Origin of the sequence: Streptomyces sp. DvalAA-43, from assembly GCF_900091725.1 — a bacterium.
Taxonomy (GTDB): domain Bacteria; phylum Actinomycetota; class Actinomycetes; order Streptomycetales; family Streptomycetaceae; genus Streptomyces; species Streptomyces pulveraceus.
The window spans coordinates 57,249-112,791 of record NZ_FMBW01000087.1 but is presented as its reverse complement, the minus strand read 5'-3'; the positions used below and the strand labels follow the sequence as shown (position 1 = coordinate 112,791).

At 71.0% G+C, this 55,543-nt stretch carries 53 protein-coding genes, 1 tRNA gene and 1 riboswitch (1 of these 55 running past the window's edge); of the genes, 27 read left to right on the top strand and 27 right to left on the bottom strand.

Annotated features, from left to right (window positions below; translation table 11 throughout):
* Nucleotides 1–173: 173 nt before the first annotated feature.
* Nucleotides 174–2,285 (top strand): tetratricopeptide repeat protein, encoded by a 2,112-nt coding sequence (locus GA0115234_RS35375; protein WP_093549913.1) that lies wholly within the window; start codon nucleotides 174–176, stop codon nucleotides 2,283–2,285.
* A gap of 94 nt (nucleotides 2,286–2,379) precedes the next feature.
* A tRNA-Met gene (locus GA0115234_RS35370) sits at nucleotides 2,380–2,453 on the top strand.
* Between the two features lie 90 nt (nucleotides 2,454–2,543).
* Here GA0115234_RS35370 and GA0115234_RS35365 read toward each other — a convergent pair.
* From GA0115234_RS35365 to GA0115234_RS35350, 4 genes are all read right to left on the bottom strand, one after another.
* Nucleotides 2,544–3,686, bottom strand: coding sequence for an ABC transporter substrate-binding protein (locus tag GA0115234_RS35365; protein ID WP_093549911.1), 1,143 nt, complete (start codon nucleotides 3,684–3,686; stop codon nucleotides 2,544–2,546).
* 32 nt (nucleotides 3,687–3,718) lie between these two features.
* A complete protein-coding gene (locus tag GA0115234_RS35360) occupies nucleotides 3,719–4,588 on the bottom strand; it encodes an ABC transporter permease (RefSeq protein ID WP_093549909.1) in 870 nt (289 codons plus the stop codon).
* A complete protein-coding gene (locus tag GA0115234_RS35355; protein ID WP_256088895.1) occupies nucleotides 4,585–5,394 on the bottom strand; it encodes an ABC transporter ATP-binding protein in 810 nt (269 codons plus the stop codon). The genes GA0115234_RS35360 and GA0115234_RS35355 overlap by 4 nt, the downstream gene beginning before the upstream one ends.
* A gap of 207 nt (nucleotides 5,395–5,601) precedes the next feature.
* Entirely contained in the window at nucleotides 5,602–6,021 is a 420-nt protein-coding gene (locus GA0115234_RS35350) for a Fur family transcriptional regulator (RefSeq protein ID WP_093549905.1), read from the bottom strand.
* Nucleotides 6,022–6,182: 161 nt separating this feature from the next.
* On the opposite strand from GA0115234_RS35350, the gene GA0115234_RS35345 reads away from it, so the two are divergent.
* On the top strand, nucleotides 6,183–7,634 hold the full coding sequence (locus GA0115234_RS35345; protein ID WP_093549903.1) for a catalase: 1,452 nt from the start codon (nucleotides 6,183–6,185) through the stop codon (nucleotides 7,632–7,634).
* A 76-nt stretch (nucleotides 7,635–7,710) separates the two neighbouring features.
* Here GA0115234_RS35345 and GA0115234_RS35340 read toward each other — a convergent pair whose 3' ends face one another.
* Nucleotides 7,711–8,115: a CBS domain-containing protein gene (locus GA0115234_RS35340; RefSeq protein WP_093550425.1), complete on the bottom strand. Its 405-nt coding sequence runs from the start codon at nucleotides 8,113–8,115 to the stop codon at nucleotides 7,711–7,713.
* Nucleotides 8,116–8,296: 181 nt separating this feature from the next.
* The gene (gene hisN / locus GA0115234_RS35335; RefSeq protein WP_093549901.1) at nucleotides 8,297–9,097 is read right to left on the bottom strand and encodes a histidinol-phosphatase; all 801 of its coding nucleotides are present in this window, start codon (nucleotides 9,095–9,097) and stop codon (nucleotides 8,297–8,299) included.
* Nucleotides 9,098–9,218: 121 nt separating this feature from the next.
* Between hisN and GA0115234_RS35330 the strand changes: the two genes are divergently transcribed.
* Nucleotides 9,219–9,941 carry a TetR/AcrR family transcriptional regulator gene (locus GA0115234_RS35330; protein ID WP_093549899.1) on the top strand — a complete coding sequence of 241 codons (723 nt, stop codon included), beginning with the start codon at nucleotides 9,219–9,221 and terminating at the stop codon, nucleotides 9,939–9,941.
* On the opposite strand, the gene GA0115234_RS35325 is transcribed toward GA0115234_RS35330, so the two are convergent.
* The 4 genes from GA0115234_RS35325 to GA0115234_RS35310 form a co-directional block, all read right to left on the bottom strand.
* Nucleotides 9,871–10,194, bottom strand: coding sequence for a DMT family transporter (locus tag GA0115234_RS35325; protein ID WP_093549897.1), 324 nt, complete (start codon nucleotides 10,192–10,194; stop codon nucleotides 9,871–9,873). The genes GA0115234_RS35330 and GA0115234_RS35325 overlap by 71 nt on opposite strands.
* A 90-nt stretch (nucleotides 10,195–10,284) precedes the next feature.
* Complete coding sequence (gene rsgA / locus GA0115234_RS35320; protein WP_093549895.1) at nucleotides 10,285–11,301, bottom strand: ribosome small subunit-dependent GTPase A; 1,017 nt, start codon at nucleotides 11,299–11,301, stop codon at nucleotides 10,285–10,287.
* A 3-nt stretch (nucleotides 11,302–11,304) separates the two neighbouring features.
* The gene (aroA, locus tag GA0115234_RS35315) at nucleotides 11,305–12,621 is read right to left on the bottom strand and encodes a 3-phosphoshikimate 1-carboxyvinyltransferase (RefSeq protein ID WP_093549893.1); all 1,317 of its coding nucleotides are present in this window, start codon (nucleotides 12,619–12,621) and stop codon (nucleotides 11,305–11,307) included.
* Between the two features lie 280 nt (nucleotides 12,622–12,901).
* Nucleotides 12,902–13,615, bottom strand: a complete 714-nt coding sequence (locus GA0115234_RS35310; RefSeq protein ID WP_093549891.1) for a M50 family metallopeptidase — start codon at nucleotides 13,613–13,615, stop codon at nucleotides 12,902–12,904.
* Nucleotides 13,616–13,692: 77 nt separating this feature from the next.
* Between GA0115234_RS35310 and GA0115234_RS35305 the strand changes: the two genes are divergently transcribed.
* From GA0115234_RS35305 to GA0115234_RS35265, 9 genes are all read left to right on the top strand, one after another.
* Nucleotides 13,693–14,508 carry an SOS response-associated peptidase gene (locus GA0115234_RS35305; RefSeq protein WP_093549889.1) on the top strand — a complete coding sequence of 272 codons (816 nt, stop codon included), beginning with the start codon at nucleotides 13,693–13,695 and terminating at the stop codon, nucleotides 14,506–14,508.
* A 16-nt stretch (nucleotides 14,509–14,524) separates the two neighbouring features.
* A complete protein-coding gene (locus GA0115234_RS35300) occupies nucleotides 14,525–15,256 on the top strand; it encodes an alpha/beta hydrolase family protein (RefSeq protein ID WP_093549888.1) in 732 nt (243 codons plus the stop codon).
* A gap of 273 nt (nucleotides 15,257–15,529) precedes the next feature.
* Entirely contained in the window at nucleotides 15,530–16,186 is a 657-nt protein-coding gene (locus GA0115234_RS35295) for a sigma-70 family RNA polymerase sigma factor (RefSeq protein ID WP_189273941.1), read from the top strand.
* A complete protein-coding gene (rsrA, locus tag GA0115234_RS35290) occupies nucleotides 16,183–16,503 on the top strand; it encodes a mycothiol system anti-sigma-R factor (protein ID WP_093549884.1) in 321 nt (106 codons plus the stop codon). The genes GA0115234_RS35295 and rsrA overlap by 4 nt, the downstream gene beginning before the upstream one ends.
* Nucleotides 16,504–16,640: 137 nt before the next feature.
* Entirely contained in the window at nucleotides 16,641–18,080 is a 1,440-nt protein-coding gene (locus GA0115234_RS35285; RefSeq protein ID WP_093549882.1) for an HD-GYP domain-containing protein, read from the top strand.
* Nucleotides 18,077–19,342: an HD-GYP domain-containing protein gene (locus GA0115234_RS35280; RefSeq protein WP_093549880.1), complete on the top strand. Its 1,266-nt coding sequence runs from the start codon at nucleotides 18,077–18,079 to the stop codon at nucleotides 19,340–19,342. Before GA0115234_RS35285 ends, GA0115234_RS35280 begins: the two co-directional genes overlap by 4 nt.
* 91 nt (nucleotides 19,343–19,433) lie before the next feature.
* Nucleotides 19,434–20,426 carry a tetratricopeptide repeat protein gene (locus GA0115234_RS35275; protein WP_093549878.1) on the top strand — a complete coding sequence of 331 codons (993 nt, stop codon included), beginning with the start codon at nucleotides 19,434–19,436 and terminating at the stop codon, nucleotides 20,424–20,426.
* Between the two features lie 141 nt (nucleotides 20,427–20,567).
* Nucleotides 20,568–21,206 (top strand): peptide deformylase, encoded by a 639-nt coding sequence (def, locus tag GA0115234_RS35270; protein WP_093549876.1) that lies wholly within the window; start codon nucleotides 20,568–20,570, stop codon nucleotides 21,204–21,206.
* Between the two features lie 176 nt (nucleotides 21,207–21,382).
* The gene (locus tag GA0115234_RS35265; protein ID WP_093549874.1) at nucleotides 21,383–22,114 is read left to right on the top strand and encodes a D-Ala-D-Ala carboxypeptidase family metallohydrolase; all 732 of its coding nucleotides are present in this window, start codon (nucleotides 21,383–21,385) and stop codon (nucleotides 22,112–22,114) included.
* A 65-nt stretch (nucleotides 22,115–22,179) separates the two neighbouring features.
* Here the strand turns inward: GA0115234_RS35265 and GA0115234_RS35260 are convergent, their stop codons facing one another.
* Nucleotides 22,180–23,154, bottom strand: coding sequence for a helix-turn-helix domain-containing protein (locus GA0115234_RS35260; protein ID WP_093549872.1), 975 nt, complete (start codon nucleotides 23,152–23,154; stop codon nucleotides 22,180–22,182).
* 81 nt (nucleotides 23,155–23,235) lie between these two features.
* Here GA0115234_RS35260 and GA0115234_RS35255 point away from each other — a divergent pair, with 81 nt between their 5' ends.
* Complete coding sequence (locus GA0115234_RS35255) at nucleotides 23,236–23,448, top strand: hypothetical protein (RefSeq protein WP_093549870.1); 213 nt, start codon at nucleotides 23,236–23,238, stop codon at nucleotides 23,446–23,448.
* Between the two features lie 12 nt (nucleotides 23,449–23,460).
* Here the strand turns inward: GA0115234_RS35255 and GA0115234_RS35250 are convergent, their stop codons facing one another.
* From GA0115234_RS35250 to GA0115234_RS35230, 5 genes are all read right to left on the bottom strand, one after another.
* A complete protein-coding gene (locus tag GA0115234_RS35250) occupies nucleotides 23,461–24,477 on the bottom strand; it encodes a ribonucleotide-diphosphate reductase subunit beta (RefSeq protein WP_093549868.1) in 1,017 nt (338 codons plus the stop codon).
* A complete protein-coding gene (locus tag GA0115234_RS35245) occupies nucleotides 24,477–26,888 on the bottom strand; it encodes a ribonucleoside-diphosphate reductase subunit alpha (RefSeq protein ID WP_093549866.1) in 2,412 nt (803 codons plus the stop codon). The genes GA0115234_RS35250 and GA0115234_RS35245 overlap by 1 nt, the downstream gene beginning before the upstream one ends.
* 140 nt (nucleotides 26,889–27,028) lie before the next feature.
* Nucleotides 27,029–27,170: riboswitch (cobalamin riboswitch) on the bottom strand.
* A 165-nt stretch (nucleotides 27,171–27,335) separates the two neighbouring features.
* Nucleotides 27,336–28,970, bottom strand: coding sequence for a monocarboxylate uptake permease MctP (mctP, locus tag GA0115234_RS35240; protein WP_093549864.1), 1,635 nt, complete (start codon nucleotides 28,968–28,970; stop codon nucleotides 27,336–27,338).
* Nucleotides 28,967–29,221: a DUF3311 domain-containing protein gene (locus tag GA0115234_RS35235; RefSeq protein WP_093549862.1), complete on the bottom strand. Its 255-nt coding sequence runs from the start codon at nucleotides 29,219–29,221 to the stop codon at nucleotides 28,967–28,969. Before GA0115234_RS35235 ends, mctP begins: the two co-directional genes overlap by 4 nt.
* A 266-nt stretch (nucleotides 29,222–29,487) precedes the next feature.
* The gene (locus GA0115234_RS35230) at nucleotides 29,488–30,252 is read right to left on the bottom strand and encodes a GntR family transcriptional regulator (RefSeq protein ID WP_093549860.1); all 765 of its coding nucleotides are present in this window, start codon (nucleotides 30,250–30,252) and stop codon (nucleotides 29,488–29,490) included.
* Between the two features lie 279 nt (nucleotides 30,253–30,531).
* On the opposite strand from GA0115234_RS35230, the gene GA0115234_RS35225 reads away from it, so the two are divergent.
* The 4 genes from GA0115234_RS35225 (at nucleotide 30,532) to GA0115234_RS35210 (ending at nucleotide 35,279) form a co-directional block, all read left to right on the top strand.
* Nucleotides 30,532–31,815, top strand: a complete 1,284-nt coding sequence (locus GA0115234_RS35225) for an extracellular solute-binding protein (protein ID WP_093549858.1) — start codon at nucleotides 30,532–30,534, stop codon at nucleotides 31,813–31,815.
* Between the two features lie 99 nt (nucleotides 31,816–31,914).
* The gene (locus tag GA0115234_RS35220; protein ID WP_093550423.1) at nucleotides 31,915–32,907 is read left to right on the top strand and encodes a carbohydrate ABC transporter permease; all 993 of its coding nucleotides are present in this window, start codon (nucleotides 31,915–31,917) and stop codon (nucleotides 32,905–32,907) included.
* Nucleotides 32,904–33,734, top strand: coding sequence for a carbohydrate ABC transporter permease (locus GA0115234_RS35215; RefSeq protein ID WP_093549856.1), 831 nt, complete (start codon nucleotides 32,904–32,906; stop codon nucleotides 33,732–33,734). The genes GA0115234_RS35220 and GA0115234_RS35215 overlap by 4 nt, the downstream gene beginning before the upstream one ends.
* A 3-nt stretch (nucleotides 33,735–33,737) precedes the next feature.
* Nucleotides 33,738–35,279: a glycoside hydrolase family 3 protein gene (locus GA0115234_RS35210; protein ID WP_093549854.1), complete on the top strand. Its 1,542-nt coding sequence runs from the start codon at nucleotides 33,738–33,740 to the stop codon at nucleotides 35,277–35,279.
* 182 nt (nucleotides 35,280–35,461) lie between these two features.
* On the opposite strand, the gene nagB is transcribed toward GA0115234_RS35210, so the two are convergent.
* Nucleotides 35,462–36,247: a glucosamine-6-phosphate deaminase gene (nagB, locus tag GA0115234_RS35205; RefSeq protein WP_093549852.1), complete on the bottom strand. Its 786-nt coding sequence runs from the start codon at nucleotides 36,245–36,247 to the stop codon at nucleotides 35,462–35,464.
* A gap of 197 nt (nucleotides 36,248–36,444) precedes the next feature.
* On the opposite strand from nagB, the gene GA0115234_RS35200 reads away from it, so the two are divergent.
* Complete coding sequence (locus GA0115234_RS35200) at nucleotides 36,445–37,515, top strand: SIS domain-containing protein (protein ID WP_093549850.1); 1,071 nt, start codon at nucleotides 36,445–36,447, stop codon at nucleotides 37,513–37,515.
* Between the two features lie 364 nt (nucleotides 37,516–37,879).
* Nucleotides 37,880–39,346, top strand: coding sequence for a PAS domain-containing sensor histidine kinase (locus GA0115234_RS35195; RefSeq protein ID WP_093549847.1), 1,467 nt, complete (start codon nucleotides 37,880–37,882; stop codon nucleotides 39,344–39,346).
* 195 nt (nucleotides 39,347–39,541) lie between these two features.
* Here the strand turns inward: GA0115234_RS35195 and GA0115234_RS35190 are convergent, their stop codons facing one another.
* Both GA0115234_RS35190 and GA0115234_RS35185 read right to left on the bottom strand, forming a co-directional pair.
* A complete protein-coding gene (locus tag GA0115234_RS35190; RefSeq protein WP_003953983.1) occupies nucleotides 39,542–39,799 on the bottom strand; it encodes a WhiB family transcriptional regulator in 258 nt (85 codons plus the stop codon).
* Between the two features lie 319 nt (nucleotides 39,800–40,118).
* The gene (locus tag GA0115234_RS35185) at nucleotides 40,119–41,087 is read right to left on the bottom strand and encodes a diacylglycerol/lipid kinase family protein (RefSeq protein WP_093549845.1); all 969 of its coding nucleotides are present in this window, start codon (nucleotides 41,085–41,087) and stop codon (nucleotides 40,119–40,121) included.
* A gap of 241 nt (nucleotides 41,088–41,328) precedes the next feature.
* On the opposite strand from GA0115234_RS35185, the gene GA0115234_RS35180 reads away from it, so the two are divergent.
* Nucleotides 41,329–41,706 carry a hypothetical protein gene (locus GA0115234_RS35180; RefSeq protein ID WP_093549844.1) on the top strand — a complete coding sequence of 126 codons (378 nt, stop codon included), beginning with the start codon at nucleotides 41,329–41,331 and terminating at the stop codon, nucleotides 41,704–41,706.
* 90 nt (nucleotides 41,707–41,796) lie between these two features.
* On the opposite strand, the gene GA0115234_RS35175 is transcribed toward GA0115234_RS35180, so the two are convergent.
* The 3 genes from GA0115234_RS35175 to GA0115234_RS35165 form a co-directional block, all read right to left on the bottom strand.
* The gene (locus tag GA0115234_RS35175) at nucleotides 41,797–42,723 is read right to left on the bottom strand and encodes an RNA polymerase sigma factor SigF (protein WP_093549842.1); all 927 of its coding nucleotides are present in this window, start codon (nucleotides 42,721–42,723) and stop codon (nucleotides 41,797–41,799) included.
* A 23-nt stretch (nucleotides 42,724–42,746) separates the two neighbouring features.
* Nucleotides 42,747–43,160, bottom strand: a complete 414-nt coding sequence (locus GA0115234_RS35170; RefSeq protein ID WP_072483809.1) for an anti-sigma regulatory factor — start codon at nucleotides 43,158–43,160, stop codon at nucleotides 42,747–42,749.
* A gap of 229 nt (nucleotides 43,161–43,389) precedes the next feature.
* On the bottom strand, nucleotides 43,390–43,650 hold the full coding sequence (locus GA0115234_RS35165) for a UBP-type zinc finger domain-containing protein (protein WP_093549840.1): 261 nt from the start codon (nucleotides 43,648–43,650) through the stop codon (nucleotides 43,390–43,392).
* 35 nt (nucleotides 43,651–43,685) lie between these two features.
* Here GA0115234_RS35165 and GA0115234_RS35160 point away from each other — a divergent pair, with 35 nt between their 5' ends.
* Entirely contained in the window at nucleotides 43,686–45,290 is a 1,605-nt protein-coding gene (locus tag GA0115234_RS35160) for a Na+/H+ antiporter (protein WP_093549838.1), read from the top strand.
* Here GA0115234_RS35160 and GA0115234_RS35155 read toward each other — a convergent pair.
* The 3 genes from GA0115234_RS35155 to GA0115234_RS35145 form a co-directional block, all read right to left on the bottom strand.
* A complete protein-coding gene (locus tag GA0115234_RS35155; protein WP_093549836.1) occupies nucleotides 45,263–46,180 on the bottom strand; it encodes a 1-aminocyclopropane-1-carboxylate deaminase/D-cysteine desulfhydrase in 918 nt (305 codons plus the stop codon). The genes GA0115234_RS35160 and GA0115234_RS35155 overlap by 28 nt on opposite strands.
* Before the next feature lie 48 nt (nucleotides 46,181–46,228).
* Nucleotides 46,229–47,425 carry a globin domain-containing protein gene (locus tag GA0115234_RS35150; RefSeq protein ID WP_093549834.1) on the bottom strand — a complete coding sequence of 399 codons (1,197 nt, stop codon included), beginning with the start codon at nucleotides 47,423–47,425 and terminating at the stop codon, nucleotides 46,229–46,231.
* Between the two features lie 121 nt (nucleotides 47,426–47,546).
* Nucleotides 47,547–47,996 carry an RrF2 family transcriptional regulator gene (locus GA0115234_RS35145; protein WP_093549832.1) on the bottom strand — a complete coding sequence of 150 codons (450 nt, stop codon included), beginning with the start codon at nucleotides 47,994–47,996 and terminating at the stop codon, nucleotides 47,547–47,549.
* Nucleotides 47,997–48,195: 199 nt separating this feature from the next.
* Here GA0115234_RS35145 and GA0115234_RS35140 point away from each other — a divergent pair, with 199 nt between their 5' ends.
* The 3 genes from GA0115234_RS35140 (at nucleotide 48,196) to GA0115234_RS35130 (ending at nucleotide 51,689) form a co-directional block, all read left to right on the top strand.
* Nucleotides 48,196–49,602, top strand: coding sequence for a family 2B encapsulin nanocompartment shell protein (locus tag GA0115234_RS35140; protein ID WP_093549830.1), 1,407 nt, complete (start codon nucleotides 48,196–48,198; stop codon nucleotides 49,600–49,602).
* A 160-nt stretch (nucleotides 49,603–49,762) separates the two neighbouring features.
* Nucleotides 49,763–50,824, top strand: a complete 1,062-nt coding sequence (locus GA0115234_RS35135; protein WP_256088899.1) for a family 2 encapsulin nanocompartment cargo protein polyprenyl transferase — start codon at nucleotides 49,763–49,765, stop codon at nucleotides 50,822–50,824.
* Between the two features lie 190 nt (nucleotides 50,825–51,014).
* Complete coding sequence (locus GA0115234_RS35130) at nucleotides 51,015–51,689, top strand: DUF6304 family protein (protein ID WP_093549826.1); 675 nt, start codon at nucleotides 51,015–51,017, stop codon at nucleotides 51,687–51,689.
* A 15-nt stretch (nucleotides 51,690–51,704) separates the two neighbouring features.
* Here the strand turns inward: GA0115234_RS35130 and GA0115234_RS35125 are convergent, their stop codons facing one another.
* A complete protein-coding gene (locus GA0115234_RS35125) occupies nucleotides 51,705–52,406 on the bottom strand; it encodes a FadR/GntR family transcriptional regulator (protein WP_093549824.1) in 702 nt (233 codons plus the stop codon).
* A gap of 196 nt (nucleotides 52,407–52,602) precedes the next feature.
* Between GA0115234_RS35125 and GA0115234_RS35120 the strand changes: the two genes are divergently transcribed.
* The gene (locus GA0115234_RS35120) at nucleotides 52,603–53,778 is read left to right on the top strand and encodes an MFS transporter (RefSeq protein WP_161275722.1); all 1,176 of its coding nucleotides are present in this window, start codon (nucleotides 52,603–52,605) and stop codon (nucleotides 53,776–53,778) included.
* Nucleotides 53,779–53,848: 70 nt separating this feature from the next.
* On the opposite strand, the gene snpA is transcribed toward GA0115234_RS35120, so the two are convergent.
* The gene (gene snpA / locus GA0115234_RS35115) at nucleotides 53,849–54,526 is read right to left on the bottom strand and encodes a snapalysin (protein WP_237541995.1); all 678 of its coding nucleotides are present in this window, start codon (nucleotides 54,524–54,526) and stop codon (nucleotides 53,849–53,851) included.
* A 266-nt stretch (nucleotides 54,527–54,792) separates the two neighbouring features.
* Between snpA and GA0115234_RS35110 the strand changes: the two genes are divergently transcribed.
* A protein-coding gene (locus GA0115234_RS35110; protein ID WP_176729365.1) for a LysR family transcriptional regulator crosses the window boundary here: on the top strand, nucleotides 54,793–55,543 show its 5' portion. The gene runs 203 nt beyond the window's last position; the window shows 751 of its 954 coding nt (coding positions 1–751); the start codon lies at nucleotides 54,793–54,795; its stop codon lies off the right edge, out of view.

Here is a 55,543-nt window from a genome sequence, read left to right as displayed (position 1 = left end):
TTCGTCGTGTCCCGGTGACTTTCTTGTGCAAGGTGCGTGAAGTGCGGTTCGCGGGGCACGAGTTGGGTCCGAACGTGTTTGACTTATCTCTCTGTGGGCATGTCGACAAAACGCTGAAGTGACCTCACTGGCCGCGATATACGAGGTGTACGCGGGTTATAGGTGGTGCGACGATGGTATTTATGGGGGACAGGGCAACTCTGTTGGAGACAGGGCGGTTTGTGCAGCATCGCGTTCATCGACCGGGTAGCGCGATGAATGCGGCATTCGGTGGCACCGCCACAGGGAACGACGAGACCACCGACACACCTGAGACACCCGAGACACCTGAGATCATCAAGGCGACCGAGACTGCCGAGACTGCGGGGTGTGCCGCGACCGTCGAGAGCACGGAGTTCACAGAGGACACGGGAAGCGCGAGGACCGGCAGGAGCGTCGGGGCCACGGGGACTTCCGGCAGCGCCGAGAGCCCGGAGAGTGCCGAGAGCGAGGCGCGTCATCGGCGTGCCGCCGACGCCGGGGACACCGCGTCGATGAGCGTCCTCGGCGCCCTGCTGCTGCGCCGCGGCGATCTGGACGCTGCCGAACCCTACCTGCGCGGGGCCACCGCCGAAGGCGACCGGGCCGCGGCCAACAACCTGGGCGTCCTCCTCCACCAGCGCGGATACGTCGACGACGCGGCCGGCTGGTGGCGCATCGCCGCCGTCGCGGGGTCCGCCGCAGCGGCGCACGCGCTGGGCCGCCACTACCGCGAGCGCGGTGACGAGCCCGGCGCCGAGTACTGGCTGCGGCAGTCCGCCGAGCAGGGCCACGCGCTCGGCGCGTACGCCCTGGCCGACCTGCTGGAGCACCGCAGCGACGTCGGTGCGGAGCGCTGGCTCCGCGCCGCCGCCGAGCAGGGGCACCGGGAAGCCGCGTACCGCCTCGCGCGCCTGCTGGACCGCAACGCCGCCGACGACCCGCACGACGCCTTCGGCCGCCCCGGGCTGGGCCCCGGCGCGGGCGAGCTGCCCGGTGCGTCCGGCCGTGCCGCGCGGCGCAAGGACGACGGCCCGGTGGCGGGCCCGGCGACCGGGCGGGTGGGCGAGGCCGAGCAGTGGTACCGGCAGGCCGCCGCGCGCGGCCACCGGCGTGCCGCCCTGCACCTCGGCGCCATCCTCGAACAGCGCGGCGAGCCCAAGGAGGCCGGCCGGTGGTACCTCATCTCCGCGAAGGCGGGCGAGGCCCGCGCCGCCTGCGCGCTCGGCTTCCTGCTGCGTGACGCGGGCGACGAGGAGAGCGCCGCCGTGTGGTGGCTGCGCGCCGCCCAGGACGGCGACGGGAACGCCGCAAACGCCCTGGGCGCCCTGCACGCGGCCCGGGGCGAGCAGCAGACCGCCGAGCGCTGGTACCGCGCCGCCATGGACGCGGGCGATGTCAACGGCGCCTACAACCTGGGCCTGCTCTGCGCGGCCCAGGACCGTACTCCGCAGGCCGAGCAGTGGTACCGCCGCGCCGCGTACGCGGGCCACCGCGAGGCCGCCAACGCGCTGGCGGTGCTCCTGCTCCAGGCGGGCGACGCGACCGGCGCCGAGCCCTGGTTCTCCAAGGCGGCCGAGGCGGGCAGCGTCGACGCTGCGTTCAACCTCGGCATCCTGTACTCCGGGCGCGACGAGGACCGCATGGCGCTGGTCTGGTACGAGCGCGCCGCGGCGGCCGGTCACACCGAGGCGGCCCTCCAGGTCGGCATGGCCCTGCTGCACCACGGTGAGGAGCAGGAGGCGGAACGCCATCTGCGCTGCGCCGCGGGCGGCGGCAGCGCGGAGGCCGCCTTCCGGCTGGCCGGGGTGCTGGACTCGCGGCAGCCGCCGCCCGGCCCTCCCGCGCTCGGGGAGCCGATGCCGGAGAAGACCGAGTGCGAGGAGTGGTACGAGCGCGCCGCCGAGCAGGGGCACCGCCGCGCCCAGGTGCGGGTCGGGATGCTCGCGGCGGCCCGCGGCGACGTGGACAGTGCCGCCCGCTGGTACCGCGAGGCCGCCGAGTCGGGCAGCCGCAACGGCGCCTTCAACCTCGGGCTGCTGCTCGCCCGCGAGGGCAGCGAGCGCGAGGCCGCGCTGTGGTGGAGCCGGGCCGCGAACGACGGGCACGGGCGGGCCGCCCTGCGCCTCGCCCTGCTGGCGGCCCGCCGCGGCGAGCTGACCGAGGGGCAGCGCTGGTGCGCGCGGGCGGTCCAGCTGGGCCCGGCGGAGGTCGCCGAGCGGGCCGCCCGGCTGAGCGAGGCGCTGCACCAGGAGCTGACCGCGTAGCTCCGGTGCGGCCCCGGTACGGCCGTACCGGACGGGGCGGCGGAACTGATTTGCGCTGGTCCGGAGCGGTGACGTACAGTTCTAAACACAACGACGCGGGGTGGAGCAGCTCGGTAGCTCGCTGGGCTCATAACCCAGAGGTCGCAGGTTCAAATCCTGTCCCCGCTACTGAAAGCAGAAGGCCGGATCCTTTAGAGGATCCGGCCTTCTGCGCGTCGTGCAGAGGGTCCGGCCTTTCGTATGTGCGCCGCGTGTGATTCAGAGCTTGTGGCCCACCGCCTCCGAGTACATCGCCCGGTCGACGGCCTTCGCCTCCGGCACCGGGGTGCCCTTCGAGACGCCCGCATCGGCGTACGCCTGCTGCAGCCGGTCCGTCGTGCCCTTCCGTATCTCCCAGTCCATCCGCATCGACGGGGTCGACCGCAGCGTGGCCTCGTCGGTCTTCAGCAGCTTCGCCAGCTCGGCGACGAAGCCGGGATCGGATTTGTAGTCGCCGGCGAAGTAGGTGTTCACCGTCCGGATGTAGGCGCGGAGAAAGGCGACCCCCGCGTCCGGGTCCTCGTTCAGCAGCGTCGGGCCGAAGAGCAGGCCTCCGAGCGGTTCGCCGACGGGCTGGCCTCCCAGGAACGCGTACTTCCGGTCGCCGTCCACCTTGCGCCAGATCGGGTCGAGCAGCCAGGCCGAGTCCACGCCGCCGTTCTGCAGCGCGGTCAGCACATCCGCGGAACCGAGCTGCTGGAAGCTGATCCGGTCGAGGCCGCCGCCGTGCTTCTTCAGGGAGGTGTCCATCGGGTACGCGATGACCGACCCCTTGCCGATCATGGTGCCCAGCTTCCGGCCCGCCATCTCGACATGGTCGGCGCTCTCGCCGTCCTTGAGACGCACCCACAGGCCGCTCTTGGAGGTGGGGTCGGGGGAGAAGTTCCCCGCGACCCACCTGATGTCGAAGCCGCCGTTGACGCCGTTCATCACGGCTGCCTCGGGAGCCGCCCACTGGGCGTCCACATCGCCCTTGGCGAGCAGCGGCAGGGCGTCCGGGGTGGGCAGCACCTTCAGTTCGACGTCCAGGCCCTCCTTCGCGAACTCGCCCTTCGCCACCGCGACCTGGAGCGGAGCGACGTACTCCGCGCTCAGGGTGCCGGTGGCGACGGTGATCTTCCGCTTCTTCGCCAGGGGCCGGGGTGCCGGGGCGCCCTTGTCGCAGCGGGCCGCCTTCCGTTCGGGAGCGAGGTCGGCCGGGTCGGTCCAGCTGCCGGTGCCGCAGCCCGCGACGGGCCTGACGGTGCGCGGCGCTGCGGGGGCGCCGTCGCCGCCGGAGTCCTGCCCGGCACAGCCCGCCGCGCCGAGCAGGGACGCCGTGACGAGCACGACGGTGCGGATGAAGGGGGTGTGTGTACGCACAGTGCCTCCGTACGGGGAGTGTGGGGAGCCGTTCAGGACCTACCGCGGCCGCGGTCGCGCGGGGCCCAGGGGGTGAGCAGCCGCCCGACGGTCCGCACCACTTCGGAGAAGACGACACCGAGGACCGCCACGCACACGATGCCGACGAACATCACGTCGTTCTGGAACAGCGCCCGGGAGTCGAAGATCAGATGGCCGAGACCGTCGGCCGCGGCGATCTGTTCGGAGGCGACGATGACGAGCACGGCCACCCCTGCCGCGATCCGTGCCCCGACCAGGACCGCGGGCAGCGAGGCGGGCAGCAGCACATGGCGGAACATCTGCCAGGGCGAGGCGCCGAAGACCTGACCGGCATCGCGGTGGCCGACCGGGACGGCGAGCACGGCCGCCATGGTGGAGATCCAGACGAAGAAGAAGACGGTCGCGGCGACCAGCGCGATCTGCGGGCCTTCGCCGAGGCCGAACATATTGAGGAAGACCGGCAGCAGCGCCAGCTTCGGCACGACGTACAGGGCGTCGAGCAACGGCTCCAGCGCCGCCCGTACGAGGGAGAGCGAGCCCATCAGCAGACCGAGCGCGTACCCCGCGACCGTGCCGATCGCATAGCCGCCGAGGACTCGCTTGAGTGTGGCCCATACGTCCGGCCACAGCTCACCGGCGCCCGCCCGGTCCCAGCCGTCCGCCAGGATGGTGGAGGGGGCGGGGTAGACCCGGGCATCGATCCAGGACTGCGCGGCGGCCAGCTGCCAGAGCAGCACGAGAAGCAGCGGTACGGCGACGGCGAGCCCGAGCTCCAGCGCCCGGCGCCTGCGGTGGGTGCGTACCGGACGCAGCTCCTGCGGGCCCGGCCTGCGGACCAGGACGCCGTCGTCGGGCTTGGTGGCGTTCACGGTGATGGTCATGCCGGGACCGCCTCCCTGCGCACCTCGCCACGGAGCAGCTCCCACAACTCGCTCTTCAGCGCGGTGAACTCGGGTGCCGACCGGACGGCGCCGGTGCGCGGCCGGCCGAACGGCGGGCGGCGTTCGGCGATGATCCGCCCCGGCCTGGCGGACATCACCAGCACCCTGTCCCCGAGCACGATCGCCTCTTCGAGGCTGTGGGTGATGAAGAGGGTGGTGGTGCGGGTGGTCTGGGTGAGGTCGAGCAGCTCGTCCTGGAGGATGGTGCGCAGCTGGGCGTCGAGCGCCGCGAACGGCTCGTCCATCAGCAGCATCTCGGGTTCGACGGCGAGGGCGCGGGCGATCGCGACCCGTTGCCGCATCCCGCCGGAGAGGGCGGCCGGATACGCCCCCGCGAAGTCGGAGAGCCCCATCCGGGCCAGCCAGTCGCGCGCCCTGGCGTCGGCCTCCTTGCGCGGTACGCGCTGGATGTCGAGACCGAACCGGACGTTGGCGAGCACGGTCTTCCAGTCGTAGATGCCGTAGTCCTGGAAGATCATCGCCGCCGGACGGGGTGAGGCCGTACGGATGGACAGCTCGCCGGAGCTGGGCCGGAGCAGTCCGGCGGCGATCCTGAGCAGCGTGGACTTGCCGCAGCCGGACGGGCCGACGATGCAGGTGAACTCGCCCGGCTGGACGGAGAGATCGAGCGGGCCGAGGGCGGACAGGGCCTTGGTGCCGCGCCCGAACGAGCGGGTGAGCGCGTCGGCGCGGAGCTTGGGGCGGGTGGCTGCGGTGGTCGGTGGGGTCGGGTGCGGATCTCCCACGGGTCTCTCCTCGCGTATATCGAGGTGCGGATCCGCCGCGGGGCGGAGGTGATCGCCGCAGACGATATGACTACCCGTCAGATTGGGGAAGGGGGTGCGCATGTGCCGGTGGTGGGGAGGTGTGCCGTCCGCCGCGGGGATGCATGCGAAAGGCCCCGGTGCGCGAGATGCTCGCGCCGGGGCCTTCGTCGTGAAGAGCGGTTCGGCTCAGCCCGTCGCCGCGCAGGTGGGGCAGATGCCGCGGTAGGTCACCTCGACGCCGGAGACCGTGAAGCCGAAGCGTTCGTCGCTCGGCAGGTCGGCCATCGGGTCGCCGGCCGGGTGTACGTCGCGGATCGTGCCGCAGTTCGCGCAGACCAGGTGGTGGTGGGGCCGGTGCGCGTTCGGGTCGTAGCGCTTGGCGCGGCGGTCCGTGGAGACCTCGATGACCTCACCGAGCGTCACCATCTCGCCCAGCGTGTTGTAGACGGTGGCACGGGAGATCTCGGGCAGCTTGGCCACGGCCCGCGCATGGACCTCGTCGGCCGTCAGGTGCACATGGTCCCCGTCGAGGACCTCGGCCACGACGCGCCGCTGCGCAGTCATGCGCCAGCCGCGTCCGCGAAGTCGTTCCAACAGGTCACTCATAGAAACAAGCCTAACAGTGAAGGGACCAGGTCCCGAACGGGTGTGACTTTGGATGCTCACTTGACTTGGACTAAGTCCATTGTAGGATCGGGATCGGCATACGCCAAGGGACAGGCTGTGCAGGACCAGACGAATGTGCAGGAACGACGCAGGAGGCGCACGTGACGCAGGGACCCCTCACCACGGAGGCCGGCGCGCCGGTCGCCGACAACCAGAACAGCCAGACCGCGGGCGTCGGCGGTCCCGTCCTGGTACAGGACCAGTCGCTGCTGGAGAAGCTCGCGCACTTCAACCGTGAGCGCATTCCGGAGCGCATCGTCCACGCCCGCGGCGCCGGCGCGTACGGCACGTTCACGCTGACCCGCGATGTCTCGCAGTGGACGCGGGCGAAGTTCCTCTCCGAGGTCGGCAAGCAGACCGAGACCTTCCTGCGCTTCTCGACCGTCGCGGGAAACCTCGGCTCGGCCGACGCGGTGCGTGACCCCCGCGGCTTCGCGCTGAAGTTCTACACCGAAGAGGGCAACTACGACCTCGTCGGCAACAACACCCCGGTGTTCTTCATCAAGGACGCCATCAAGTTCCCGGACTTCATCCACACCCAGAAGCGTGACCCGTACACCGGCTCGCAGGAGGCGGACAACGTCTGGGACTTCTGGGGTCTGTCGCCCGAGTCCACCCACCAGGTGACCTGGCTCTTCGGTGACCGGGGCATCCCGGCCACGCTGCGCCACATGAACGGCTACGGCTCGCACACGTACCAGTGGAGCAACGAGGCCGGCGAGGTCTTCTGGGTCAAGTACCACTTCAAGACCGACCAGGGCATCAAGAACCTCACCCAGGCCGAGGCCAACAAGCTCGCCGGTGAGGACCCGGACAGCCACCAGCGCGATCTGCGCGAGGCGATCGAGCGTGGCGACTTCCCGTCCTGGACGGTGCAGGTCCAGGTCATGCCGGCGGCCGAGGCGGCCACGTACCGCTTCAACCCGTTCGACCTCACCAAGGTGTGGCCGCACGCGGACTACCCGCCGATCGAGATCGGGAAGCTGGAGCTCAACCGCAACCCGGAGAACATCTTCGCGGAGACCGAGCAGTCGATCTTCAGCCCCGCGCACTTCGTGCCGGGCATCGGTCCGTCCCCCGACAAGATGCTCCAGGGCCGTCTCTTCGCGTACGGCGACGCCCACCGCTACCGGGTCGGCATCAACGCCGACCACCTGCCGGTGAACCGTCCGCACGCCACCGAGGCGCGCACCAACAGCCGCGACGGCTATCTGTACGACGGCCGTCACAAGGGCGCGAAGAACTACGAGCCGAACAGCTTCGGCGGTCCGGTCCAGACCGACCGCCCGCTGTGGGAGTCCACCGCCGTCACCGGCGAGGTCGCCACGCACGCGGCCCCGAGCCACGCCGAGGACAACGACTTCGTGCAGGCCGGAAACCTCTACCGGCTCTACTCCGAGGACGAGAAGGCCCGGCTGATCGACAACCTCGCCGGGTTCATCGCCAAGGTGTCGCGCGACGACATCGCCGAGCGCGCGATCAACAACTTCCGCCAGGCGGACGGCGACTTCGGCAAGCGTCTGGAGGCCGCGGTCCAGGCCCTTCGCGGCTGATCCGGACGACTGTCGTCGGCGGTGGGCCGGTCTCCTCCTCGGGGGAGACCGGCCCACCGGTCGTTCCACGGGGGCTTCAGCCGATGAGCTCCGGGCGCCGGCGGCGCCCGGTGTGCGCCCAGCAGCGCAGGATGTCGCGGACGGAGACGATGCCCACCGGGCCGTGGTCGTCCAGCACGATCAGATGGCGGAATCCGCCGTGTGTCATGGCCTCCGCGGCCTCTTCCAGGGTCCAGGTGGGCGAGGCGAAGACCACGTCGGTGGTGGTGTGGGCGGCGGCAGTCTCGGTGTCCGGATCCTGGCCGGAGCCGACCGCGTCGAGGATGTCGCGTTCGGTGAGGATGCCGAGCCCGCTGTCGTCCTTGTCGAGAACGACCGCGGCCCCGATGCGCCGGGCCGACATCAGCCGGGCGGCCTGGCGGAGCGTATGGGCGGGCCCGATGGTGAGGACCAGCGTGCTCATGGCGTCACGGACGAGCATGAAGAGAGCCACCTCCTTGGCGGAACGGCCGCGTGAGCCGATTCACAAATTCACAAGCGGGGGGACCTTCAGAGTTGCACCGAAGCGTGGGCGGAACAAGGGGGGCGAAGTAGCCCGAAGGGCGCGCGACGGCGCGCGACGCCCTTCGTTGACGTACGTACGTGCGGCCGGGTGGGCCGGTTCAGTAGCGCTGGTTCAGATAGCCGAGCAGCTCGTGGTGGAGCAGCCCGTTCGAGGCCGCGGCGTTGCCGCCGCCCGGACCGGGGACCCCGTCCAGGCTGGTGAACCGTCCGCCCGCCTCCTGGACGATGATCGCGTTGGCCGCCATGTCCCAGAGCGAGAGCTCCGGCTCCGCGCAGATGTCCACCGAACCCTCGGCGACCATCATGTACGGCCAGAAGTCCCCGTACCCGCGCGTGCGCCAGCAGGCCCTGGTCAGATCCAGGAACCCGTCGAGGCGGCCCTGCTCCTCCCAGCCGCTCAGCGACGCGTACGCGAACGAGGAGTCCGCGATCCGCTCCACCTTCGACACCTGGAGCCGGGTCGCCGAGGTCAGGCTGCGGCCGGAGAACGCGCCCGCCCCCTTCGCCGCCCACCAGCGCCGGTTCAGCGCGGGCGCGGACACCACGCCGACCACCGGCTGGAAGCCTTCCTCACCGGCCTCCATCAGCGAGATCAGCGTCGCCCAGACCGGCACGCCGCGTACGTAGTTCTTGGTCCCGTCGATCGGGTCTACGACCCAGCGCCGGGGGCCGGTGCCCTCGATCCCGAACTCCTCGCCCAGGATCGCGTCGCGCGGACGGGCCCGATGGAGGTGGCCGCGGATCAGCTCCTCGGCGGCCTTGTCGGCCTCGCTCACCGGCGTCATGTCCGGCTTGGTCTCGACCTTGAGGTCGAGAGCCTTGAACCGGTCCATCGTCACCGCGTCGGCGGCGTCCGCCAGTACATGGGCAAGGCGCAGATCATCGTGGTAATCGGGCATGCCGTCACAGTATCGATCACGGGTGTACGGGGCTACAGGACCCTGGAGCCGCGCGGACCATTGACAGTCCCCGGGAGCGCGTCAACTCTGGGACGCGGAGCCCTCGGCGCGGGAGGCGACGATGCCCACGGCGCGAGAAGAACTGCTGGACGCCGCCCTCTCGGCACTGGCGACCCGGCCCTGGACCTCGGTGCGCATGGTCGACGTGGCGTATGCCGCCGGCGTCTCCCGGCAGACCCTCCACAACGAGTTCGGCGGCAAGGACGGCCTGGCCCGTGCCCTGGTCCGCGAGGCCGTCGAGGGCTATCTCGCGGGGGTCGAGCGGGCGCTGGGATCGGCCGGGGGTACGGAGGACAGACTTGCCGCCACCGCCGCCTGGACCGTCCGGGCCGCGCGTGCGAACGTGCTGGTCAGGGCGTTGCTCACCGGGTGCTGGAGCGAGCGCTTACCTCGTCCCGCACCGACCGCCGCCCTGGGCGCGTCCCCGGTGCCCGGCCCTCGGCGCGCCGACCCCTGGCCGCCGGCCCCCGCCGAACTGCTCCGCCGGGCCGGTGAGCGCGCGGTGGCCGCACTCGACACGGAACGGCCGTCGCACGACCCGGAAGTGCTGGCCGTGACCTGCGAGATCGCGCTGCGGCTCGCCCTGAGCTACGCACTGGTGCCCGCGGCGGCGGAGGCCGAGGAGACGGCACCGCTGGTGCGCCGGGCGGTGGCATGGGCACCGGACGCGGGCGGGCCGGGAGCGCCGCCCCCGGTGGAGACGGAACGCGCGGTCAGTGGGACGAGCCCGAGAGCTGGAGCCCGATCACCCCGAGGATCACCAGGGAGATCGAGATCAGCTTGAGGGTGGAGACCACGTCGTCCAGGAAGACCATGCCGTAGATCGCGGTGCCCGCCGCGCCGATGCCGGTCCACACGGCATAGGCGGGTCCCACGTCGAGCTTCTTCAGCGACATCGTCAGCAGACCGAAGCTGCCGAGGGCGAAGACGCAGAACGCGATGGTCGGCCAGAGCCGGGTGAAGCCGTGCGAGAGTTTCAGACAGACGGCGAAGCCGGTCTCCAGAAGTCCTGCGACCACGACCAGCAGCCACGCCATCGTCAGTGCCCTCCCACGTCGGTGACCGCCTTGCCACACTGAATGTGATTATGCATTTACCTGCGGCGGCAGCTCGCAAACGCGCCCCGGTCAGTCGCCTTCGCGTCGCTCCCGGGTGGACAGCAGCCGGTGCAGCGAGTCCAGCCGGGCCGGATCGGCGTGGCCGTCCGCCACCCAGGCGCCCAGGGCGCATTCCGGTTCATGGCCGTCGTGGGTGCAGCCGCGCGGGCAGCCCTCGGTGCCCGGCTCCAGGTCCGGGAACGCGTGGATCACCCGGGACGGGTCGATGTGGTGCAGCCCGAAGGAGCGCACGCCGGGGGTGTCGATCACCCAGCCGCGATAGTCGGGCAGCGGCAGCGCCAGCGCCGACGTGGTGGTGTGCCGGCCGCGGCCGGTGACCGCGTTGACCACTCCCGTGGTACGCCGCCGGTCCTTCGGCACCAGTGCGTTGACCAGCGTGGTCTTGCCGACGCCGGAGTGCCCGACGAAGGCGGTGACCCGGTCGTGCAGCTGCTCGCGGACCCGCTCGGCCGCGTCGCCGTTCTCCAGCTCCTCGCGGCTGGTCACGATGAACGGGACGCCCAGCGGGGTGTACGCCTCCAGCAGTTTGTCCGGGGAGGCCAGATCGGACTTGGTGAGGACCAGGAGCGGGGAGAGCCCGCCGTCGTACGCGGCGACCAGACAGCGGTCGATCATCCTGGGACGGGGTTCCGGATCGGCCAGCGCGGTGACGATCGCCAGCTGGTCGGCGTTGGCGACGACCACCCGCTCGAACGGATCGTCGTCGTCCGCGGTCCGGCGCAGCACCGAGCGGCGCTCACCGATGCGGACGATGCGGGCGAGGGTGTCCTTGTCACCGGAGAGGTCGCCGACGATGGAGACGGTGTCGCCCACCACGGCGGCCTTCCGGCCCAGCTCACGGGCCTTCATCGCCATGACCGTACGGCCGTCCACGAGACAGGTGAGGCGGCCCCGGTCGACGGTGAGGACCATGCCCTCCTCGGCGTCCTCGTGCTTCGGACGGGTGTGCGTACGAGGCCGGTTGCCCTTCGGGTTGGGGCGGAACCGGATGTCGTCCTCGTCGGGGTTCTTGCCGTAGCGGCGCATGTCTCAGGCCCCGAGCATTCCGGTCCACATCTGCGGGAAGTCCGGCAGGGTCTTGGCGGTGGTCGCCACGTTCTCGATCTCCACTCCGGGGACGGCAAGGCCGATGATCGACCCCGCGGTCGCCATCCGGTGGTCGTCGTACGTATGGAAGGTACCGCCGTGCAGGGGCCGGGGCCGGATGTGGAGGCCGTCGGCGGTCTCGGTGACATCGCCGCCGAGCTCGTTGATCTCCTTGGTGAGCGCGGCCAGCCGGTCCGTCTCGTGCAGCCGCAGATGGGCGACGCCGCTCAGGGTGGACGGCGAATCGGCCAGGGCCGCGACCGCCGCGATGCCCGGGGTCAGCTCGCCGACCTCGCCGAGGTCGACGTCGATGCCGTGGATACGGCCCGAACCGGTGAAGGTGAGGCCGCGCTCGGTCAGCTCGCAGCTGCCGCCCATCGCCGTGAAGATCTCCCGCAGCGCATCGCCCGGCTGGGTGGTGTGCTCGGGCCAGTCGGGGATGGTGACCCGGCCGCCGGTGACCAGCGCCGCCGCGAGGAAGGGCTGGGCGTTGGAGAGATCGGGCTCGATGGTCAGGTCGCGGCCGAGCAGGGCGGAATGGGAGACCCGCCAGACGTTCGGCTCGCCGCCCGTCTCCGGCTCGTCGACCTGTGCGCCGACCGCCCGCAGCATGTCGACCGTCATCCGGATGTGCGGCATGGAGGGGAGCCGGGCGCCGGTGTGGCGCACCTCCACCCCCTGGTTGTAGCGCGGCGCCGACAGCAGCAGCGCGGAGACGAACTGGGAGGACGAGGAGGCGTCGATCGCCACCGGTCCGCCGTCCAGCGCGCCGCCGCCGTGCACCGTCATCGGCAGCGAGCCGCGCCCCTCGTCGTCGATCCGGGCGCCGAGCACCCGCAGCGCGTCGATCACACCGGTCAGCGGGCGCTCGTACGCACGCGGGTCGCCGTCGAAGCGGACCGGGCCGTCGGCCAGGGCCGCGACCGGCGGCAGGAAGCGCATGACCGTGCCCGCGTTGCCGACGTCGACCGTGGTGGGGCCGTGCAGCCCGGCCGGGATGACCCGCCAGGCCTCGCCGGAGCCGTCCGGACCCACGCCTTCCTCGATGCCGACACCCATCGAGCGCAGCGCCTCTGCCATCAGCAGGGTGTCGCGGGAGCGCAGCGGGCGGCGCAGCCACCCGGGCTCGGCGGCGAGCGAGGCCAGGACGAGCGCCCGATTGGTGACCGATTTCGATCCGGGCACGGTGACCGTCGCGTCGACGGCCCCGGTCGCATGCGGGGCGGGCCAGAGGGCAGGGTGCACGGAGCTATCGGTCATGGCCCTTACTTTAGAGCGTTCGACAGTAGGCCTCGCGGCGTCGCGGGGCTGGGGCACGCGCCTCGCGGCGTTGCCGTCAGTCACCATGGCTCCGCCATGCCTCAATCCTCCGCCTTGCGATGCACGCACCCCAGCCCCGCTCCTTCACCCGCGCTGCCTACTGCCGAACGCTCGCCGTGGATCACCGCAAACCCGAATCTCGATCAAATGGGCCGAAACCGTGGCGTAACGCAAGAGGCGGTGCCGGTCGGCGCCCTCTACCACGGGCGTCCGCCGGATCTCACAGGCCGAGCAGCCAGCGTCCGCCGCCGATCAGCGAGCTGAGCGACACCACGTGGAAGAGGAAGAGCCAGAGCGCGGCCGGTACGTCCGTCAGCCGTGACAGCTGGTCCGCGTCCGAGTCCGGCGCGCCGCCGTGCCGCCGCTTGGACTGGAGCTCGAAGACCGGGCGAACCCCGCCGAGCAGCAGGAACCACACCACGGTGTACGCGAACAGCGACTGCCAGTCCGGCGCGGCCAGCCAGGACACCAGCAGGAAGGCCGAACCGGCGAAGATCACCGCCAGTGCCCCGTACACATTGCGGATCATCACCAGCATCACCGCGAGCAGCACCGTGGCCGCCCACAGCAGCAGCGTGATCCTGCCCTCGACCAGCAGCCACGCGCCGCCCAGGCCCAGCAGCGACGGGGCGGTGTAGCCGGCGGCCGCGGTGAGGACCATGCCGATACCGGTCGGTCTGCCGCGGCTGACGGTCAGGCCGCTGGTGTCCGAGTGCAGCCGGATGCCGGACAGCTGCCGTCCGGTGAGCAGCGCGATCAGCCCGTGCCCGCCCTCGTGCGCGATGGTGATCGCGTTGCGGGCCAGCCGCCAGAGCGGGTTCGGCACGACGGCGAACAGCGCGAGCGTGCCGGTCACCACCACGAGCCACTGCGCGGGGGCGGGCTGGGTGCCGAAGACGCGGTCCCACAGGTTGCCCAGATCGGTGCTGTCCATGGTGCGGGCGGCTCCTTGCGGTTCGGCCGGCGGGATCGGCGTCCTGCCGGTCTGACGGTCGTGGCAGTCTGGCACTCATGTGCGGACGGTATGCAGCGAGTCGGCGGCCCGAGGACCTGACCGGACTCTTCCAGGTCGAGAAGTGGGAACCCGCGGAGGCCCTCGCGCCCGATTGGAACGTGGCGCCCACCAAGGAGGTCTACGCCGTACTGGAACGTCCTGTGAAAGACGCAGACGACCAGCGTCCGGTTCGCCAGATGCGCGCGCTGAAATGGGGGCTCGTACCGTCCTGGGCGAAGTCCCCGGAGGGCGCCGCGCGCATGATCAACGCCCGCGCGGAGACCGTCCACGAGAAGCCGTCCTTCCGCCGCCCCTTCGTCTCCCGGCGCTGCATCCTGCCCGCCGACGGCTACTACGAGTGGGTCACCGGCGCGGACGAACGGCAGCTGGAGGAGAAGGGGAAGCGGAAGCGCCCCCGCAAGCAGCCGTACTTCGTGACGCCCGCCGACGGCTCGGTCTTCGCGATGGCCGGGCTCTACGAGTTCTGGCGCGACCGGACCCTGCCGGACGACCACCCGATGGCCTGGTGGGTGACCTGCTCGGTGATCACGACCGAGGCGGAGACCACCCCGCTCGCCGTCGCCCCCGCCGACGGCCCGGCCTCGCTCGCCGACATCCACCCCCGGATGCCGCTGATGCTGACCCCGGACCGCTGGGACGCCTGGCTCGACCCGTCGCGCACCGACGTCGAGGAGCTGCGGGCCCTGCTCGCACCGCCGCCGGGCGGGCTGATGCGGGCCTACCCGGTGGCCACCGCCGTCAGCAACGTCCGCAACAACGGGCCCGAACTGCTGGAAGAACTGGCCGCCCCGGAAGAGAGCACCCTCTTCTGAGCCGCCCGCGGGGAGGATGGGACACGTGAGCAACACAGAGCACGTGAGCACTGGCACTACAGAAGAGACGGGCCACCGGTCCGAAACGGTCGACACCGACGCCGGACCGGCCAGGATCACCTGGTTCCCCGCGACGGATACGACGAAGACGTTCCCCGCGACGGATACGACGAAGACCCCCGGCGCCCGCCCGGTGCTGGCCCTCGGCCATGGCGCGGGCGGCGGCATCGAGGCCCGCGACCTCCAGGCCCTGGCCGCCGCGCTGCCCGCCCACGGGGTGACCGTCGCCCTGGTGGAGCAGCCGTGGCGGGTCGCCGGGAAGCGGCTCGCGCCCGCCCCGAAGACCCTGGACACCGGGTGGCGGGGGCTGTGGCCCGCGCTCACCGCCGCCGGGGCGCCCGTCGTCGCGGGCGGGCGCAGCGCCGGCGCCCGGGTGGCCTGCCGGACGGCCGCGGAGCTCGGTGCCCGCGCCGTCCTCGCGCTGAGTTTCCCGCTGCACCCCCCGGGCCGGCCGGAGAAGTCCCGGGCGGACGAGCTCCTCGGCACCGGCGTGCCCACGCTCGTCGTGCAGGGCGGCCGAGACCCGTTCGGACGGCCCGACGAATTCCCGCCCGGGGAGTACGAGATCGCCGAAGTGCCGTACGGAGACCACGGCTTCGCCGTACCGAAGAAGACCAGTCCGGGCCAGGACGCGGCGATGGGGATCCTGACCGCCGCCGTGACCGGATGGCTGGCCGCCCTCGTGTGACGTACACCCCGGGAATGTTGCGCGGGGGGCCACTGTTGTCGGTGTCATCGGTACATCAACGTCGTACGTGGAGAGGGAGTCCGTCGCATGGGTTCGACCATCTGCCCGCGCCGCTCGAACGCCGCTGACCTGGAGTGGACGGTCCTGCACGCGGCCAAGACCACTCCCGAGCGGGCCCTGGGCGGATCGGAACGACAGCCCGTCTCGAAGCAAGGTCGACTATTCTCCGATTCGAGCGGGTCCGGTCTCGGATCCGCCACAGCGTTGGAGGAGGTGGGTCCGGTCACTGGGACCGACACAGGGACCGACGACGGCCGCGCACAGGAGACGACCGCCGAGCGCAACGCGCGCTTCGAGCGGGACGCGCTCGGTTTCCTCGACCAGATGTACTCGGCCGCGCTGCGCATGACGCGCAACCCCGCGGACGCCGAGGACCTGGTCCAGGAGACGTACGCCAAGGCGTACGGCTCCTTCCACCAGTTCCGTGAGGGCACCAACCTCAAGGCGTGGATGTACCGCATCCTCACCAACACGTTCATCAACTCGTACCGCAAGAAGCAGCGCGAGCCCCAGCGCAGCGCCGCCGAGGAGATCGAGGACTGGCAGCTGGCGCGCGCCGAGTCGCACATGTCGACCGGTCTGCGCTCCGCGGAGTCGCAGGCGCTCGACCACCTGCCCGACTCCGACGTGAAGTCCGCACTGCAGGCGATCCCCGAGGAGTTCCGCATCGCCGTGTATCTCGCCGATGTCGAGGGCTTTGCCTACAAGGAGATCGCGGACATCATGGGGACTCCCATCGGTACGGTGATGTCCCGACTGCACCGGGGCCGCCGCCAGCTGCGCGGCATGCTGGAGGACTACGCCCGTGAGCGCGGGCTCGTCCCGGCCGGTGCCGGAGAGTCGGACGATCGGAAAGGCTCGGGCTCATGAGCTGCGGAGAGCCGCACGAGACGGACTGCTCGGAAGTCCTCGATCATCTCTACGAGTTCCTCGATCACGAGATGCCCGACAGCGACTGCACCAAGTTCGAGGTGCACTTCGAGGAGTGCTCCCCGTGCCTGGAGAAGTACGGCCTGGAGCAGGCGGTCAAGAAGCTGGTGAAGCGCTGCTGCGGTCAGGACGACGTCCCCAGTGATCTGCGGTCCAAGGTGATGGGCCGGATCGATCTGATCCGCTCGGGGCAGGCCGTGCCCGAGCAGGACCTGACGGCCGCGGAGAGCGAACAGCCGACCGCCGCCAAGGAGTGACACCCGGCGGTCGGCCCGGCCCGGCCGCCACCACCGAATCACCCGAATGTGCTAATCGGGCGCATTGACGCTCGACCCGTCGCACAACTCGCTAGCGTGACGCCTCCATTGACCATGTCGGAGGGCGGGCCGAGCGGGTGAGAGCCACACGCGGGGCGGCGCGCGCGTACATCGCGGTGGTCGGGGCGGGCGCCCTGTGCGGTGCGCTCCCCGCCCTGCGCAGCGGTGCGGGCACCCCCTGGGTCACCGTCACCCTGCTCACCGGGCTCTATCTGGCCTGTGAACTCCCCGGGCGCGGCCCCTTCCTCGGCAGCTCCGTACCGATCCGTGCCGGATCGTTCTTTCCGCTGCTGCTCGCCGCCGCCTTCCTGCTGCCGCCCGCCGCGGCCGCCCTCGTCGCCGTGCCCGGATCGCTCGTCGGCCGGGTGGAGCGCCCGCCCGCCACCGCCCGCCGCGTCTGGCGCGCCGCGCAGCTCGCCGTCACGGTCTGGGCGGCCTCGTCCGTCCACGGACTGCTCGGCGGACCCGCCACGCTCGGCGGCACCGGCCGGCTCCCCGACCTCCCCCACGCACTGCTCCCCGCCTGTGCGGCGGCCCTGGCCTTCAGCCTCGTCCTGGCCGCGCTGGACGGCTCCATCCTGGCCGTGGCCGAACGGGTCCCCCTGCGGCGGGTCTGGAGCGGCCTGCTGCCGCGCTCGCTGGGGCCGCACCTGGTGCACGGACTGGCCGGGCTGATGATGGCGGTCCTGTGGCGTGGCCCGTACGGACCGCTGTCCGCGCTCATCGTCCTGCTGCCGATGTACATCTCCTGCTGGGTCTTCGCGCAGTACCACCGCGAGCACGCCGCCCACCGCGCCACCATCAGGGCGCTGGTCCAGGCCGTCGACATCAAGGACACCTACACCCGGGGCCACAGCGAGCGGGTCGGGCGGGCCTCCGTCCTCATCGCCGGCGAACTCGGCATGGACCAGGACCGCCTGGAGGTCGTCCGGTTCGCGGGCATCCTGCACGACGTCGGCAAGCTCGGCGTCCCCACCCGGGTGCTCCGCAAGGACGGTCCGCTCACGCCGGAGGAACGACAGGTGATCGAACTGCACCCGGAGTACGGGCACGAGATCGTCCGCGGCATCGGCTTCCTCGGCGAGGCGCGGGCCGCGATCCTGCACCACCACGAACGGCTCGACGGCAGCGGCTACCCGTACGGGCTCAGCGGGCGCGAGATCCCGGAGTTCGCCCGGGTCGTCGCAGTGGCGGACGCCTTCGACGCGATGACCTCGACCCGGTCGTACCGGCGCGGGCGGCCGGTGGCGGCCGCGCTGGAGGAGCTGAAGCGGTGCGCGGGCACGCAGTTCGACCCGCAGATGGTCCGGGCCCTGGTGCGCGGCCTCGACCGGCACGGCTGGTCGGCGGTGACCACGGCCGTGACGGCGGACGAGCCGGGAGTGCCGGGACCCGGTGACGGGGGCGCGCGGGCCGCCCGGCCCGGCGGACCCTCCCGCGTACCCCCGCCGCAGCCGCCGGCGGACGGGATCGGCGCGGCGCCCGGCACGCAGTCGCCCGCGGACCGCCGCGGATGAGCCGGGTCGTGGCCGGGACACAGCCGCCCCCCGCAGTCCTCGCCGTCCGGGGCGCCGCCGCGCTGATCGCCGTCGCCGGGCTCGGCCACACCCTCTGGGGCGGTGTCCACGACCCCGGCCACGCCCTCGCCTTCGGGGTGCTCATCACGGTGGGCGAACTCGCCCGCTGGGGCGCGCTGCCCGGTGAGCGCGAGCCCGCACCGCTCGGGGCCGCCGGAGCGCTCGCGTACGCCCTCCTCGGCCGCAGCGGCGGCGCACCGACCGCGCACGGTGTCCTCCAGGTGATCGCCGTGCTCGTCGCGGCCCAGCTGGTCGCCTGTGTGCCCCATGTGGCGCGCGGCACCGGGCCCGCCCCCGACCGGGTGGCCCGCCGCATCCTGACCGTCGCGTTCGCCGCCGTCTGCTTCCAGCCGCTGTACAACAGCGGGCGCACCGGCAGCAGGCTGGCCGAAGGCCCGTACTACGTGTTCCTCCTGCTCCTGATCCTCGTCCTGACCGCGCTCTGCGACGCCGTGCTCGCGGCCCTGCTGCTGCGCTCGCGCACCCGCCACCCCTACCCGCCGCTGCTGAGGGACGAGCTGCGCGGGCTCATCGGCATCGGGTCGGCGGTCTGCGCGACCGGGGTCGTGATGGCCCTCGGGGTGGCCGTCGCCGGGCTGTGGGCGCTGCCGGTGCTGTGCGTACCGCTGCTGCTGACCCAGGTCTCGTTCCGCCGGTTCGTCGCCGTGCGCACCACCTACCGGCAGACCATCGCCTCGCTCGCCCGGTCCACCGAGATCGCCGGGTACACCCCGCACGGGCATGCCCGCAGGGTCGCGGTGCTCTGCCGGGCCGTCGGCCGTGAGCTGGGGCTCTCCGGGAGCCGGCTGACCGTGCTGGAGCACGCCGCCCTGATGCACGACATCGGCCAGCTCTCCCTGGTCGACCCGGTCCCGGACGGGGCGACGGCCACCCTGCCCGCCGCCGAGCAGCGCCGCATCGCACTGCTCGGCGGCGCCGTGGTCCGGCAGACCGGGGTGGACACCGAGGTCGCGGTCGTCGTGGAACGGCAGGCCGACCCCTACCGCGAGCAGCCGTTGTCCGCCAGGATCGTCAGAGTCGTCAACGCATACGACGACCTCTGCGGGGAAAGTCTCACCGGGCCGCTGGGCGCACTGGAACAACTCAGACTCGGGACCGCCCACGACTATCAGCCCGAGGTCGTGGAATCACTGGCCAGGGTTCTGGCCCGGGGCGCTCCGGCCCCGGTCCTGCCCGGGTAACCCATGGGTAATGAGCGGGCGTCCGGCCCGGCATGGTTGGATGCGAAGAAGAGCGGAAAACGAGGGTGTCCAGTCGGGACAGGCGGGAATCGTGAGGATCTTCGGGAAGGTACGGCATCGGCCCTCCGCCTCTTGGCGGCAGGCCACCGACCGCGCGTTCACGCTGATCGGCGACGGCCGGTACGAGGACGCGGGCGCGCTGCTGACACGTGCGGCGGACCTGGAACCCTGGCTCTCCGAGTCGTGGTTCAACCTGGCGCTGCTGCACAAATTCCGGCATGACTGGGAACAGGCGAGAGCCGCCGGCCTGCGGGCCGTCGCGCTGCTCGACAAGGAATCGGGCGCTCCCGACTGGTGGAACGTCGGGATCGCCGCCACCGCGCTGCAGGACTGGCCACTGGCCCGCCGGGCCTGGCAGGCGTACGGCCTGAAGGTGCCGGGCGCCGGCCAGCACACCTCGGCGGCCAACAGCGAGCCGGTCGGCATGGAGCTGGGCAGCGCCGCGGTACGGCTGTCGCCGGAGGGCGAGGCCGAGGTGGTCTGGGGCCGCAGGCTCGATCCGGCCCGGATGGAGGTGCTCTCCATCCCGCTTCCGTCGTCCGGCCGCCGCTGGGGCGAGGTCGTCCTGCACGACGGGGTGCCGCACGGCGAGCGGGTCACCGCGGCCGGGCCGTCGTACCCCGTCTTCGACGAGATCGAGCTGTGGGCGCCGTCCCCCGTGCCGACCTGGGTGGTGCTGCTCGAAGCGGCCACCGAGGCGGACCGGGACGCGCTGGAGCAGCTGGCGTCCGACGCCGGGTTCGCCGCCGAGGACTGGTCGTCCTCCGTACGGCTGCTCTGCCGGGCCTGCTCGGAGAGCCGGATGGAGAGCGACGAGGGCGACGGCGAGCACCTCGACCCGCACGACCACAGCGAGCCGGGGCATCCGGGCCCGCTGGGCCATCGCACCGCCGGTGAGTTGTGGCTGCCCGAGCGGGAGTGCGGGATAGCGGCCCCGGCCGGGCTGGTGCGCGGTCTGCTGGACGGCTGGGTGGCGGACAGCCCGGACAGCCGCGAGTGGCGGGATCTCGAAGAAGTCTGCTGACCGGTGCCCGTAGGCTGTACGGGCACCGGTCGCGGTGCCCGGGTGTCCGGGACGCGGAACAGTCGGACGGCCGGGTTTCAGGTAGGTCCGGGCCTCAGGTACAGGCCCGGTTTCAGGTTTTGAGGAAGGCGTACGGCGGACATGGCGCAGCAGGAGACGGACGAGCAGATCAGCGTCGACGACGAGGGTTTCGTCGTGGACACCGAGGACTGTGAGGCGCGCGAGGCGGCACATCGCGAGCGCGGCACCTCCCGTCCGATCACGGTCGTGGGCAACCCGGTGCTCCACAAGGAGTGCAAGGACGTCACCGAGTTCGACGACGAGCTGGCCCGGCTGATCGACGACATGTTCGCGAGCCAGCGGGCGGCGGAGGGCGTCGGCCTGGCCGCCAACCAGATCGGTGTCGACCTGAAGGTCTTCGTCTACGACTGCCCGGACGACGAGGGCGTGCGGCACGTGGGCGCCGTCTGCAACCCGGTGCTCGAAGAGCTGGCGCCCGAGGACCGGGTCCTGGACGACTCCAATGAGGGCTGCCTCTCCGTCCCGACGGCGTACGCCGAGCTGGCCCGCCCGGACTACGCGGTGGTCCGCGGCCAGGACGCCAAGGGCAACCCGGTCAAGGTCCGGGGCGACGGCTACTTCGCCCGCTGCCTCCAGCACGAGACCGACCACCTGTACGGGTACCTGTACATCGACCGGCTCTCGAAGCGGGACCGCAAGGACGCGCTGCGGCAGATGGCGGAGGGCACCCCGCGCTACGAGACCGTGCCGAACGACTGAGCGCACCCGGCCGTCATCGACGGGCCCGGCCTCCTCGCCGTCTCGCGAGGGACCGGGCCCGTCGGTTTTAGACCCAGGGCGCCGGTCAACTGTCATTCACTCTTGGGTAGTTGACGCGCGTCGACTCCTCCGACAAGCTCTCTGACCACACTTCCGTCACAGCGGGGAGCCCCCACATGCTCAGACGTACCGCACGACTCCTGCTCGGTCTTGTCATGACCATGGCTTTCGCCCTGGGCGGTGCCGTGGTGACCGCCGGCACCGCACAGGCCGACGGCTGCTACACCTGGACCCGCACGCTGTCCCCCGGCGCCACCGGCAACGACGTCGTCCAGCTCCAGATCCGGGTGGCCGGCTACCCCGGGTACAACTCCGTGCTCGCCGTCGACGGCTCCTACGGGCCCGCCACCACCGCCGCCGTCAAGCGCTTCCAGGCCGCCTACGGCCTCGCCGCCGACGGCATCGCGGGCCCGGCCACCCAGGCCAAGATCTACGCGCTCCAGGACGAGGACTGCACCCCGGCGCACTTCACCTACGCCGAACTCAACCACTGCAACAGCACCTGGGCCGGTGGTGCCGTCGCCGCGGGAACGGCCAAGGCCAACGCGCTGAGCACCATGTGGAAGCTGGAGGCGCTGCGCCACGCGCTCGGTGACCGCCCCATCACCGTCAACAGCGGCTTCCGCTCCACGTCCTGCAACAGCGCGGTCGGCGGGGCGTCGAACAGCCGTCATCTGTACGGCGACGCGGCCGACCTGGGCGGGATCGCCTTCTGCACCCTGGCCACGCAGGCCCGCAACCACGGCTTCAACGGCATCCTGGGTCCGGGCTACCCGGACCACAACGACCACGTCCATGTGAACCAGGGCCCCAGCCACTTCTGGTCGGCGCCCAACTGCGGCATCTGACACGTGGATGGGGCCCGCCGGTACCGGCGGGCCCCATCTCCGCGCAGGACGGTCGGGCGGCCTCGTCAGGCCACTTCGACCACGGAGCCCGGCCCGCGGAAGGTGCGGCGGTACGCGTTCGGCGTGGTGCCCAGGGAGCGTACGAACTGGTGGCGCAGTGCGGCGGCGGTCCCGAAGCCGGTGCGCCCGGCGATCGTCTCCACCGTCTCGGCGGAGGTCTCCAGGAGGTGCTGGGCCAGGAGCACCCGCTGGCGCAGCAGCCAGCGGTACGGAGTGGTCCCGGTCTCCTGCTGGAAGCGGCGGGCGAAGGTACGCGGCGACATATGGGCCTGGGCGGCGAGCTGCTCGACGGTCATCTCCCGTTCGAGGTGGCGCTCCATCCAGACGAGCGTCTCGCCGACGGTGTCGCAGGGCGTCCGGGGGAGCGGCCGCTCGATGTACTGCGCCTGGCCGCCGTCCCGGTGCGGCGGCACCACCATACGGCGGGCGATCGCGTTGGCCGCGTCGGGGCCGTACGCCTGCCGGACCAGGTGCAGACAGGCGTCGATCCCGGCCGCCGTGCCCGCCGAGGTGATGACCTGGCCCTCGTCCACGTACAGCACATCGGGTTCCACGACGGCCCGCGGATAGCGGCGGGCCAGCTCCGGGGCGTGGCGCCAGTGGGTGGTGCAGCGGCGCCCGTCGAGCAGCCCGGCCGCGCCGAGCACGTACGCGCCGGAGCAGACGCTCAGCACCCTGGCGCCCCGGTCCACCGCCCGGCGCAGGGCGCCGAGCACCTCCTCGGGGTACTCCCGGTCCATGAAGTGGCTGCCGGCCGGCACGGCGATGAGGTCGGCCTCCTCCAGGCGGTCGAGGCCGTGCGGCGTACTGATGGTGAAGCCGGCGTGGGTCCGGAGCACCGGGCCCTCGGCGGAGACCACCGCGAAATCGTGGACCGGCAGTCCCTCGTCGCTGCGGTCGAGGCCGAAGACCTCGCACAGCACGCCCAGTTCGAAGGGGTGGACCTCGTCGAGCAGCAGAGCGGCGACATTCTTCAGCATGGGGTCAGTGTGGCAGTAATTCGATGGTCCATGACAGTCCTGCCACTGCCGTGATGGGTCCGCGCGGACGAGAGTGGAGCCATGAACACATTCCAGAACGTCCTGGGCACAGCCGTGCTGATCGCTCTCTTCCTGCTGCCCACCCTCGTCGGATTCGCCCGCGAGCGCCGCATCGACCGCGAGCTGCGCGCCGCGGAACGGGCCCGGAGCGACGAACCCCCACAAACGGCGGACGCCGCGCAGCCGGTCACGGCTGCGCGGCGCCCCTACCTCAGAAGCTGGGCCAGGATCTAGGATCCTCCGGCTCTAGAAGTCGTCGTCGAAGGCGACCGAGCCCTCCACCGCCACCTGGTACGCGGACGGCCGGCGCTCGAAGAAGTTCGTCAGCTCCTGCACGCCCTGGAGCTCCATGAAGGAGAACGGGTTCTCGGAGCCGTAGACCGCCGGGAAGCCCAGCCGGGTCAGCCGCTGGTCGGCGACGCACTCCAGGTACTGCCGCATCGACTCGGTGTTCATGCCGGGCAGGCCGTCACCGCACAGATCGCGGCCGAACTGCAGCTCCGCGGCCACGGCCTCCTTCAGCATGTCGGTGACCTGCTGCTGGAGTTCGTCGTCGAAGAGCTCCGGCTCCTCCTTGCGGACGGTGTCCACGACCTCGAACGCGAAGTTCATGTGCATCGTCTCGTCACGGAACACCCAGTTGGTGCCCGTGGCGAGACCGTGCAGCAGACCCCGCGAGCGGAACCAGTAGACGTACGCGAACGCGCCGTAGAAGAACAGCCCCTCGATGCACGCCGCGAAGCAGATCAGGTTCAGCAGGAAGCGGCGGCGGTCGGCCTTCGTCTCCAGCCGGTCGATCTTCTCGACCGAGTCCATCCACTTGAAGCAGAACTGCGCCTTCTCACGGATCGAGGGGATCTCCTCGACCGCGTCGAACGCGGCGGCACGGTCGTCCGGGTCGGGCAGATAGGTGTCCAGCAGCGTCAGATAGAACTGGACGTGCACGGCCTCCTCGAAGAGCTGCCGCGACAGGTACAGCCGCGCCTCGGGGGAGTTGATGTGCTTGTACAGCGTCAGTACGAGGTTGTTGGAGACGATCGAGTCGCCCGTCGCGAAGAACGCGACCAGCCGGCCGATCATGTGCTGCTCACCGGGGGACAGCTTGGCGAGGTCGGCGACGTCGGAGTGCAGGTCGACCTCCTCCACCGTCCAGGTGTTCTTGATCGCGTCGCGGTAGCGCTCGTAGAAGTCCGGGTAGCGCATGGGACGCAGCGTCAGTTCGAAGCCCGGGTCGAGCAGGTTCTTCTGGTCGGATGTGGTCATTACTGGCAGGCCTCGCAGGACTCGGGGTTTTCGAGGGAGCAGGCGATCGCGTCCGCGTCGGGCGCCGACGCCTGCTGCACGGGAATGGGGGCGGCGGCCGCGGCCTGGCCGGAGGCGGCACGGGCGATCCGGGTCGCCGGGCGCGAGCGCAGGTAGTACGTCGTCTTCAGCCCCTGCTTCCAGGCGTACGCGTACATCGAGGAGAGCTTGCCGATCGTCGGCGTCTCCAGGAACAGGTTCAGCGACTGGCTCTGGTCCAGGAACGGCGTACGGGCCGCCGCCATGTCGATCAGACCGCGCTGCGGGATCTCCCACGCCGTGCGGTACAGCGCCCGCACCTCCTCCGGGATCCAGGCGAAGCCCTGCACCGAGCCGCTCGCCTCGCGCAGTGCCTCACGGGTCCGCGCGTCCCACACGCCGAGCTTCTTCAGCTCGTCCACCAGATACGCGTTGACCTGGAGGAACTCACCGCTGAGCGTCTCGCGCTTGAAGAGGTTGGAGACCTGCGGCTCGATGCACTCGTAGACCCCCGCGATCGAGGCGATCGTCGCCGTCGGCGCGATGGCGAGCAGCAGCGAGTTGCGCATCCCGGTCTTCGCGATCCGGGCGCGCAGCGCGTCCCAGCGCTCCGGCCAGTTCAGCTCGGTGGCGTAGTGGTCGGGGTGCAGCACACCGCGTGCCGCACGCGTCTGCGTCCAGGCCGGCAGCGGGCCGGAGCGCTCGGCGAGCTCGCAGGAGGCCTCGTAGGCCGCGAGCATGATCCGTTCGGAGATCTTCGTGGAGAGCGCGCGGGCCGCGGGGGAGTCGAACGGCAGCCGCAGCTGGAAGAAGACGTCCTGGAGGCCCATGGCGCCCAGGCCCACCGGGCGCCACTTCGCGTTGGAGCGGCCGGCCTGCTCGGTCGGGTAGAAGTTGATGTCGACGACCCGGTCCAGGAAGGTCACGGCGGTGCGGACGGTGGCGTCCAGCCGCTCCCAGTCGATGTCGCCGTCGGCCACGAACGCGCCGAGGTTGACCGACCCCAGGTTGCAGACGGCCGTCTCGCCGTCGTCGGTGACTTCGAGGATCTCGGTGCACAGGTTCGACGAGTGGACGACGCTGCCCGGCTCGGCGGTCTGGTTCGCGGTCCGGTTGGAGGCGTCCTTGAACGTCATCCAGCCCTGGCCGGTCTGCGCGAGGGTGCGCATCATCCGGCCGTACAGCTCGCGGGCCGGGATCGTCCTGCGGGCCAGGCCCTTCGCCTCGGCGGCCCGGTATGCGGCGTCGAACTCGTCGCCCCACAGGTCGACCAGGCCGGGCACGTCGGCGGGCGAGAACAGCGACCAGTCGCCGTCCGCGTCGACCCGGCGCATGAACTCGTCCGGGATCCAGTGCGCCAGGTTGAGGTTGTGCGTGCGCCGCTGGTCCTCGCCCGTGTTGTCGCGCAGCTCCAGGAACTCCTCGATGTCCGCGTGCCAGGTCTCCAGGTAGACGGCGGCGGCGCCCTTGCGGCGGCCCCCCTGGTTGACCGCGGCGACGGAGGCGTCGAGCGTCTTCAGGAACGGCACGATGCCGTTGGAGTGCCCGTTGGTGCCGCGGATCAGCGAACCGCGGGAGCGGATGCGGGAGTACGACAGACCGATGCCGCCCGCGTGCTTCGAGAGCCGCGCCACCTGGTGGTAGCGGTCGTAGATCGAGTCGAGCTCGTCCAGCGGGGAGTCCAGCAGATAGCAGGAGGACATCTGCGGGTGCCGGGTGCCGGAGTTGAAGAGCGTGGGGGAGGAGGGCAGGTAGTCGAGCCGGCTCATCAGCCCGTACAGCGCCGCCACCTCGTCCACCGCGCGCTGCGAGTCGTCCTCGGCGAGCCCGGACGCGACCCGCAGCATGAAGTGCTGGGGCGTCTCGATGACCTGGCGGGTGTGCGGGTGGCGCAGCAGATAGCGGCTGTGCAGGGTCCGCAGCCCGAAGTAGCCGAAGCGGTCGTCCGCGCCGTCGGCGAGCGAACGCTCCACCAGCGCGTCCAGCGCGGCCGCGTGGCGGGCCACGAACTCGGCGGTGCGGTCCGCGATCAGACCCTCGCGGTGCCCCACGGCGACCGAGGCGGAGAAGGAGACCGCGCCCTGGCCGGCCGCCTCGTCCGCGATGGCGAGGGTCAGGAGCCGGGCGGCGAGCCGGGAGTAGGCCGGGTCCTCGGAGATCAGGCCCGCGGCGGCCTCGGTGGCCAGCGCACGCAGCTCGGCCTCGTCCGCCCGTGCGCTGCGGCCGCGCAGCGCGGCGGCGGCGACCCGGCCGGGGTCGGTGTCGGGCAGATCGGCGGTGAGGTCGGTCAGGGTCCGCAACAGTGCGGTTCCCGGTCCGTCCTGTACGGCTGCCTCGGACTCGGCTGCTGCGGACTCGGCGACTGAAACCGGATCGGCTGGCGCGATGGTCACGTGGTGCTCTCCCTCGCTCGGCTCGGGGCCGGCGGGGGGACGGGGCAGCCGTACGGACACGCACCCGGGGCAGGGCAGCACTCCGCACGGCGTCCACCGGCCCAACCGCGAGGCCCGGACGTCTGGGCATCCGGTTCGGTCGAGCCGGATGCGCTGCCGGCAGGTCGTCGGACTGACTCGGGGGTGCACAAAAGCGCACTGAATACACCGTTGCGGGACAGTTCCGGATTCTCACCGGATTCCCCTGCGGCGACAGCGAGGACGAGCATACATGTGGGGGCTGCCCGATGAGGCAGCCCCCACATGTTGTGTCGCGCAACCCAAGTCGAGCTCACAGAACGAGCCGTACGGCCCTTTCCCGGGCCGCTGGGCCGGATCACGCCGACGGCCCGCCGCGCCCCGCTGGAGGAGGCTCGACGGGCCGCCGACGGGCCGTTGGCGCGGGTCTCAGTGACCGCCCGGCGCCCCCGCCGTGGCCGGCGGGAGCTCCGCGGCGACACCCGGGTCGCCCGCGTCGGCCGTGTAGTCGGCCGGAGAGGTCTCGTCGATCCCGGCGGGCGCCTTCACGGCGTTCAGGACGAAGGTGAGCACCACCGTCACCACCACGTTCAGCACGAACGCGGTGAGGCCGATGTAGCCGATCTCGCCGATGCCGGGGATCTCCTTGGACGATCCGCCGAAGTGCGCCTGGGTCGGGCTGGCGACCCCGTACGCGGCCACCGTCCCGTACACCATGCCGGCCGCCCAGCCCGCGAGCAGCGCCCAGCGGTGGAACCAGCGGGTGAACAGACCGCCGACCAGGGCCGGCATCGTCTGGAGGATCCAGATGCCGCCGAGCAGCTGGAAGTTGATCGCGACCGTCTTGTCCATGGTGAGCACGAAGGCGAGCGCGCCGACCTTGACCAGCAGCGACACCAGCTTGGAGACCTTGGTCTCCTGCTCCGGGGTCGCGTCCGGTTTCAGGAAGTCCTTGTAGATGTTGCGGGTGAAGAGGTTCGCCGCGGCGATCGACATGATCGCGGCGGGCACCAGCGCACCGATACCGATGGCGGCGAACGCGACGCCCGCGAACCAGTCCGGGAACATGTCCTCGAACAGCTGCGGGATGGCCAGCTGCCCGTTGTCCACCTTGATCCCGGCGGCGATGGCCATGAAGCCGAGCAGCGCCAGCAGGCCCAGCATCAGCGAGTACAGCGGCAGGATCGTGGTGTTGCGCCGGATCACGTTGCGGCTGCGGCTGGAGAGCGTCGCCGTGATCGAGTGCGGATACATGAACAGCGCCAGCGCCGAGCCCAGCGCCAGGGTCGCGTAGCCCCACTGGCCCGCCTCGCCGGGCGCGAGCGCGCCGCGCGGCTGCCCGGTCGCCGGATTGGTCTTCGAGAACGCCTCGCCCGCCTTGGCGAAGATGTCGTCGAAGCCGCCCAGCTTGATCGGGATGTAGATGATCGCCACCGCGATGACCAGGTAGATCAGCCCGTCCTTGACGAACGCGATCAGCGCGGGCGCCCGCAGACCGGACGAGTAGGTGTACGCGGCGAGCACCGCGAACGCGATCAGCAGCGGCAGGTCCTTGATGAACCAGTGGGTGTTCTCGCCGCCCCCGACGCCCATCACGTCCAGCACCGCCTGGATGCCGACGAGCTGGAGCGCGATGTACGGCATCGTGGCGAGGATGCCGGTGACGGCGACCGCCAGCGACAGGCCCTTCGAGCCGAAACGCCCGCGGACGAAGTCCGAGGTGGTGACGTACCCGTGCTTGTGCGAGACCGACCACAGCCGCGGCAGGAAGGTGAAGATCAGCGGGTACACCAGGATCGTGTAGGGCACGGCGAAGAAGCCCGCCGCCCCCGCCGCGTAGATCGCCGCCGGAACGGCGACGAAGGTGTACGCGGTGTACAGGTCGCCGCCGAGCAGGAACCAGGTGACCCAGGTGCCGAACGACCGTCCGCCCAGGCCCCATTCGTCGAGGCTGGCCTCGTTCTCGGCCCTGCGCCAGCGCGCCGCCAGGAAGCCCATGACCGTGACGGCCACGAAGAAGAAGATGAAGACGCCGAGCGCGACGCCGTTCACACCGTCCTTCATGCCTGCCCACCTCCCTTGCGGGCGCGCTGGTCACGCTGCCACAGCTTGTACGCGGTCATCGTGAGCGCGGTGGAGATCAGCACCCAGAGCATCTGGTACCAGTAGAAGAACGGAATGCCGATGAAGGTGGGGTCCACCTTCGCGTACGAACTCACCCAGAGCATCGCCACGAACGGCGCGACGAGACAGAGGGCGATGACCACCCGGACCGGTGTGACGGTGGGTGGTTTTCCTTCTGGGTCTGCTGGCATGCGGCGACTCCGTCCCCTCGCTGATCACCTTGTAATGCGCAGGAAATCTAGGGGAGGCTTCCGGTCACCGTCACCCCCTGTCCGCATTGCGGTCCGGAAACGGTCCTCCGAGTGGGTACATATGCGCGAAATCGCGTCAGGCGTACGACAGTTGGTCCGTACCAAGGCGTGCGAAGGCCCCCGTGGAGTGGTGCCTTCCACGGGGGCCTTCAGCGGTGGTCCGTACGGGCGCGGTGGCGGAAAACCGTCCGCCGCGCCGGACGCTCTCAGTCCGTGGGCCGCTTCAGCCGCGCCACGAACTTGTACCGGTCGCCCCGGTAGACCGAGCGCACCCACTCCACCGGCTCGCCCTGTCCGTCGATCGAGTGCCGGGAGAGCATCAGCATCGGCAGGCCCACGTCCGTACCGAGCAGACCGGCCTCGCGCGGGGTGGCCAGCGAGGTCTCGATGGTCTCCTCGGCCTCGGCCAGCCGTACGTCGTACACCTCCGCCAGCGCGGTGTAGAGGGAGGTGTACTTCACCAGCGAACGGCGCAGCGCGGGAAAGCGTTTGGCCGAAAGGTGGGTGGTCTCGATCGCCATCGGCTCGCCGCTGGCCAGCCTCAGCCGCTCGATCCGCAGCACCCGGCCGCCGGTGGTGATGTCGAGCAGTCCGGCGAGGGTGTCGTCGGCCGTCACATAGCCGATGTCCAGCAGCTGGGAGGTCGGTTCGAGGCCCTGGGCGCGCATGTCCTCGGTGTACGAGGTGAGTTGCAGGGCCTGGGAGACCTTCGGCTTGGCGACGAAGGTGCCCTTGCCCTGGATGCGCTCCAGGCGGCCCTCGACGACCAGCTCCTGGAGCGCCTGGCGCACCGTGGTGCGCGAGGTGTCGAACTCGGCGGCCAGGGTCCGCTCCGGCGGCACCGGAGTGCCCGGCGGCATGGTGTCCGTCATGTCGAGCAGATGTCGCTTCAGCCGGTAGTACTTCGGGACGCGCGCCGTACGCGTGGCCGCGCCCGTCTCGTTTTCCGTACTGCCCCCGTCGGCACCCATGGTCCGCCTTCCCGACGCTTGCGTTGCTGCCGTCACCGGCTCCTCCGTCTGTCGCGGCTCACATGGTGGCACGGTCCGGTCACGGCTGGTCGCCCTCCCTTAGGTGTCGGTCCTATAACGGACGCGAGTGCACTTCTTATACACCCTTGACACCCCTAAAGGTCTAGGCCAAGCTCCCGGTACTGGTCTAAACCATTAAAGACCAGGTCCAGCCCCAGCAGTACTCGTCGAATGTCTTCGCGGTGGGCGGGGTTGCAGTATCCCTGAGGAGGGTTTGGCGTGAAGCGCAAGCTCATCGCGGCGATCGGCGTCGCGGGCATGATGATCGGCCTTGCGGCGTGTGGGTCCGACGACGGCGGCGACAGTGGCAAGAAGGCCGGTCCGGACGCGTACAAGGGCCAGACCCTGACGGTGTGGACGATGTCCGGCTCGAACCCGGACGGGTGGACCAAGACGGTCACCGAGGAGTTCGAGAAGAAGACCAAGGCCAAGCTGAAGATCGAAGTCCAGGACTGGAACGGCATTCAGCAGAAGGTCACCACCGCCCTCTCCGAGTCCAACCCGCCGGACGTCCTGGAGATCGGCAACACCCAGACCCCGGCGTACGCCAAGACCGGCGGCCTCGCGGACCTCGGTGACCTGAAGAAGGAGATCGGCTCCGCCTGGGCCGACGGCGTCAACCAGCCCTCCATCTACGACGGCAAGCAGTACGCCCTGCCGTGGTACGTGGGCAACCGCGTCGTCATGTACAACAAGAAGGTCTTCAAGGACGCCGGTATCACCGAGACGCCGAAGACCCGCGCCGACCTCTTCAAGGCCTTCGAGGCCATCGAGAAGAAGGGCGACGCCGAGCCGATCTACCTGCCCGGCCAGAACTGGTACTTCTTCGACGGCCTGCTCGTCGGCAAGGACGTCTCGCCGGTCAAGAAGGAAGGCGACAAGTACGTCTCCAACCTGGCCGACCCGAAGGTCGCCGAGGCCATGGACGTGTACAAGAAGTACCAGTCCTACTCCAAGGCCCCCAAGGACAAGGACGAGGCCACCCCGCAGCAGGCCGAGGTCTTCGCCAAGGGCAAGACCGGCGCCATCATCGCGATGGGCTACGAGGCCGGCACCGCTCTCAAGGCCAACCCGAAGCTCAAGGACGACATCGGCTTCTTCACCATCCCCGGTGAGACCGCCGACAAGCCCGAGGGTGTCTTCCTCGGCGGCTCGAACCTCGCCGTGGCCGCGGGCAGCAAGAAGCAGGACCTGGCCAAGGAATTCCTGAAGATCGCGCTCTCCGAGCAGAACGACGGCGCGCTCATCAAGGAGGCCGGCTGGTCCCCGAAGAACGACGCCATGCAGAAGTACACCGTCGGCCAGCCCGCCGCCGAGGCCGCCGGTCCGGCCGCCGCCAAGTCCGGTGGCACCACGCCGCTGATCCCGGAGTGGGCGCCGGTCGAGAACCCGCCGAACCCGATCAAGACCTACATGACGCTGGTCCTTCAGGGCAAGGCGCCCGCCGACGCCGCCAAGCAGGTCGAGGGCGAGCTCAACAAGCGCCTCAGCCAGCAGCAGTAGTCGCAGTAGCGCGTCCCGCGCCGGGGCGGCGGGTCCTGACCCGCCGCCCCGGCTGTACGCACCGTTCCGTGTAGGGCTTTGTTGGAAGAGATGGCGAGCATGGCAGTGCAGACCGATCCCTCGGATGTGGCCAAGACGGCCGCAGTCCGCGGGCAGGACGGGGAACCACCCGTCGGGCAGCACGGGGGAAACAAGCGGAAGCCGGGTATCGGCGCGGCGCCGTACCTGTTGATGATTCCCGCACTCGCGGTGACGGCGCTCCTCCTCGGGTACCCCCTGGTGAAGAACGCCATGCTGTCGTTCCAGAACCTCAATATGGGACAGCTGATCCAGCATGTCACCGAGTGGAACGGCTTCAAGAACTACCAGGAGGTCCTCACCGGTGAGGACTTCTGGAGAGTCACGCTCCGCACGATCGTGTTCACCGGCGCCAACGTCGTCCTGATCATGATCCTCGGCACCCTGGTCGGACTGCTGCTCGCCCGCCTCGGCAAGAAGATGCGGCTCACCCTGATGGTCGGCCTGGTGCTCGCCTGGGCGATGCCGATCGTGGCCGCGTCCACCGTCTTCCAGTGGCTGTTCGCCTCGCGCTTCGGCGTGGTCAACTACGTGCTGGACAAGCTCGGCTGGCACTCGATGGCCGACTTCAACTGGACCGGATCGCAGTTCTCCACCTTCTTCGTGGTCACCCTGATGATCGTCTGGCAGTCCATCCCGTTCGTGGCGATCAACCTCTACGCGGCGACCACCACGATCGCCAAGGAGCTCTACGAGGCAGCCGCGCTCGACGGCGCCGGCACCTGGAAGATCTTCACCTCGGTGACCTTCCCGTTCCTGCGGCCCTTCCTCTACGCCACGACCTTCCTCGAAGTCATCTGGGTCTTCAAGGCGTTCCCGCAGATCTTCACCATCAGTGAGGGCGGCCCCAACCGCCTCACCGAGACCCTGCCGATCTACGCCTTCGTCGAGGGCGTCGGCAACCAGCACTACGGCATGGGCGCGGCGATCTCGCTGCTGACCATCCTGATCATGCTGGGGCTGACCTCCTACTACCTCCGCATCGTTCTCAAGCAAGAGGAGGACGAGCTGTGAAGCGCTCACTGTTCGGCCGCATCTGGCCCAACGCGACGGCGATCATCCTCTTCGCCGCACTGGTCTTCCCCGTCTACTGGATGTTCAGCACGGCGTTCAAGCCGACCGGCGACATCATCACCGAGACGCCGGTCTGGTTCCCGACCGACATCACCTTCGAGCACTTCAAGACGGCTTACCACGCACCGGACTTCCTGACTCTGGTCAGGAACTCGCTCACCGTCACCCTGCTCGCGGTGGTCTTCTCGCTGATCATCGCGCTCTTCGCCTCGTTCGCGCTGGCCCGGATGCGGTTCAAGGGCCGCAAGAGCATGATCCTGGTCTTCATGATCGCCCAGATGGCGCCGTGGGAAGTCATGGTCATCGCGATCTACATGCTGGTCCGCGACGCGGACATGCTCAACAGCCTGGTCCCGCTGACGCTCTTCTACATGGTGATGGTGCTCCCCTTCACGATCCTCACGCTGCGCGGCTACGTTGCCGCGGTGCCCAAGGAACTGGAGGAGTCCGCCATGGTCGACGGCTGTACGCGCCCGCAGGCGTTCGTCAAGGTGATCCTGCCGCTGCTCGCCCCCGGTCTGATGGCCACCTCGCTCTTCGGCTTCATCACCGCGTGGAACGAATTCCCGCTGGTCCTGATCCTCAACAAGGACCCCGAGGCCAAGACGCTTCCGCTCTGGCTCTCCCAGTTCCAGAGCCAGTTCGGCGACGACTGGGGCGCCACCATGGCGGCGGCCTCGATCTTCGCCATCCCGATCCTCGTCCTGTTCGTCTTCCTGCAGCGCAAGGCCGTCAGCGGCCTCACCGACGGTGCCGTGAAGGGATAACCCATGACCACCTCGATATCCACCACGGACACCGTCACCCGCGACGCGCTCGCCGTCCTGCAGCCCGGATTCACCGGCACCACCGCTCCGGACTGGGTGCTGCGCCGGGTCGACGAGGGCCTCGCCTCCGTCGCCCTGTTCGGCCGCAACATCCGCACGGCCGAGCAGGTCACCGCGCTCACCGCCCAGCTCAGGGCCGGGCGCGAGGACCTCCTCGTCGCGATCGACGAGGAGGGCGGCGACGTCACCCGTCTGGAGGTGCGCACCGGCTCCTCGTTCCCGGGCAACCTCGCCCTCGGACACGTCGACGACCTCGCCCTGACCCGCGCGGTCGCCCAGGAGCTCGGCCGCCGGCTCGCCGAGTGCGGCGTCAACCTCAACTGGGCGCCGTCCGCGGACGTCAACTCCAACCCGGGCAACCCGATCATCGGCGTACGGTCCTTCGGCGCCGACACCGGGCTCGTGGCCCGGCACACCGCCGCGTACATCGAGGGCCTCCAGGCCTCCGGGGTCGCCGCCTGCACCAAGCACTTCCCGGGGCACGGCGACACCGCGATCGACTCGCACCACGCGATGCCGCGCATCGACGTGGACCTGGAGACCCTGCACGCCCGTGAGCTGGTGCCCTTCCGGGCGGCCATCGCGGCGGGCTCCAAGTGCGTGATGAGCGCGCACATCCTGCTGCCGGCGCTCGACCCGGACCGCCCCGCCACGGTGAGCCCGCGGATCCTCACCGGACTGCTCCGCCAGGAGCTGGGCTACGACGGACTGATCGTCACCGACGCCGTGGAGATGCAGGCCATCTCCGCGACGTACGGCATCGAGCAGGGCTCCGTCCTCGCGATCGCCGCCGGGGCCGACGCGCTGTGCGTCGGCGGCGGTCTGGAGGACGACGGCACGGTGCTCCGGCTGCGCGACGCGCTGGTCCGGGCGGTGCACAGCGGTGAACTCGCCGAGGAGCGGCTCGCGGACGCGGCCGCACGGGTACGTGCCCTCGCGTCCTGGACGCAGGGGGCCAAGGGGGCCGGTCCGGGTCCGGGTACGGCAGCGCAGGAGGGGACCGCGCCCGGCACCGGAATCGGCTCCGACATCGGCCTGGTCGCGGCCCGCCGGGCCGTGCGGGCGACCGGCTCCGCCGGCCCGCTGACCGAGCCCGCTTACGTCGCCGCGTTCACCTCGGCGTCGAACATCGCCGTCGGCGACGAGACTCCGTGGGGCGTCGGCGCCGAGCTGGGCCGGCTGCTGCCGGGCACCGGCACCGGCACGTACAGCAGCGAGACCGAGGCACCTGTCGACGCGGTGCTGGCGGCGGCGGGGGAGCGGCGCATCGTCGTCGTGGTCCGTGACGTCCACCGGCACGCCTGGATGGGCGAGGCGCTCGACGCCCTGGTGGCCCGGCGTCCCGACGCGGTCGTGGTCGAGATGGGCGTCCCGCAGGCGGCCCCCCGGGGTGCCCTGCACATCGCCACCCACGGCGCGGCCCGGGTCTGCGGCCTCGCGGCGGCGGAGCTCATCGTCAGGGGCACGGACGGCCCGACGGCCTGAGCGCCGGGCGTGATGCGGGGCCGGGGGGCCGCATCACGCCCGGCACGGCGGCCCACGACGGCATACGAGAGGGCCGGGACACCCACCGCGGGTGCCCCGGCCCTCTCGTCGTGCCCGGGACGGTCAGAGTCCTTCGGGCCGGGCCGGACTCCACGAGCCCGGCCCGGCCCGGACAAAAGGCTCTACAGCCCCTGCCACGCCGGCTTCGCCGCGTACGTGGCGCGGAAGTAGTCCGCCAGCTTCAGCTTGGACGCGGCGGCCTCGTCGACCACCACCGTGGCGTGCGGGTGCAGCTGGAGCGCCGACGCGGGGACGACCGAGGCGACCGGACCCTCCACCGTCTGCGCCACCGCGTCCGCCTTGCCCTCGCCGGTGGCGAGCAGGACGGGGTGACGGGACTCCAGGATGGTGCCGATGCCCTGGGTGATCACATGGTGCGGCACCTGCGTGATGTCGTTGTCGAAGAAGCGCGCGTTGTCGACCCGGGTCTGCTCGGTGAGCGTCTTGATCCGGGTACGGGAGGCGAGCGAGGAGCACGGCTCGTTGAAGCCTATGTGCCCGTCGGTGCCGATGCCGAGGAGCTGGAGATCCACTCCGCCGGCCTCGGCGAGTGCCTTGTCGTACGCCTGGCAGGCAGCCTGGACGTCCTCGGCGGAGCCGTCGGGGCCCATGAAGGAGGCCTCGGACAGGCCGAGCGGTTCGACGACCTCGCGCAGCACCACCGAGCGGTAGGACTCGGGGTGGCCCGCCGGCAGCCCGACGTACTCGTCGAGCTGGCAGATGCGGGCGCGCGAGGCGTCGACGGCACCGGAGCGGACCTTGGCCGCCAGCGCCTGGTAGATGGGCAGCGGGGTCGAGCCGGTGGCAACGCCGAGAAGGGCGTCGGGCTTGCGGCTCAGCAGGGCGGCGATGGTCTCCGCGATGAGTTCGCCGCCTGCCTTGGCGTCCGGGACGATGACAACTTCCACGCGGGGCCTGCCGATCTGAAAGAGTGGAGTCAGGTGGTATAGACCAATAGGCTCCCAATCTAGCAGACCCCGTCGACGCCGGCACGGCCGATGTGCGCGTCCCGGCCGCGGCCCGCTGGCGGCCCTCGGGCCCTCCGTGGTCGACTGTTCCGAACGGCGTCGCCGGCACACCGGGACCCCTCTGGGAGGCACTCGACATGTCCGCCACTTCACCGGCCCAGGAGAGCGAGCGGCCGGGCCGGATCATGTCCGGCGAGATGGCCGAGCAGCCCGCGATGCTCCGCCGCATCCTCGACCGGGGTGCCCCCGCGATCCGCGAGGTGGCCGCCGCCGTCGCGGCGCGGAAGCCGCGCTTCGTCCTGCTCACCGCCCGGGGCACCTCGGACAACGCCGCGCTGTACGCCAAGTACCTGCTGGAGATCCGGCTCGGGCTGCCCTGCGGGCTCGCCTCGATGTCGACCACCACCGCGTACGGCGCGAAGCCGGACCTCAGGGACGTCCTGGTCGTCACCGTCAGCCAGTCCGGCGGCTCGCCCGACCTGGTGGCCTCCACGCGGGCCGCGCGCGAGGCCGGTGCGATCACCCTGGCCGTCACCAACAACCGGGACTCGCCGCTGTCCGCCGTCTCCGAGTACCACATCGACATCCTGGCCGGACCGGAGAAGGCCCTCCCCGCCACCAAGACGTACACCGCCTCACTCCTGTCCCTCTACCTCTTCGTGGAGGGGCTGGCCGGCGGCGACGGCTCGGCCGCCGAGGTCCTGCCGGAGCGGGCCGCGGAGATCCTGGCCCGCAGGGACGAGGTCAGGGCCCTGGCGGCGCGCTACCGCTTCGCCGAGCGCATGGTCATCACCTCCCGCGGCTACGGCTACCCCACCGCCAAGGAAGCCGCCCTGAAGCTGATGGAGACCAGCTACATCCCGGCCCTCTCCTACTCGGGCGCCGATCTGCTGCACGGCCCGCTGGCCATGGTCGACAACATCTCCCCGGTGATCGCCGTGGTCACCGACGGCCGGGGCGGCGAGGCGCTCCAGCCGGTCCTGGACCGGCTGCGCGGCCGCGGCGCGGACCTCTTCGTGGTCGGCCCCGAGGCCCAGGTCGAGGCGGCGTCCGCGGGCTTCGTGCTGCCGACCGCCGGGGTCGCCGAGGAGCTCCAGCCGGTCCTGGAGATCCTGCCGCTGCAGATGCTGGCGTACGAGGTGACGATCGCCCGCGGTCAGGACCCGGACGCGCCCCGCGCCCTGGCCAAGGTCACCGAGACCCACTGAACGCGGCGGACGGCCCCGGGAACACCCGCGGGCCACGGCGCCGGGACGGGACCCTCGGCCCGTCCGGCACCGCAGCCCGGAGTAAGACCGTCCCTCACGGACGGTCCGATCGGCCGGCGGTGTGCGGTGCCCCCGGCCGGGGAGAGGTACCGGCGCGGTCAGGGCAGAGAGCGCGGGTACCTCGATCCGCCCTCCTGTGCGGGGAGAGCGGAAGCTCTGTCTTGAGCATTGTGGACTAGACCATTCGCCCGTGTCCATCCGTCGGAGCGCCGCAATTTCCGGGCTCCTTCCTCTGCACGTGCGGCCGGGTCGTCCGGTTCGGAACCTTTGCCCGTACGCGGGTACGCTCGCACACGTGCCCTCCATGAACGACCTCGTACGCCAGCACACAGCCCTCGGTGACACCGACCTGGAGTGGCTGCACCTCCTGGTCTCGGAGTGGCAGCTGCTCTCCGACCTGTCCTTCGCCGACCTCGTGCTCTGGGTCCCTACCCGTGACGGCACCCGCTATGTGTCCGTGGCCCAGATGCGCCCCAACACCGGCCCCACCTCCTACCAGGACGACATGGTCGGGCACCTGGTGCCGCGCGGCCGCCGCCCCCTGCTGGACGCGGCGCTGGACGAGGGCCGCATCGTGCGCGAGGGCGACCCGGAGTGGCGCGAGGAGGTACCGGTACGGGTCGAGTCGATCCCCGTACGCAGGGAGGGCCGGGTCCTCGGGGTCATCGCCCGCAACACCAACCTCCTCACCGTCCGGACCCCGTCCAGGCTGGAGCTCACCTACCTCCAGTCGGCCTCCGACCTGGCCCAGATGATCGCCGCCGGGTCCTTCCCCTTCCCCGGCCAGCAGGTCGACATGGACGCCTCGCCGCGCGTCGGTGACGGGCTGATCCGGCTCGACGCCGACGGAGTCGTCCAGTACGCCAGCCCCAACGGCCTCTCCGCGTACCACCGTCTGGGCCTCGCCTCCGATCTGGTCGGCCAGCACCTCGGCGGGATCACCGCCGAACTCGCCCCCTCCCGGGGCCCGGTGGACGAGGCCCTGGTCAAACTGGCCAGCGGCTACGCGCCCCGGGAGTTCGAGGTCGAGTGCGCGGGCGGGGTGATCCAGCTCCGGGCGATCCCGCTCAAGCCCAAGGGCGTCCGCATCGGCTCCCTGGTCCTGCTCCGGGACGTCACCGAACTCCGCCGCCGCGAACGCGAGTTGATCACCAAGGACGCCACCATCCGGGAGATCCACCATCGGGTGAAGAACAACCTCCAGACCGTTGCCGCCCTGTTGCGGCTCCAGGCCCGCCGGATGGACTCCGTACGGGGCCGGGAGGCGCTCAACGAGGCGGTCCGGCGCGTCGGTTCGATCGCCATCGTCCATGAGACGCTGTCCCAGAATCTGGACGAGCGGGTGGAGTTCGACGAGATCGCCGACCGCGTCATCGCGATGGTCGCCGAGATCTCGCCGGGCAAGGTCACCTGCCGCCGGACGGGACGCTTCGGCATCCTCGACGCCGAAGTGGCCACGCCGCTGGCGATGGTGCTCACCGAGATCCTGCAGAACGCCCTGGAGCACGCCTTCACGCTCGCCGAGTCCGGCACGGTGGAGGTGTCCGCGGTGCGCGGCGGATCCTCGGTCGGGACCCGGCTGCTGATCACGGTCCAGGACGACGGGTGCGGACTGCCCGAGGGATTCGATCCGCAGCGCGCCGGCAATCTGGGGCTCCAGATCGTCAGGACGCTGGTGGAGGGCGAGCTGGGCGGAACCTTCGGCATGGTCCCCGCGCCCGAACGCGGCACCCAGGTCGTGCTCGACATCCCGGTCCGGTCCGAGAAGTAGCCCTTCCGGTCCGCCTGTTGGTCCGGGCGGACCGGCGGCGGCCCGGACGCAGCAGTGAGCCCGGACCGTTCTCACGGTCCGGGCTCACTGTTCATGCATGCGCTTCGGGGGTACTGCGCGCTGCGACTCGGGGGGCGGGGTTGTGCGTACGCTCTGTACGCGCCGCCTGGCTGAGGCTCGTAGCGGTGGCGTCGGTCAGGCGCTGGCGTTACGCGCCCGGTTGCGAGCGGCACGGCGCTTCATCGCGCGGCGCTCGTCCTCGCTGAGGCCACCCCAGACACCCGAGTCCTGGCCGGACTCGAGCGCCCACTGCAGGCACTGCTCCATGACGGGGCAGCGACGGCAGACGGCCTTGGCTTCCTCGATCTGCAGCAGCGCAGGACCGGTGTTGCCGATGGGGAAGAACAGCTCGGGGTCTTCCTCACGACAAACGGCGTTGTGACGCCAGTCCATGGCTGCTACCTCTCCTTGGTATTACATACTGTTGCTTGTGAATGTGAACGCTTTCACGAATCCCCCCGCAGGTGACGGGCCGACGCCCAGATGAACTGGTTGTGGTCCTGTGCAGTGAGGAGGGGTTCTGGCTCTCAGTGGAGGCTGGTGTTGCGGGCCGTCCCGATCGCCATGTAGAGATTCGCAAACCTCAGCGGCGGATACAACCCCTTCTGGAAACTTTTTTTTGATTCCTCGGTGTCGACTAGGTCACAGCCGTACTTCTATGGGGTGGAGCCCAGCCCAAACGTTCGAGTTAAAGGACTTTGGTCCCTTCCACTCACACAATCACACGCAGTGCACGGCGTACGCCTGTGAACGTCACACTTGTACGCACTCCCAGGTGGTCTCCGTCCATCTGGAAAGGGAGTGGCACCTTTGAATGCAAGGTGAAGTCCGTGAGGTCATGAAGTGAAACCGCGTGCTTTCCCGAGGGGCCCTTCTCCGGGCTCGAAGTGAGCAGCTGGGTGCCGTACCGGGCGACCGCCGGAGTGGAGAGCCGCTTCAGTCCGAGCACATCCAGACCGGTGTCGAACGTGGCCTTCGGGGATGCGTACAGCGGGCGATTGCCCAGGTAGGACCAGGGCGCGGTATTCGAGATTATGGACAGCGCCAGGTCGGTGACCGGTTCCTGCCCGGGGGTCTCCAGGGTCATCACGCCCTGTCTGCGGTGCGGCTCGTCGAGGAATTGCCGGACCACCTGGCGTACGTACAGCGCATGGGTCGAGCGCTTGCCGCGTTCGCGTTGCTGTTCGACCCGGCCGACCACGCCCGCGTCGAATCCGAGCCCGGCGCAGAAAGTGAACCAGCGTTCCGGAACCGATTCGTCCTCGGTGCCCGGGGTGCCGGCCGCCAGTCCGAGGCCGACCGTGCGTTCGGTCCGGTTGGCGAGCGCGTCCAGGATCGCGCCGGTCGCCTCCACCGCGTCGTTGGGCAGGCCCAGGGCGCGCGCGAACACATTGGTGGAGCCACCGGGGACCACCGCGAGGCAGGGCAGGCGGTCCAGATCGGGGCCGTTGTGGAGGAGGCCGTTGACGACCTCGTTGACCGTGCCGTCGCCGCCGAGGGCGACCACCAGGTCGATGTCGTCGGAGTCCGCGGCCCGCCGCCCCAGGTCCCGGGCGTGGCCCCGGTACTCCGTGGTGACGGCCTCCAGCTTCATCTCGCTGGCCAGCGCGTGGATGAGCACATCACGCGTCCGCGCACTGGTGGTGGTAGCAGCTGGATTGACCACGAGGAGTGCGCGCATGACCGCCAGACTACCTACCGCACGGTATCGCCCTGAAGTCCTGCCCCATGACCTTCACGCTCGGTGACGGTCCAGGTGCGGCCGGGCGGGCGGGTTGCTCCGTTCCCGTGCCGATTCCGACCCCGGCTTCGCTTTCGCGCCGCCGGGATGCCAACCTGCAAGGGTGAGTACTCAGCAGAACACGCCCTCCTCGTCGCCCTCGCCGAGGCTCGAACCGGCGAAGCCGAGCAGGATCACTCTCGTGGCCGGACTCACCGCCCTGGAAGGGGCGGCGCTCGCCATCGGCGGGATCTACATGCTGGTCATGGGTCTGCTCGGACGCCCCGAGAGCCCGCAGCAGGCGGAGACGGGCGGTCTGACGCTGATCGCGCTCGCCCTGATCCCGCTGCTGGCCGCCCGCGGTCTGCTGCGGCGGCGCAGCTGGAGCCGCGGTCCCGCGCTCATCACCCAGCTCATCGCGCTCCCGGTGGCCTGGACGCTGCTGAGGTCGCACGGCGTGCTGATCCCGGCCGGGATCGTGCTCGCCGCGGTGACCCTGACGGCGTTGTACCAGCTGGTCAGGCCGACGACGATCGAGGCACTCGGCATCCGCCGGCCCGGCACCACACCGGAGAGCTGAACCGCCGCCCGGTCTCCGGGGCGGACGGAACGCGCGGCCCTGGGCCGCCCCGGGCGCGGGAGGACCGCGTCCGGGGCGGCACCGGCCGCGCTACTCCTCGACGAGCAGCCGCTCGCGCAGCTGTGCCAGCGTGCGGGCCAGCAGCCGCGAGACGTGCATCTGCGAGATGCCTACCTCCTGCGCGATCTGCGACTGGGTCATGTTGCCGAAGAAGCGCAGCAGCAGAATCCGCTTCTCGCGCGGCGGCAGGTCCTCCAGCAGCGGCTTGAGCGACTCCCGGTACTCGACACCCTCCAACGCCTCGTCCTCGGAACCCAGCGTGTCCGCGACGGCGGGGGACTCGTCGTCCGTGTCCGGCACGTCCAGCGAGAGCGTGCTGTAGGCATTGGCCGATTCCAGGCCCTCCAGGACCTCTTCCTCGGAGATGCCCAGCCGCTCCGCCAGCTCGTGGACCGTCGGCGAGCGGCCGTGCTGCTGGGAGAGCTCGGCGGTGGCTGTTGTCAGCGAGAGCCGCAGCTCCTGGAGCCGCCGCGGCACCCGGACCGCCCAGCCCTTGTCACGGAAGTGGCGCTTGATCTCGCCCACGACCGTCGGGGTCGCGTATGTGGAGAACTCGACGCCGCGGTCCGGGTCGAACCGGTCCACCGATTTGATCAGGCCGATCGTGGCGACCTGGGTCAGGTCGTCCAGCGGCTCGCCGCGGTTGCGGAAGCGGCGGGCCAGATGCTCCACGAGGGGCAGATGCATCCGTACCAGCCGATTGCGCAGCTCGGCCTTCTCGGGCGACCCGTCGGGAAGGCCGCGCAGTTCGATGAAGAGTGCCCGCGCCCCGCTGCGGTCGTGTGGATCGTGGTGCCCGTGCTCGCTCATCTGGCCTGCCCGCTCCGCCTGCGACTGCTCCACCGCGACCGTACGGCCCACCGGCCCGTCCGCCCCGTCCACCGGATGGGGCAGGGCCTGCTGTTCCGGGATGCCTGCTGCGCGCACCACCCCTGGTCGCATCGTTTCGTCCCGCACAGGACCGACCCCGTTCCCGTTGCTCACGCCGGCCCGGGTCCCGCGCCGCGCTGTTTGTAGAGGCTGATGCTGACCGTCCGGTCGTCGGCCACCGAGGAGTCGACCTTCCCGGCCAGCGCGGAGAGCACCGTCCAGGCGAAGGTGTCGCGCTCCGGCGCCCGTCCGTCCGTCGTGGGGGCGGCCACCGTGACTTCGAGAGAATCCTCGACGAGCCGGAAGACGCAGCTGAGGACGGAACCCGGCACGGCCTGCTGAAGCAGGATCGCGCAGGCCTCGTCGACCGCGATGCGAAGATCCTCGATCTCGTCGAGAGTGAAGTCCAAACGCGCTGCGAGACCGGCCGTGGCCGTCCGCAGCACCGACAGGTAGGCACCCGCAGCGGGCAGCCGGACCTCTACGAAGTCCTGATTCCCGGGCTCGCCTGCGATCTGGGACACCCTCACCTCCAAGGTGGCACAAACTCTTTCGAGGATCCGGGAAGGGTGCCCCGGAGCCATGTGGTACGTCTTCGGTCTGGTCCGCGACGCTATCGCGACCCATGATGCCGTGTCGCCAGAGCCCCAGCCCATGGCTGTCACTCATGGTAAACCCATGAGTACGCACAGTGGCTAGGGGTCTGCGTCGGTCAATTACGAACAACCGGTGCCGGTTTGACGTACCCAGGCGTCAGACGATCGAACCGTCCTCGAAGCACCAGCGCCAGCTCTCGCCGGGCTCGAAGCTCCGCATCACCGGGTGGCCGGTCTCCTCGAAGTGTGCCGTGGCGTGCCGGAGGGGCGACGAGTCGCAGCAGCCGACATGGCCGCAGACCAGACAGAGCCGCAGTTGTACGGGGTGGGTGCCCGCCGCGAGGCAGCCCGGACAGGTCACGCTGAGCGGGGCCGGTTCGGGGCGCGGCAGTGCGGACACGTGAGGGCAGTCACTCATGATTGTCAGGTTACGACGGATGCGAGGACCGTGGAATGGACGTATTGCCGCTGGTGGGGCTGGTCGCGGCCAGTGCGGCGGTCGCGGGGGCGGCCCGCCGCACTCCGGTGCCCGCCCCGCTGCTGCTCGTCGCCGCGGGCCTGATCGCCTCCTATCTGCCCGGGGTGCCCACCTACACCCTGGACGCGCACGTCGTGCTGCCGCTGCTGCTGCCGCCCCTGCTCTACACGGCGGCCGTCGACAGCTCGTACCTCGATCTGCGGGCCAATGTCCGGCCGGTCGCGCTGCTCTCGGTCGGTTACGTGCTGTTCGCGACCGTCGCGGTGGGCTGGCTGGCGTACCGCCTGGTGCCCGACCTGCCGCTCACCGCCGCGCTGGTGCTCGGCGCGGTGGTCGCGCCGCCGGACGCGGTCACGGCCGCCGCGATCGCGCGCCGGGTCGGGCTGCCCGGCCGGGTCACGACGGTCCTGCAGGGCGAGTCCCTGGTCAACGACGCCACCGCGATCACCGCCTACAAGGTGGCGCTCGCCGCCGCCGTGGGCGAGGGCATGAGCTGGGGCGCGGGGATCGGTGAGTTCTTCCTCGCGGCGGTCGGCGGTGTCGTGGTCGGCCTGGTGCTGATGGTGCCGCTGCACTGGCTCCGCACCCACCTCAAGGAAGCGCTGCTGCAGAACACGCTGTCGCTGCTGATCCCCTTCGTGGCGTACGCGGCGGCCGAACGCGTGCACGCCTCCGGGGTGCTCGCCGTGGTCGTCGTCGCGCTCTATCTGGGCCACCGGTCCTGGCAGGTCGACTTCGCGACCCGGCTCCAGGAGGAGGCCGTCCGGAAGATGGTCGCGTTCGTCCTGGAGTCCGCGGTCTTCGCGCTGATCGGGCTCCAGCTGCCCTTCGTACTGAAGGGGCTCGGCACCTACGCCGTGGGCGACGCCGTGTGGTACGCGGTGCTCGTCTTCCTCGCCGTCGTCGTGGTCCGCTTCCTCTGGGTCTTCCCGGCGACGTATCTGCCCCGGTGGCTGTCGAGACGGATCAGGGCACGCGAGCCCGACACGGACTGGACGGCGCCGCTGATCGTCGGCTGGGCCGGGATGCGCGGGGTCGTCTCGCTCGCCATCGCCTTCTCCATCCCGTTCACCGTGTCCGACGGAAGCCCCTTTCCGGCCCGCAACCTGGTGCTGTTCCTGACCTTCACCACGGTCATCGGCACCCTGGTGATCCAGGGGCTCAGCCTGCCGCTGCTGGTACGGGTCCTGAGGCTCCCGGGGCGCGACGCGAAGACCGAGACGCTGGCCGAGGCGCAGGCCCAGAGCGAGGCGTCCGCGGCCGCCGAGGCGCGGCTGGACGAGCTGCTCGCCGACGACCGCAACCAGCTGCCGGGCCCCCTCGCCGACCGGCTGCGCACCGTCCTGGAACGCCGCCGCAACGCCGTGTGGGAGCGGCTGGGCGCGGCCGATCCGGTGACCGGGGAGTCGGCGGACGACACCTACCGGCGCCTGGCCAGGGAGATGATCGACGCCGAGCGCGCGGTCTTCGTGACGCTGCGGGACGAGCGGCGGATCGACGACGAGATGCTGCGGACGCTGCTGCGACGGCTCGACCTGGAGGAAGCGGCGGCCTACCGGGAGGAGCCGGACTCCCGCTGAGGTCCGGCGGTGACGACCGCCGCGACCGTGGTTCCCGGCGGGAACGCCCCCTCCCCGGCCAGCTCGGTGAGCGCGTACAGCAGCTTGGCGACGTAGATCCGCTCGACGGGCAGGCCGTGCCGCTGCTCGAAGTCGTCGGCGAAGGCGTGCAGGGGCGGGGGCGTCCGGGCGTAGCCGCCGAAGTGGAACCGTTCGTCCAGGGACCACGACCCGGCCGGGCCGCCGAACGTCTCGCGTTGCAGTTCCCGCACCGCGTCCCCGAGGAAGCCGCCGCGCAGCACCGGGACGCCGAGGGTGCGCTGCGGGGGCGCGAGACCGGCGGCGAGACCGGCGAGGGTGCCCCCGGTGCCGCAGGCCACCGCGACCACGTCGGCCCGGTCGCGCAGCTCGCGCCCCAGCTCTGTACAGCCCTGTACGGCCAGGGCGTTGCTGCCGCCCTCCGGGATGACAGAGCACTCCCCGAAGGCGCTCAGCAGCCCCGCCAGGACCTCTGGATCACCCTTCGCGCGGTAGGTCGCGCGGTCCATGAAGTGCAGGGTCATCCCGTCGGCGGCGCACCGGGCGAGCGAGGGGTTCAGCGGGCGGCCGGCCAGCTCGTCACCCCGTACGACCCCGACGGTGGGGAAGCCGAGCAGCCGGCCGGCCGCGGCGGTGGCCCGCAGATGGTTGGAGTACGCGCCGCCGAAGGTCAGCACGGTGCGCCCGGCGGCCTCCCGCAGGTTCAGGGAGAGCTTGCGCCACTTGTTGCCCGGCAGATCGGGGTGGATCAGATCGTCGCGCTTGAGCAGCAGCCGTACGCCGTGGCGCGCGAAGCGCTCGTCCTCGACCGGCTCCAGGGGCGAGGGCAGCACCGGCCGCAGCCGGTCGAGGTCGGGTGCTTCGGAGTGCATGGCGCCATTGTCGCCGGGCCGGTCGATTCCCTGGGCGGTGGGCCGGATTCAGTCCTGTGCCAGCCACATGTCGGGGCCGAACACCTCGTAGTGGATGTCGGCCGCCGGAACGCCCTTGGCCAGCAACTGGGTGCGTACCGCGCGCATGAAGGGCAGGGGGCCGCAGAGATAGGCGTGGGTGCCGGGGGCGACGGCGAGACCGCTCAGGTCGACCCGGCCGGTGCGGTCGACGGGGTGGCCGGGCTCGGGGTCCTCGTACCAGAAGTGGGCGGTGGCGTCGGGGAGTTTGCCGGTGAGCAGGGCGTGGTCGGCGCGCATCGCGTGGGTGGCGGGGGAGCGGTCGCCGTGCACGACGGTGACCGGGGCGCGGTGGCCGCTCGCCGCGAGGTGCTCCAGCATCGAGAGCATCGGGGTGCAGCCGATGCCCGCGGAGGCGAGCAGGACCGGGGCGTCCGCGGAGTCGAGCACGAGATCGCCGTACGGGGCGGAGACGCGCAGCAGGTCACCCGCTCGCACCCCGGTGTGCAGATGGCGGGAGACCTCGCCGTCGGGCGAGCCGCCGCCGTGCACCCGCTTGACGGTGATCGAGCGGAGCCGCGAGCCGGGCGCGCCGGAGAGGCTGTACTGGCGTATCTGGCATGCCCCGTCGGGGAGTTCCACCTGGACGGAGACGTACTGGCCGGGCCGGAAGGCGGGCGCGGGGGCGCCGTCGGCCGGGCGCAGCTGGAAGGTGGCGACATCGGCGGTCTCCTCGATCCGGGCGGCCACCTCCCACGCGCGCCACACATCACCGGCGACGACGCCCTGTTGCGCGTACAGCCGCTCCTCGATCGAGATCAGGGCGCCGGCCATCAGCCAGTAGACCTCGTCCCAGGCGGCGGCGACCTCCGGGGTGACCGCGTCGCCGAGCACCTCGGCGATGGCGGCGAACAGATGGGTGTGCACGATGTCGTACTGGGCCGCGGTGACGCCGAGGGAGGCGTGTTTGTGGGCGATCCGGCCGAGCATCACGTCGGGGCGGGTGTCCGGGTGCTCGATCAGCTGGGTCGCGAAGGCGGCTATGGAGCCCGCGAGGGCCTGCCGCTGGGCGCCGGACGCCTGGTTGCCGCGGTTGAAGAGGTCGCGCAGCAGCTCGGGGTGGGCGTCGAAGAGCTTGCGGTAGAAGAGATCGGCGACGTCTCCGACGGCCGCGCCCACGGCGGGGAGGGTGGCACGGACGGTGGCGGTCGACGTCTCGGAGAGCATCGGGACTCCTCGCATGTTAATTGGTATGTGAGATTCGTATTTTCGGGCGTCATGGAACCGGGCGGCGCGAAGCCGGGTGGGGCGAGTCGGGGCGTGGGTTCCGGGAGTGGGGTGCGGCGGCTCAGCCGGTGTCCGGGCGGCCACTGCTGATGCCGATCAGCAGCGGTCCGGTGGGGGAGGCGACGAGGTCGGTGACGGTGAGCGGGTCGAGCGAGGTGTAGAAGGCCTCCTCCGCGCGGCGCAGGGCGCCGCGCAGCCGGCAGGCCGAGCGCAGGGGGCACGGGGTGGCGCCCTCGCACTCGACGACGTCGCCGGGCCCCTCCAGCTCCCGGACGAGTTCGCCGATCGAGGCGGAGCGGCCTGTTCCGGTCAGGCTGAGCCCGCCGCCCCTGCCCCGCCGGGCCTCGATGAGGCCGAGGTGCTGGAGCCTGGCGACGACCTTCGCGGTGTGGGTGTACGGCACCTGCATGGTGGCCGCCACCTCCCGGGTGGTCGGCGGATCCTCGTTCTCCGCGACGGCGAGGCGCATCAGTACGCGCAGCGCCACGTCGGTGAATCTCGTCAGCCGCATGGCGGTCAGCGTAGATAAGTTGCATCTGTGATGCAACTTAAGGGTGTGACCCGGAGTGATCGGTGGACATTGCGGACATTGCTCTGCGTCATGCCCAGCTCCGGGCCGATTAATCACACTCTTTTGTGTAATGGTGCGGGCGCTCTCCGTGCTGAAAGGCTTCTTCACGCAGTCAGCCGAAGAATCGAGAGGACGTCAGATGTCCGTTGGTGAAGAGGTTCAGAACGCGTCGGTGCCGCCGCAGCAGAGTCTGGGGACGGCAGCGGCGCGGAACCTCGCGACGACCACCAAGTCCGCCCCGCAGATGCAGGAGATCACCTCGCGGTGGCTGCTGAAGATGATGCCGTGGGTGCAGGTGCAAGGTGGTGCCTACCGGGTGAACCGCAGGCTCAGCTACTCGGTCGGGGACGGCAGGGTGACCTTCGTGCAGACGGGGGACCGGGTCGCGGTCATCCCCGCCGAGCTCGGCGAGCTGCCCGCCCTGAGGGACTTCGGCGACGAGGAAGTGCTGGGCGAGCTCGCCCGGCGGTGCGAACAGCGTGAGATCGCCGCGGGACAGGTGCTGGCCGCGTCGGGGGACGCGGCGGACAGCGTCTATCTGCTGGCGCACGGCAAGGTGGAGAAGATCGGCACCGGCCCGTACGGTGACGAGACGGTGCTCGGGGTCCACGCCGACGGGGCCTATTTCGGGGACCAGTCCCTCGTCGACGGCGACGCCGTCTGGGAGTACACGGCCCGTGCCGTCACCGCCTGCACGGTGCTGACGCTGAGCCGGGCGGACGTGCTCAACCTCGCCGAGCGCGCGGACTCGCTCCGTCACCATCTCGCCGGACTGCTCAGCGTCCCGGAGCAGCGCACCAACAAGTACGGCGAGGCCGCGATCGACCTCTCCGCCGGCCATGTCGGCGAAGCCGTCGTCCCGCACACGTACGTCGACTACGACGCGGCGCCCCGCGAGTACGAACTGAGCGTCGCCCAGACCGTGCTGAAGGTCCACACCCGGGTCGCCGACCTCTACAACCAGCCGATGAACCAGACCGAGCAGCAGTTGAGGCTGACGGTCGAGGCGCTCCGCGAGCGCCAGGAGCACGAGCTGATCAACAACCGCGAGTTCGGGCTGCTCAACAACTGCGACTACGGGCAGCGCCTCCAGCCGCACGACGGTGCGCCCAGCCCCGACGACATGGACGAGCTGCTCTCGCGCCGCCGCGGCTCCAAGCTCTTCCTCGCCCACCCGAAGGCCATCGCCGCCTTCGGCCGCGAGTGCAACAAGCGCGGTCTGGTACCCGAGTCGGTCGACATCGGCGGACACCATGTGCCGGCCTGGCGGGGGGTGCCGATCTTCCCGTCCAACAAGATCCCGGTCACCGACGCCCGGACCACGTCGATCATCTGCATGAGGACGGGCGAGGACGAGCAGGGCGTCATCGGGCTCCACCAGACCGGCATCCCCGACGAGATCGAGCCCAGCCTCTCGGTCCGCTTCATGGGGATCGACGAGCAGGCGATCATCTCCTACCTGGTGACGGCCTACTACTCCGCGGCCATCCTCGTGCCGGACGCCCTGGGCGTCCTGGAAAACGTCGAGGTCAGCCGCTGGCGGTAGCCCCTCGGGGGCCCGGACGGAGAGGTCCGGGCCCCTGTCAACCTCCGCCACCGGGCAGCCGTGCCCGGGGCGGCCTCGGGAGGACGCCCCAGTGAAGACCCACCACGTACCCCAACCACCGACACTCCGGGCCCCGGGCGACGACACCCCGCCCGCCCCGGTGACGCGGGTCGCCGTCGGCGACCCGGTCGCCCCTCTGTCCCAGGGCCAGGAGGCCGAGATCCTCCTGGAGCGGACCCGGGCGCTCGTCGATCCCCGGCTGCGCGCCGCCGTCGAGTCCCTGCCCGGATCGATCCGCCGCGTCGCGATGTACCACTTCGGCTGGCAGGAGGCCGACGGCAGCCCGTACTCGGGGCCGGCGGGCAAGGCGATCAGGCCCGCTCTGGTCCTCGCCGCGGCCCGCGCGCTGGGCGGCGACCCGGAGCGGGCGGTACGGGCCGCCGTCGCCGTGGAGCTGGCCCACAACTTCACTCTGCTGCACGACGACGTCATCGACGAGGACCGGACCCGTCGGCACCGGCCCACGGCCTGGGCGGTCTTCGGCATCCCCGACGCGGTCATCGCGGGCGACGCCATGCTCGCCCTGGCCCAGCGACTGCTCGCCGAGGACCCGGTCCCGGCCGGGGCCCGCGCCTCGGCCCGGCTCTCGACCTGCATCATCGAGCTGTGCGCGGGCCAGCAGGCCGACTGCGCCTTCGAGGACCGGGACCCCGACGAGGTCACGCTGGACGAGTGCCTGACCATGGCCACCGCCAAGACCGGCGCCCTGCTCGGCTGCGCCTGCGCGCTGGGTGCGCTGTACGCGGGCGCGGGGGAGCGGGCGGTCGGCGCGATGGACGGATTCGGCCGGGAGGCGGGCCTCGCCTTCCAGCTCATCGACGACCTGATCGGCATCTGGGGGGACCCGGCGCGGACCGGGAAGCCGGTCGGGGCGGATCTCGCCGCCCACAAGAAGTCCCTGCCCGTCGTCTCCGCCTTGACCTCCGGCACCCCGGCGGCGGCCGAACTGGCCGCGCTCTACCGGGGATCGATGAACACCCCCGGTGAGGTGAGCCGCGCCGCCGACGCCGTCGACCGGGCCGGCGGCCGGGACTGGGCGCAGATCTGCGCGGCGGACCGGATGGCCCGCGCGGTCCACCACCTGTCCCGGGCGGTTCCGGACCTCGCCCGCGCCGGCGAGCTCCTGACCCTGGCGGAGTTCGTCACCCGCCGGACGCACTGAGAGCGGAGGGCGGAACGCCGGGCGCGGAGAACCGGGAACGGCGAAGGGACCGACGAAGGGAATCACGAAGGGAATTGCGAAGGGGGGCGACGGCAGGAGAACGGAACGAGCTGCCGAGGTCACAGCCCCCGTGGCGGGAAACGGAGGGCGGCACGGCGACTGTCAGGGGCACGGGCTACAGTCCGTGCCCATGACAGATGAGTCATGGGCAGGGTGGTACCGGGACCGACAGGGTTCCGACGCCGTCGTCCTCACCACCGACGGACAGCAACTACGCCTCCGGACACGGGGCATCGACTTCGAGGGCGCGAGCTTCGACGGCCTCACCCCGGCCGTCGGCACGCCACCGGCCGACGACCGGTTCGTCCTGGTGGACGGTGCGCTGAGCGACTGCGTCCTGGAGTGGGACCTGCCGTTCCCGGTCAGCTGGGACGGAGCCGTCCATCAGGCCACGCTCAGCTGCCTGTTGTCGCTGCGCCGCCCCGATTCGCATCTCAGCCTGGAGCTGCAGTTCGGCGGCGCGGCCTACGCGTCCCACCGGGCCGAGAGCGACTTCGCCTCCGCGCTCGCCACCATCCAGCGCGCCCTGCCGCCCGGCGTACGGCTGCGGACCTGCATCGCCTGCGCCTTCTCGGACTACTTCCCGGCCCCGGCCACCGGGCGCGGACTCTCCGGCGGCCTCGCCTGCTTCCGGGGTGCCAAGGACGCCTACCGCGGAGCGGCCGGTGAGGGCGACGTCCTGGACCTGTGGGACCGGCGTACCGGATTCGTCCAGGAGATCTGGAGCTGCCGCGAGTACGAACCCCGCCCGGACGCCGGCGCGGGCACCGGACACCGTGGCGCGTTCCCGCTCGAACACGCCTGACCGCCCCCGCCCGGCTCAGCCCGGTCCGGGCCGGGAGGGTGACGAGGTGCCGTGCCAGTCGCCGGTGGCGTCGATGTTGGAAGTGGCGCTGCGCGCCGCGCGAACGGCGTCCCCGGCGCGCAGCGCGTCGAGGAGGTCCTCGTGCCCGCGGGGGTCCGCGCCGTCGAAGCCGTGATCGTCCCAGTGGGCCGTCATGGAGCGGCGCAGGGCCGGGCCGAGGGCGGCGTAGAGGTCGCTCAGCAGGCTGTTGCCCGCGCCGGTGGCGACAGCCTGGTGGAAGGCGTGATCGGCCAGGATCCACGCGTCCCGGTCGCGCTGCCGCCAGGCCGTGGCGCGCCGGGCCAGCAGTGCGTCGAGCCGGTCCAGCGCTTCGGGGGTGATACGGGCGGCGGCCAGGCCGGCGGCCTGGGCGTCCAGCCCCTGACGGACTTCGAGGACCTCGCCCAGCTCGCTGTCGAGGCGCTGGATGGCGCCGGACAGCTCACTGGTGGCACGCACATAGGTGCCGTCGCCCTGCCGTGCCTGCAACAGCCCCGCATGGATGAGGGCGCGGGTGGCCTCGCGGAGCGTCCCGCGTGCGATGCCGAGCTCTGCGATGAGTGCCGTCTCGGTCGGAATGCGGGCCCCCATCGGCCATCTTCCCGAGGTGATCTCGTCACGCAGTCGCTGGATGACGTCGTCGACCAGCACCGAACGGCGGACGGAGGGGAGAGCCACGGAGGGTCCTTCCTGGCCGGGAGAGCGGGTCCGGCCGGATGAGCGGGTACGGAGGCAATCGTACCTTTAAAGGTTGGACGTTAAAGGTCAGACGTTTTATGTTTCCATCATGCCACTCACGCGCCGCCCCCCGAAAATCACCCCGCGTCCGACCGCCCCACGTCCGACCGCCTCAGGTCCGACCTCCGCCCGGCCGATGTCCCGTACCGCCGCGGGCTGGCTGACCGCCGTCGGCATCGTCCTGATCGCCCTCAATCTGCGGCTGGGCATCAGCAGCGCGTCCGCGCTGCTGGAGCAGCTCCGGGCCCAGCTGGGGTTCGGGCCGTTCGTCGCGTCCCTGGTCCCGGCGCTTCCTACGCTGTGCTTCGCGGCGGTCGGTGCGACCAGCGCCATGCTGGCCCGGCGCGTGGGCACCGAGCGTGCCGTCCTGCTGGCGCTGGCGGCGCTGTCCGCGGGGCTCGCCGTGCGCGCGGTGCCGCGGACCGGGGCGCTGCTGGCCGGCACGCTGCTGGGTGCGGCGGGGCTGGCCCTGTGCAACGTCCTGCTGCCCGCGGTGGTCAAGGCGCACTTCCCCGCCCGTGTCGCGCTGCTGACCGGGGTCTACACCACCACGATGGCGCTCGGCTCGGCCGTCGCCGCGGCCGCGGCCGTACCCGTCGCCGACCTGGTGGGGAAGGCTTCGCCGGGGCTGGCGGTCTGGGCCGTGCCCGCCGTGCTCGCCCTGGTGGTGTGGGGGCTGCGGCCGGGGTCCTGGCGGGCCGGGGCATGGCGTGCGGACGGCGGTCAGGTCTCGGCCTGGAGCGCCGGGCGCACCCGCTTCGGACTGTTGGTGACCGCGTTCTTCGCTCTGCAGTCCCTCAACAGCTACGCGGTCATCGGCTGGCTGCCGACCGTCCTGTCCGACCACGGGATGAGTTCCGACCGGGCCGGGGTCATGCTGGGTCTGGCGCTGATCGTGGGGGTGCCCTCGACCTTCGTCCTGATGCCGCTCACCAGGACGCCGGCGCGGCTGCGGTGGGCGTTCGTCATGGTCGGCGCCGCGCTGATGGCCGGTTATCTCGGCCTGCTCTGCGCGCCCGTGGCCCTGCCCCTCCTCTGGGCCGTGCTGACCGGCTTCGGGCTGGGGGCGTTTCCGCTGGTCCTGGCCATCATCGGGGCGAGCGGCCGGAGCGCGCAGGAGACCGCCGCGCTGTCGACCTTCTCCCAGAGCACCGGCTATCTCCTCGCCTCGGTGGGCCCCTTCGGTGTGGGGCTGCTGCGCTCGGTCACCGGCGGCTGGGCGCTGCCCCTGGCCGTACTGCTCGCGCTCGCCGCACTCCAACTGCTCGTCGGACTGCGCCTGACCCTGACCCGTGCCGAGGTGAGCGCGTAGGCCGGACCGTACGGGGCCACCCCGTCCTACGAGGCGGCCCCTTCGGTGCGGTGCGTCCGGACCGTACGGGTCAGGAGGCGCTGTGCGCGAGCTTGGCCGCGAAGCCGTTCTGCCACAGGTAGTTGACCTGGCTGCGCTCGTTCGCGTTGGGGTACCGGTTGGTGCAGGACGGGCCGGGGCCGCCGCCCGACATCAGTTCGCTGCACGGGCCGGAGTAGTGGTCCGGCAGGCCGAGCACGTGCCCGGTCTCGTGCGCGGTGACGCGGGTCGAGTCGTACTGCTGGTTCTGCGCGTAGTCCAGGAAGATGTATCCGTTGCCGTGTCCGTCGGTGCTCGCGTACGAGCCGCTCGGGTCGTTGCCCTCGTAGTAGGCGAAGTCGGCGTTCGAGCCTTCCTGCAGCCGGACGTTGGAGACGGAACTGTTCCAGATCTGCGCGCTGTTGGATATCTGGGTACGGAAGCTCGGCGCGTTGGCGGTGCTGTAGACGATGGTGACCGACTGGACGCCGGGGTTCGCCGCCCGCTTCTTCGCCACGGACTTGGCGACCGCCTCGAAGAACGCCTTGTTCGCGGCGGCGTTCTCGCGCGACCCGGCGTAGGCGGCGTAGCCCGCGCCGGCTTCCGAAGCGGTGGTGGTGGGTGCTGCGGCGGGGGCCGAGGAGGCGATCGCCGGTGCCGTGCCCAGCGCGGCCGCGAGGCCGAAGCCGAGGCCGACCACGGCCGACATGACGGTCCTGGGGTGTCTCATGGGGGGTCTCCTACCGTTACCGGTCCGATGAACCCGTCCGATGAACGGACTCGGACGGGTGCGGTACGGAGAGAGTGTCGGGGAGCGGAAGCCCCGGCGGATGATGTCAACCGGCGATAGCGCCGCGTTATCACCCCCCGGTGCCGCCACCGGCGCCACCCCCGGTACCGTCGCCGAAGAGTCCTCCAACTCCAGGTGAATTAAAGGACTTTGAGGCGATTGGGGAGTCTGGTGCGACAGTCGGCCGCCGCCCTACGCTCGACCGCATGGAGCTTGAGGTGAGACACCTCAGGGCGCTGTGCGCCATCGCGGACACGGGCAGCCTGCACCGAGCCGCCCGCAGACTGGGCGTCAGCCAGCCCTCCCTGACCACCCAACTGCGCCGGATCGAGAACGCCCTGGGCGCCGAGCTGTTCTGCCGCGAGCGGACCGGCTGCCGACCGACGCTGCTCGGCCGCGCCGTCCTCAGCCGGGCCCGCCCCCTGGTCGACGGAATGACCGCCCTGGTCAGCGACGCGCGGGCGGAGGCCGACGCGGTCGGGGCCTCCGGGCCGCGGCTGCGCATCGGCTGCACGGCGAGCCGGGTCATCGGCGGCTGGCTGCGCCGGCTGCGGCTCCGGCTGCCCGGTACGGACATCTCGCTGCGGGTCGATGTATCGGCCCGCGCACTGCTCGGCGACGTCGCGGCGGGCGGGCTCGACGTCGCCTTCGTGCACGAGGTCGAGGGCTGCCCGCTGACCGTCCCGGACGGCCTGGAGCAGCGCGTACTCCTGGACCGCGAACCGCAGTTCATCTCCATGGCCAGGGACCACCCGGCCGCCGCCCGGCCCGTGGTCGACCTCGTCGACCTGGCCGCGGACCGCTGGATGGTCGACCCCACGGTGGACGGCGAATGGGACGGGCTGCGCCGGGTGTTCGGCGCGGCCGGCCTCGCGCCGACCGTGCTGCACGGCGACTACCTCACCGCCGCCTCCCTCGTCGTGCTCGGTGAGGCGGTCGCCCCCTGCCAGCCCACCT

Coding starts and splice junctions, on each gene's coding strand:
- GA0115234_RS35200 (WP_093549850.1), top strand. CDS start 36,445: ATGTCCGCCACTTCACCGGCCCAGGAGAGCGAGCGGCCGGGCCGGATC.
- GA0115234_RS35330 (WP_093549899.1), top strand. CDS start 9,219: ATGCCCACGGCGCGAGAAGAACTGCTGGACGCCGCCCTCTCGGCACTG.
- GA0115234_RS35235 (WP_093549862.1), bottom strand. CDS start 29,221: ATGCCAGCAGACCCAGAAGGAAAACCACCCACCGTCACACCGGTCCGG.
- GA0115234_RS35325 (WP_093549897.1), bottom strand. CDS start 10,194: ATGGCGTGGCTGCTGGTCGTGGTCGCAGGACTTCTGGAGACCGGCTTC.
- GA0115234_RS35340 (WP_093550425.1), bottom strand. CDS start 8,115: ATGCTCGTCCGTGACGCCATGAGCACGCTGGTCCTCACCATCGGGCCC.
- GA0115234_RS35165 (WP_093549840.1), bottom strand. CDS start 43,650: ATGAGTGACTGCCCTCACGTGTCCGCACTGCCGCGCCCCGAACCGGCC.
- GA0115234_RS35350 (WP_093549905.1), bottom strand. CDS start 6,021: ATGAGTGACCTGTTGGAACGACTTCGCGGACGCGGCTGGCGCATGACT.
- GA0115234_RS35120 (WP_161275722.1), top strand. CDS start 52,603: ATGTCCCGTACCGCCGCGGGCTGGCTGACCGCCGTCGGCATCGTCCTG.
- GA0115234_RS35145 (WP_093549832.1), bottom strand. CDS start 47,996: ATGCGGCTGACGAGATTCACCGACGTGGCGCTGCGCGTACTGATGCGC.
- GA0115234_RS35280 (WP_093549880.1), top strand. CDS start 18,077: ATGAGCCGGGTCGTGGCCGGGACACAGCCGCCCCCCGCAGTCCTCGCC.
- GA0115234_RS35260 (WP_093549872.1), bottom strand. CDS start 23,154: ATGCTGAAGAATGTCGCCGCTCTGCTGCTCGACGAGGTCCACCCCTTC.
- GA0115234_RS35230 (WP_093549860.1), bottom strand. CDS start 30,252: ATGGGTGCCGACGGGGGCAGTACGGAAAACGAGACGGGCGCGGCCACG.
- snpA (WP_237541995.1), bottom strand. CDS start 54,526: ATGAGACACCCCAGGACCGTCATGTCGGCCGTGGTCGGCCTCGGCTTC.
- rsrA (WP_093549884.1), top strand. CDS start 16,183: ATGAGCTGCGGAGAGCCGCACGAGACGGACTGCTCGGAAGTCCTCGAT.
- GA0115234_RS35360 (WP_093549909.1), bottom strand. CDS start 4,588: ATGACCATCACCGTGAACGCCACCAAGCCCGACGACGGCGTCCTGGTC.
- GA0115234_RS35155 (WP_093549836.1), bottom strand. CDS start 46,180: ATGCACTCCGAAGCACCCGACCTCGACCGGCTGCGGCCGGTGCTGCCC.
- GA0115234_RS35310 (WP_093549891.1), bottom strand. CDS start 13,615: ATGGACAGCACCGATCTGGGCAACCTGTGGGACCGCGTCTTCGGCACC.
- GA0115234_RS35140 (WP_093549830.1), top strand. CDS start 48,196: ATGTCCGTTGGTGAAGAGGTTCAGAACGCGTCGGTGCCGCCGCAGCAG.
- GA0115234_RS35210 (WP_093549854.1), top strand. CDS start 33,738: ATGACCACCTCGATATCCACCACGGACACCGTCACCCGCGACGCGCTC.
- GA0115234_RS35250 (WP_093549868.1), bottom strand. CDS start 24,477: ATGACCACATCCGACCAGAAGAACCTGCTCGACCCGGGCTTCGAACTG.
- GA0115234_RS35185 (WP_093549845.1), bottom strand. CDS start 41,087: ATGCGCGCACTCCTCGTGGTCAATCCAGCTGCTACCACCACCAGTGCG.
- GA0115234_RS35130 (WP_093549826.1), top strand. CDS start 51,015: ATGACAGATGAGTCATGGGCAGGGTGGTACCGGGACCGACAGGGTTCC.
- mctP (WP_093549864.1), bottom strand. CDS start 28,970: ATGAAGGACGGTGTGAACGGCGTCGCGCTCGGCGTCTTCATCTTCTTC.
- GA0115234_RS35305 (WP_093549889.1), top strand. CDS start 13,693: ATGTGCGGACGGTATGCAGCGAGTCGGCGGCCCGAGGACCTGACCGGA.
- aroA (WP_093549893.1), bottom strand. CDS start 12,621: ATGACCGATAGCTCCGTGCACCCTGCCCTCTGGCCCGCCCCGCATGCG.
- GA0115234_RS35300 (WP_093549888.1), top strand. CDS start 14,525: ATGGGACACGTGAGCAACACAGAGCACGTGAGCACTGGCACTACAGAA.
- GA0115234_RS35220 (WP_093550423.1), top strand. CDS start 31,915: ATGGCAGTGCAGACCGATCCCTCGGATGTGGCCAAGACGGCCGCAGTC.
- GA0115234_RS35375 (WP_093549913.1), top strand. CDS start 174: ATGGTATTTATGGGGGACAGGGCAACTCTGTTGGAGACAGGGCGGTTT.
- GA0115234_RS35195 (WP_093549847.1), top strand. CDS start 37,880: ATGAACGACCTCGTACGCCAGCACACAGCCCTCGGTGACACCGACCTG.
- GA0115234_RS35160 (WP_093549838.1), top strand. CDS start 43,686: ATGGACGTATTGCCGCTGGTGGGGCTGGTCGCGGCCAGTGCGGCGGTC.
- GA0115234_RS35190 (WP_003953983.1), bottom strand. CDS start 39,799: ATGGACTGGCGTCACAACGCCGTTTGTCGTGAGGAAGACCCCGAGCTG.
- rsgA (WP_093549895.1), bottom strand. CDS start 11,301: ATGCGCCGCTACGGCAAGAACCCCGACGAGGACGACATCCGGTTCCGC.
- GA0115234_RS35150 (WP_093549834.1), bottom strand. CDS start 47,425: ATGCTCTCCGAGACGTCGACCGCCACCGTCCGTGCCACCCTCCCCGCC.
- def (WP_093549876.1), top strand. CDS start 20,568: ATGGCGCAGCAGGAGACGGACGAGCAGATCAGCGTCGACGACGAGGGT.
- GA0115234_RS35255 (WP_093549870.1), top strand. CDS start 23,236: ATGAACACATTCCAGAACGTCCTGGGCACAGCCGTGCTGATCGCTCTC.
- GA0115234_RS35265 (WP_093549874.1), top strand. CDS start 21,383: ATGCTCAGACGTACCGCACGACTCCTGCTCGGTCTTGTCATGACCATG.
- hisN (WP_093549901.1), bottom strand. CDS start 9,097: ATGCCCGATTACCACGATGATCTGCGCCTTGCCCATGTACTGGCGGAC.